The organism is Pedobacter sp. R-06 (assembly GCF_049913135.1).
Lineage (GTDB): Bacteria > Bacteroidota > Bacteroidia > Sphingobacteriales > Sphingobacteriaceae > Pedobacter.
This window is the reverse complement of record NZ_CP183977.1, coordinates 4,267,491-4,325,161: the sequence shown is the minus strand read 5'-3', so window position 1 is coordinate 4,325,161 and position 57,671 is coordinate 4,267,491. Positions and strand designations below refer to the sequence as shown.

Sequence of the window (57,671 nt, the reverse complement as noted above, 5' to 3'; positions counted from 1 at the left end):
AAGGATCATTTACCCGTTCCGGTTTCACACGTTGTACCGGCATGCCCACATTGTACATGTTCATTACGCCATCCATATCAGGGAATAGACCATTATGAAACCAGGGAGCAGTTTTCATAACGTTTCTCAGTCCAGGGGTTTTGAACTTGCCCACGTCTTCTGGTTTCTTGGTTACATTGTATAAGCCTAAGTCTTCATATTTACGGCCATAATAGGTTAAGCCATCATTATGAAATTCGTTATCGGTAAAAAATGGCCCATTATGACAATTGATGCAGCGTGCTTTGGTGCGGAATAAATGTAAGCCCACTAATTGTTGATCGGTCAATGCTTTTTTATCTTTCGCAAGGAAACGGTCGAAAGGGGTTCTTCTACTCACTATACTGCGTTGAAAAGTAGCCAGACTTTCGAAAATCCTTTTATTGGTAATTTCTTTTGAGCCAAATGCAGCCGTGAAAAAAGGCTGATAACCTTTAATTTTACTCAGTTTTTTGGGTAAAACTTTCATGTCCTGGTGCATCTCGTTATGTGCCGCCACCGGACTGCCGGCCTGTTCTTCTAAACTGTTTGCCCTGCCATCCCAGAACAAACGTTTGTAAAACCAAACATTCTCCAGTGATGGTGCGTTTCTGATATTGGTTAAATGATCGTGACCTACAGAAACCTGACGGCCATCTGTCCAGTGTAAATCTGGTGCATGGCAGCTTGAACACGAAATCTGGTTCGAACCCGACAAACGCGGATCGAAAAATAAAATTTTACCCAGCTCCACTACATTTTTTACCGAATCGTTTTTTAAATCGACAGGAGAGGGTGGAAGTTCGCCCAATTCCTGAAAAACGGCACCCTGATCTACCATAGGTTTTGGCCATTGATCGGTAGGTTTTGAATAAACTTTGCGCAGGCTATCTATGCTCAGTTCATCGTCGTTGTTAAAATCGGCTGATTGAAAAGAAAATAGAATTAATCCGGTAAGGGCTAAAGCAATAAGGGCAAAAATTTTATTCATGGGTTAAAAATAGAGGTTTAGGCTGATATTGGAAGAAAAACGGTCTTTGCCGGGCTGATATGTATAGTTACGATCTTTAATATCTGTACGTGATAAGTAACTCACACCTATTTTAATACCAGCCTGAATTTGATTGAAGGCAGAAAAGCTATAATCTGTAGTTAAATTTCCGCCTACTCTCGTAGCAGTGTTGTACATATAATCATAATAAATTACTCTTTGAGTAAATTGTCCAACATTTATAGCAGGAACGATTAAATAGTCGTTTAGGGGTAAGCTATAAATTCCTGTCAAACTAATGCCCCAATTATTTAATTTCGGCGTTGTTCTGTTATATCCGAAACCTACGATTAAATCTAAGCGATTATATTTTAAATTATTTTCGGTCAAACCATCCTTTCTTTCCTCACCGTCTTTATTAGCTCCAAGGACATAGTTAAATAAATTGGCTTGACTTTTAACTGAAAAAATGGTTTTTAAACCAATTTGTTCAGCATTGTAAAGGTAATTATTAGCCAGATATATATAGTTTAAGTCTTTTCCATTAACATTATTATAGTTTAGTATAACGGATAGCTTTTTGTTGCTAAAGTTCTTAAGCCAAAGTAAATTGAAAATGTTACTTTCTATACTGTACTGATTGAAATTAAATATTCCACTGGAGTTCGATCTTACATATTTCTGTTTTTCTTTAACAAGTGAGTATGAAAAATAGAATTTACCAATATTATTAGATTCATAATTTATGTAGGCATCAACACCCTTTCTGGTTTGATCATTATTAAAGTCACGTTCTGTGTTCTTTACATAGGCCTCACCATATCCATTTATTAAATAGTTATTATAGGCAGGCAATAAAACAATTTGTGAAAAACTGTTATTTTTATAATCGACACTAAAGCGTTCTTGACCATAACCGTATTTATATGCCGTACCCAGTTTAAGTTGGTTAAAAAACGTGTAACCCAATGTAGCTGTAATATTAAATTGGAAATCGGATATTGCTCCCCTTGGATCATTAGTGGAAAAATGATTTCCAATGCGGTAGTCAGCACCTAGGCCTAATGGTAAGTTATTCGCTGTTAGGTTTTTCTCAGTCAGTACTTTAAGATTGTAAACGGCGCGTTCGTAACTTACATTAATTGGAGAACCAAAATAGTATGGCGCAGAAATATTATTTCTGGTCTGGTGATTGTACATCGTACTGTCTTCGAAAGTTTTGTGATAACTAAAAAGACCCCACAACATGACTGTGCCTAACTGCGTACTACCTTCAGTTTTTAAATAGGTTTCATTAATTTTTCCTGCATCTTGAGCTAGCATCAGTGAACCTTTTTCCTGTTTATAACCGAGGGTAATGTTGCTATATTGAGTTGGCATTAGTGAACGGATATTAAATGGACTTTTTTTAGCAAATTCAAAAGAGGTATTTGATACAGAATCGGCATTGAAAATTTTGTTTGTTAAGCTTTGAACTGCTGACTCATTGTTGCCCTGCCCGTAACTAAAGAAGCAAAACAACTGTAATATTAAGATTGATAAAAATATTTTCTTCATTTTATTATATAGAATACAAATAATGGCGTGGGTGCCCGTAGGCATAATATTGTTGTTTATTTAAATCCTCTTGGAGCAGCTAAACTGAAATAATCGAAATCTTCAGTTGAATTATTTGTGTCTTTTAAAATTCTCCTGCCATTCTCCATTTTATCTGTTTTTCTAATAACAGACTGAGAACTGTATTGCCCATTAGGAGCAAATGTGTAGCCTGCGTCTAATGAGGCGCCTAATTTCTTCGGAACCCGAGCCGATGCAGTATTTGGTTGTATTTCTACGGCATCAATTACAATCGCATTTGGTATTTGGTAAAACTTATCTGATGTTGAAGAAGGAACAGAAATAGTCGGATAGTTATATACTGGATAATTCTTAACCTCTGTTATTCCATCTCCTTTAAAAACAATATATGCTGTTCTGCCTGGATTATCGAATAGCATATCTGTGCCATTGTAAGCCAATACAATTAAGTTTGGAACAGATGGATTATCTATATCAGATGCTAATGGCCTTGGTAAAAAAGGCGCATAATAGGCTTCAAAGTCTGCTCCACTTAAATCAATTGTTAGAGAAGGATCGCGAACGGTAATGGTTTTTCCGTCTGTTCCAGTAAATGGTGCTTTGTGATTTACTGCGGTTTGAGCAATTACAATACTTGCTCCAGGTTGTACAGGGTACTGCCTCCCTGAGCCGGGTAACATAAATAATGCCTTTGGATAAATATAATTATTATTAGCGTCTATATTGGTTGGCATGTTTACTGATTTGCTCCAATCCAACTGGCCATTAGGTAGAGTATAGTAGCTAGCGTTTGTATAGCTTTGGCGACCAGTAATTTCAGCAAAATATAAACTATCAGCATACATAATGGAATCGGTATTGTTATAAATTTCAATAAACTGGTCTCGAAAACCTGCTCCTGTTGTTGTGTTGGAACCGGCATAATAAATTTGTTTAATTAACCAGCTCCCTATATTTCCAGATATTAATTTTAAAGACACTGACGCGTCATTTAAGCTGATTGTTTTATTTTTATTTGATGCATTAAAAATCACATCCTTATCGGTTATTTCTCCAGTTAGTGCAGTATACGTTGCTGCAGGGATTTTTATAGTTGCACTAATATCATACACACCTGGAGAAATGCCATCGAAAGAAACATTACCACTTGCATCGGTTAATAATTCTTTCTCCACATTTGTATTAACATTAAGAATCTTAACCTGTATAGTATGTAATGATAATTTTTTACCGAGTTCGGTTGATGCATAACTTGTAATAATTTTCAAATCGATAGAATGAAGTTCAGGATTTCCGATTTTTTTACAGGATAACAAAAATGTGGCGCAGAATATAAATATTATTAATTTTCTCATCATTTCTCGAATTAAAGTTTTAATGACATTTCAGCTCCGAATGTTGGGGCTGAATTAGGAAATGTTATTGATCCCCCATTATTGGTGTAGTAAGGCTGGTAGTTAAACACATTGTATACATTAAAAGAGAACCTGAAGCGTTTCTTAACCTCTTTCCCAATGCTTAGGTGATAGTTTGATATAATTTTAGGTAAATTGTTGGCAGTTAGTTCTTCAGGAGTTTTATATAGATGTCCGGTTAAAGGATCATTCTTATCAAAGTTGTTGACAAGAATATAGCTGTTATCCAATGTATAATAGGCAATTGGAGTATATTGATTTGCTGCACTAATTGTTTTGTTCAAGAGGTCAAATTCTGCCGTAAACTGTAGTATTAAACTTATTTTAGGGATATGCGTTGATGCAGTAATTCTACTTGTACTGAAATAAGCCCTCTGATTGCGTGGCGCATAAACTCCTGTAACTGCATATTTTGGATTAGTACTGGTAGTTAATGAGGTAACTGCATTTGTAATTATTGGATATGTTGATTTGTAAGCAGTTCTTGAAAAACCACCACTAATATTAAAGGAAGTTGCAATTTCTTTAATTTCTGGAGTGTTTACAATTATCTCAAAGCCTTGATTTTCTGATCTTAAGTCATTATCAAATCTATAATAATCTAAAGAATATATTCTTGAACCTGTTTGAGTATAAGTTGCAGGTTGGCCAGGAGTGATTACTGCAGAGTAGGTCGGTAAAGTTAATGCCTTAAAATCATGGACAGTACTTATACCATTAGTGTTGGTTTTATTATAGGCTGCTAATGAGAGATTGAAATCTTTTATTTTTATTTGGGTTGTAAATTCGATCGTTTCACTTTTTGACGCCTTTAAATTTTCATTGGTTGGTTCATATCTATTTACATACAACAAATAAATACTTTCATTTGCATTTCCATTGTAGGCGTTTAATAATGGAATCTCTCTAAAGGTAGGGCCTGGGTATCTTTGAGATAGTCCGGGAGATTTAAAGGCAAGACCATAAGCTAAACCAATTTTAAAGTTATTACTTAATTCATAATTAATATTTGTTCTTGGGGCAAATGAGGCATAACCATTCTGAATATCCAGTCTGACACCAGCCCTGACGTTCAAATCGTGATCAAATAATTTTGCTTTGAACATATCCTCAGTATAAAAACCTAGATCTTTTATAGCGTTGGCTAGGTTAAAGTCATAAAAACGTTCTGAACTTTTTGATGTAAAGGTGGTTGAGGTTACTCTAACACCTCCTCTCGGAGCATTGGGATCTACCATTTGCCCTAAGCCTTTATTTGCGCTGTAATTGTAATTTACTCCAAAAGATAAATAATGGTTTATATCTCCAGTTTTAAATTCTGAATTTAAATCCAATCGTGTTGAAAAAGTTATAGGTCTGCCATCAATTTGAGAAATAGCAGTATAGACCCCAGTATCATATTTGCCACGTGTAATTCCTGTCTCTACAGCATCTGAGTATAAGATATAAGCTTCATTTACGAGTTGTTCATCATAGGTAACCTGGTGACCTTCAGCGTAATTTAAATTTAAGCTTATACTCTTGAAAAAATCATCTTTTAATCGATAATTTGTGCGGTTACTTATACTCAAATTCCAGCTATCGAACCTCGTCTTAGTACTTTTTGGATCATCAGGATCTTGTTTTATCCCATCCAGATTTCTGCCATAGTCAAAGCTTAATGTATTTTTTAACTCACTATCCTTACCATAACTATTGGTCCACATTGCACTTGTGTTAACCCTTCTGTATTCCTTTAGCTTATCACGATTGTCAGCAAAGGAGTTCACATAGTTAACACCCAAATTTAAAGCTCCGAGTTTATCACTTAACTTAATACCTTTCGAAACACCATACGACGTTGCGTTATCTCTTAATTGCATCCTTACATAATAAGGTGAAACACCAGCCTGCCTTTCAATTATCACTGCACCATCAGTTAAATCGCCGTATTTGGCTGGAGCAACACCAGAAATAACTTCGATACTTTCAATGTTATCTGCTGGAATTTGCCTCAAATCTGTACCTCCAAATGCATAGTCGCCTGAATAGGTTTTACTACCACTTCCTCTTAAACCATACCCTGCCCCAGAAGTTACCACCGAGCTTCCCATACCACCTATACCAACATTCCTACTCTGCATATTTGCATTATTGCTAATTGGGTTACCATCTAGTACAATAGCGACTCCAAATGAGTTATTTAATTCAAAATCGCTTCTTCCGCTAGTAGTAGGCGCAAACGTTGATCGTAATGTTAAATTCTGTACATTCTGTAGCGATGGCGGTTGAATTTTCCTATTCGGAATCTGATTTAGCAAATCGTTCACACTCAACGCAGGAGTTTGTTCAATCAAATCTCGGGTAATAATCAGCGAGGAGTTGGTAGAGCCTGAGTAATTTCGTTTGGCATTGATCTCGATATTCTTCAGACTTAGATCTAAAACCTTTAACTGAATATTTCCAAGATTGGTTTCTCCGGCTTTAACAGTTACAGGGACGCTTAACTTCTGGTAGCCGATGTAAGAAAACTCGAGAGTTAAAACGTTATTCGTTTCTGATCCGTTAACCCTGAACATACCATGCTTATCGGTAATGGCATATTGGTTGGTTTCTACAATTTTGATGTTAACAAGTTCTAAAGGCTTGTTCTGAGGGTCGACCACTTTTCCGGTAACCACATTTCTTACTTGCGCCAGCGCAGTGAGGCAAATAAAAAAGAATAATAAGGATGTGTAAAGTTTCTTCAATTTAGACTAAATCTTAATAATGCAGCAAAAGTGTGAAATTTACACTAACTATGCAACTTATTTAGAAAGATTCTAATTAATAATACAGGATTTTTAGTAAGAAATGCATTTTGTCATACATTTAGAACATCTGTCAGCTAAAACTCATCATCTTAAAAGAAAACATTTTTCTTTAGGTTGTAACAAGTTAAAAGGATAACTTTGCGGCTTCAAACCCACACAATGAGTGATCAGATAAAACACGAATGCGGAATCGCTTTTATTCGCCTGTTAAAACCACTTTCTTACTACCAGCAAAAGTACGGTACAGCACTTTACGGCCTTAACAAATTATACCTTTTAATGGAAAAACAGCATAACCGGGGCCAGGATGGCGCAGGTATTGCCACCATTAAGCTGGATATGAAACCGGGCAGTAGGTACATCAGCCGATACCGGAGCATGGCATCTAATGCGGTAGCTGATATCTTCGAATATGTACAGAACAAATTTGTTGATATCCAGGAAAACACGCCTGAATTAATGCAGGATACAGAATGGCTCAAAAACAACGTAAGCTTTATCGGCGAGGTGTTAATGGGCCATTTGCGTTATGGTACGCATGGTAAAAACAGCATCGAAAATTGCCACCCTTTTTTAAGGCAAAACAACTGGATGACACGTAACCTGGTAATTGCGGGCAACTTCAACATGACGAATGTTGATGAGTTATTGGAGCAATTGTACGAGTTAGGTCAACATCCAAAAGAAAAAGCAGATACTGTAACGGTATTAGAAAAAATCGGTCACTTTTTAGATGATGAAAATCAGGAGCTTTTCGATCAGTACAAAAAAGAGGGACATGATAACGTTGCGATTACACACAAGATATCAGATAACTTAGATATTGCCAATATTCTTCGCCGCTCAGCCAAAACATGGGATGGAGGTTATTCGATCTGTGGTATGGTGGGTAATGGCGATTCGTTCATTATGCGCGATCCGGCAGGTATCCGTCCGGCGTATTACTATTATGATGATGAGATTGTTGTAGCGGCATCTGAAAGACCAGCTTTACAAACCGCATTTAATATCCAGTTTAAAGATGTTAAAGAGATCGATCCTGGGCATGCTTTAATTATCAAGAAAAACGGCGAGGTGAGCATGGAGCAGTTCCGCGAGCCTACCGAAAGATTATCGTGTTCTTTCGAGCGCATCTATTTCTCAAAAGGAAGTGATGTTGAAATTTACCGTGAGCGTAAACAGCTTGGTCGCTTATTAAGCGATAAAATCCTTCAGGCCGTTAATTATGATTTAAAAAATACAGTATTCTCATTTATTCCAAATACGGCAGAAGTAGCCTTTTTTGGAATGGTTGATGGTGTTCAGCAATATGTACGCAAGCACCAGAAAGATATACTTTTACATAAAAAAGAAACATTAACAGATCAGCAGCTTGAAGACCTGTTATCTTTAGCGCCCCGTGTAGAAAAGCTGGCGGTTAAGGATGTTAAACTGAGAACTTTTATTACTCAGGACGCAGACCGTAGTGAAATGGTGGCACACGTTTACGATACTACCTATGGTATTATCAATAACCATCAGGACACTTTAGTTGCACTTGATGATTCGATTGTACGTGGTACTACATTAAAGCAGAGTATCATTAAAATTGTTGACCGTTTACACCCTAAGAAAATTATTATTGTTTCTTCTGCACCTCAGATCCGTTACCCTGATTGTTATGGTATCGATATGAGTAGGATGGGGCAATTTGTTGCTTTCGATGCGGCTATTCAACTGTTAACGGAGCGCGGCATGTGGCAGGTGATAGAAGATGTTTACACTAAATGTAAAGCCTCATTACTTTTACCTAAAGAGGAAATTGTAAATCACGTTAAGGAAATTTATAAACCGTTTACTCCAGAAGAAATTTCGGCTAAAATTGCACAGATTATTACGCCAAAAGGTACTGTTGCTGAGGTTGAAGTAATTTATCAAAGTTTAGAGAACCTGCACGAAGCTTGTCCGAAAAACAAAGGTGACTGGTATTTCTCAGGAAATTATCCTACACCAGGTGGTAACAAAGTGGTAAATAAAGCTTTTGTTAACTGGAAAGAAGGAAACAACCAAAGGGCTTATTAATCCCTAAAATATTTTGAATAACAAATAGCTCATATTTTATATGGGCTATTTTTTGCGCTCATTTTCTGCCAGAGAGAACACTGGATAAGAGCCCTTCGACTCCGCTCAGGGTGACATCGTTGCTCTCTACATTATCCTTAATTCATCTCAGGATCTTTCAAGGGATATGTAGATTTTACTACTGTCTTCTCCAATCTAAACCTGACATTCGCGTAAAGCCCGGAGCGAGGAACGAGTGAGGACTTGAAGCATTGGCAGGACTAACAATAATAGTAGCACTGTACCTGCTTTTCAAAACTTTTAACCACCAAGCCACAAACTAATTAACTTCGTGAAGGTTCAATTGTTTTCCCAATTGTGCGTCATCCTGACCTATGACGCAGCGAAAAGCTATGCAGTAAACCGAGCCTTTAGCGAGCTCACCGCAGGTAATTTATCTCAGGATCTGTTTTAGTGTTACTACTGATGACAAAACATGAAGAAATTCCGTGTGTTCTGTGTTTCCGTGGCTAACAATAAGATGTGTATTTTGCGATTTTCTTTATAATCTTTGTGATAAAAACCTATGCGTAAAACTTCAGATAAGTTTTAATGATCAGCCAGAAGGCAAAGAAGATGATAACTACCCCGGCAATTTTATTGAGCTTCTTCAGTGCATCTTCTTTTATTTTATAACGGAGTTTGCTGGAGTAAAAACTCTTTGCACCATCTATACTCAATTGGGTAGCCATGGCGATAAAAAAGCAGACTAGTTTCTCGTTCAGCATGTTGTTCAATTTAACCGAGATGATCCCGCTTACAATAATCCAGAACATTAAGGTAGAGGGGGTGAGGATGCACATTAAAAATCCTTTTATTACATAACCGCGTTTACTTACTTTTTGAAGCGTTGAACTATTATAGTGCACCGTTATTTTAGAAACCAGATAATATATACCTACGGCTAACAGAAATAGGCCGCCAATGGTGCCTACATATTTATCGAATTCTGCTTTATAATCGAAAAACTGGCTGCCAAAAAGAACCAGGCCAATTAAGATCACATCACTAATAATTACACCAACGGCTAAAGAAAACCCAGCTTTGAAGCCCCTCTCTATGCTGGTTTTGATCATTGCAAAAAATACCGGCCCTGTTAAAAACGACGAAATAATCCCTGCTCCTATACCTAGTAATATGGCTTCAAACATGCATTGTATTGTTTATAATATGCGAATATGCAACTTTATACCTAAACATTTAACATTTATTTTTGTTGCATAGGTTGCATAAAATTTACTGGTTTTCATTTTTTTTTATTTATGTTTAGAGCCACTAAAACTAAATTTAAAAAATGATTTCAGAACAAACACAAACCAAGTGGGGGCAATTTATTCCTTTGGTTACGGTATTCTTTTTCTGGGGCTTTGTAGCCGCCAGTAATGACATTTTAATACCGGTATTTAAAAAAGCTTTTGATTTATCGCAGGCCGAAAGTCAATTGGTTTCATTGGCATTTTATATTGCTTATACAGTGGGTGCTTTAATTTATAACGGTATTTCTGTTATAATGGGACAAGATATTGTAAACAAACTGGGCTATAAAAATTCGCTTGCGCTTGGCCTGGTTATTTCTGCACTTGGAACCTTATTGTTTTATCCAGCTGCAAACCTTCACTCGTTCCCTTTAATGCTTTCGGGTCTGTTTATCGTAGCCTTGGGTTTTTCATTACAACAAACAGTGGCCAATCCCTTGGCAATTGCATTAGGCCCGATTACAACCGGCTCGCAACGTTTAACATTGGCTGGCGGTATCAATAACTTTGGTACGACTATTGGCCCTCTAATTGTGAGTTTTGCTATTTTCGGTTCTGCAGCAAATGCATCTACCGATATCAGCGTAGAAAGTGTTAAAATTCCATATTTAATTTTGGGAGTTGCTTTTATTGCCGTTGCTATTTTCCTGAAAATGTCATCGTTACCTGATCGACCTGCTTTGGTGGAAGCCTCGGTTGATGATACTAAATCGATTAAGGGATCTGCTTTGCAATATCCACAATTGGTTTTGGGGATGATTGCTATTTTTGTTTACGTAGGTGTTGAGGTTTCTACCGCAAGTAACCTGCCTGCTTACATGGAGAAAGATTTAGGCTTTGCCATAAAAGATATTGCACCTTATATTTCATTATATTGGGCAAGTATGATGATCGGTCGTTGGACAGGTGCTGTTGAAGCTTTTACTGATAATATCAGCACACAAAAAGTATTACGTTTTATTGCACCATATTTAGCTTTTGGTATTTTCTTAGCCGTAAATGCTATAGCAAAACATGATCTTGCTCCATTTTATGTATACGGTTTGATTATATTGGTGTTAATTGCTGCTGATATGGCGAGTAAAGGTAATCCGGCCAGAATGTTATTGATTTTTTCGGCAATTGGTATTACTGCATTACTAATCGGGATGCTTACAAAAGGAATGGTGAGTGTTTATGCCATTACAAGTGTTGGCTTATTCTGTAGTACATTATGGCCATGTATTTTTACTTTAGCGGTAAGTGGTTTAGGTAAGCATACCAGTCAGGGAAGTAGTTTCCTCATCATGATGATTATGGGTGGTGGCATCATCAGCTGGCTTCAGGGGGTTGTATCTGAAGTTACAGGTATCCAATACAGTTATGTGGTTGGTATTATCTGTTTTGCCTACCTGGCATTTTATGCCTGGAGAGTAAGTGGAATTTTAAGATCGCAGGGAATTTCTTTCGATAAGAAACTTTCTGGCGGACATTAATTTTAATAAAGTAATTTTGCAGCCACAGAGATTTATTTCTTTGTGGCTTTTTTGATTTTTATAATGGCAGATAAACCAAGTTTCGATTCGATATTTATGAACCTTGCCACCGATTTGGCAGCCCGTTCGCATTGCGTACGTGCCCATGTAGGTGCAGTGCTCACAAAGGATACCCGTATTATTTCTATCGGTTATAATGGCCCACCGGCCGGTACGCACAATTGCGATGAGGAATGGCCAGAGCATGGCTGTGCCCGCGATAGTAAGGGGAGTTGTTCTTTAGCCTTACACGCTGAGGAGAATGCAATCCTGTATGCCTCTAAAAACGGTTCGAAAATAGAAGGTTGTACTTTGTATACCACCTTGTCGCCTTGTATTGCCTGTGCCCGCTTGATTCTGTCATCAGGAATTAAATTGGTATATTATTCGAAATCCTACGCGGCTTACAAAGGTTTATCCAGCGATGAAGGGGTAGACTTTTTACGAAAATTTGGGGTTGAAGTAGTTTTGATGGAATCGTAGAGGTTCAGTGGTTCATTTGTCATTAGTTCATTGGTGACTGCAAGTTTGTACATCAGCTCATTAAAGTTTATATCTCAAACATAACTTAGTTTCATCTTGACAACTTGACAAGTTTTGTTTATATTTGATTACAAAATATTTAACTATGAAAACAATGTCAGTTGGAGAATTTAAAGCTCACTTTTCTGAAGTGCTTGAAGATGTTAAAGCAGGTATTGGTATTGCCGTAACTTATGGAAGAAAAAAAGAGGTTATTGGCTATTTTCTTCCGGAATCAGGTAAAAGTAAAACTAAAAGAAAATTGGGTCCTTTAGAAGGTAAGGCTAAAGTAATTTTTAACGACGATTTTGCCATGACAGACGAAGAGCTGCTAGGGCTATGATTTACTTGTTGGATACACATGTGTTTTTGTGGACGATAATTGATCCGAAAAGGCTTTCAGAAAAGGCAATTTCTATAATTGAAAATAACGAAAATACAATTTTTATAAGTGCCATTAGTCTTTGGGAAATATCACTTAAATACGCACTGGGTAAACTCAATCTCATCGGTTTAGAACCTAATGAATTGATGAGACAAGCAAAAGATTTGGGTTTTGACTTAATGCCAGTTTCGCCAGAATCAGCAGCAAGTCATTATAAGTTAAATGCCACTTGGCATAGAGACCCTTTTGATAGGATGTTAATATGGCAAGCTATTCAAAAAGATATAACCTTAATTAGCAAAGATGAAAATATCAGTAAATATCAATCTGCAGGATTAAAGGTTGTTTGGTGATTATTGTTCATTGGTATTAGTTCATTGGTGACTGCAAGTTGTAGGCTAATTAATCGGTTAATTAGCTCCAAGCGCCAAACACTCAACTCCAAACCGGCTTCTGACTCCAAGCTACTGACCTCGGACTTTTTCCGCTAAAAATCTCAAATCTTCGACCTCAAATCTCATATCTAATTGCTACCTTTGCGGATGCAAGAAAAAATCATTATCGTCGATTTTGGTTCGCAATTTACACAACTCATCGCTCGTAGGGTTCGCGAACTAAATATTTACTGTGAAATATATCCATACAACAATCTTCCTGAGGTTACGCCTGATGTAAAAGGAGTTATTTTTTCGGGTAGTCCATTCTCTGTTCGTCAGGAAGATGCACCTCATATCGATTTATCGAAATACCATTTAAAATACCCATTATTGGCTGTTTGTTACGGTGCACAATATATAGCCCAACATTCTGGCGGTGCAGTTCAGCCATCTTCAACACGCGAATATGGTCGTGCTAACCTGAATTTTGTAAACCAGGAGAATAAATTATTTAAAGGCATTAACATCGGTTCACAAGTTTGGATGAGCCATGGCGATACGATTACCGATATTCCAGAAAATTTTGAGCTGATTGCCAGTACCGATAGCGTAAAAGTGGCCGCTTACCATATTAAAGATTCAGATACTTATGCCATCCAGTTCCATCCTGAGGTAACGCATAGTATTGATGGGAAAATCCTTTTAGAAAACTTCTTGGTTGATATTTGCGGATGCAGCCAGGACTGGACTTCTGCCGCTTTTGTTGAAACTACCATTGCCGATATTAAAGCTACTGTAGGTAACGATAAAGTTGTTTTGGCACTTTCAGGTGGTGTTGACAGTAGTGTTGCTGCGGTACTTTTACATAAAGCCATTGGTACAAACCTGCACTGTATATTTGTTGATAATGGTTTATTGCGTAAAAACGAATATGAAAGTGTTTTAGAGCAATACAAAGATTTCGGACTGAATATTAAAGGTGTTGATGCTAAGGATAAATTCTTGGGCCAGTTGGCCGGCGTAGAAGACCCGGAAACAAAACGTAAGATTATCGGCCGTGTGTTTATCGAAGTTTTCGATGAAGAATCTCATCTTATTCAAGATGTAAAGTGGTTGGCCCAAGGTACAATATATCCTGATATTATCGAATCAGTTTCGGTTAAAGGGCCGTCGGCAACCATTAAATCGCACCATAATGTAGGTGGTTTACCAGATTTTATGAAACTTAAAGTAGTAGAGCCACTTAAAACTTTGTTTAAAGATGAAGTAAGGAGAGTAGGTACCACTTTAGGATTAGAATCATTTATTCTAGGCCGTCACCCATTTCCAGGTCCAGGTCTTGGTATCCGCATTATCGGAGAGGTTACGCCAGAAAAAGTTGCCATTTTACAAGATGCCGATAAAATTTATATCGACAATTTAAAAGAAGCAGGCCTATACGATAAAGTATGGCAGGCAGGTGCTATCTTCTTACCAGTAAGGTCTGTTGGGGTGATGGGTGATGAGCGTACTTACGAAAATGTAATTGCATTAAGAGCCGTTGAATCACTTGATGGGATGACTGCAGATTGGTGCCATTTACCTTATCCGGTATTGGCTAAAATCTCAAACGAAATCATCAACAAAGTTAAAGGCATCAATAGAGTGGTATACGATATCAGCTCTAAACCACCTGCAACTATTGAGTGGGAATAATTCAGTTGTGCGTTTTCAGTTTGGTGTTTTCAGCCCAAACTGCATAAAATAAATGTTATGCTAGCAAGGTGGAATAAACTTTGCTAGCATATTTTGTTAAAAATGATAGGTATGAATTTCAAGAAGGTTTATTGGTTGCTGGTTTTGTTTACGGTAGTTTTTGGGGCTTGTTCGCCTAAAATCAGGACACCCAAGCCCGAAACGAGCAAACCGGTTGAAAAAGAAAAGCCAGTAGATAAAAAGCCTATCAAAAAGTTTTCGCAGGCAAGTGTTTCGCTGCTTGTTCCCTTTAAGTTGGATGAGCTGAATTTAAAAACAGCAACAAAAGCCGATATCGAAAAATATGCCATGCCTATCGATTTTTATCAGGGTTTTAAATTGGGATTAGATTCTGCCGCGGCGCAGGGTTTAAATTTTAAACTAAATGTTTTTGATACGCAGGATGATAATGCACATATATCGGTCTTGTACAAAAATGAGCGTTTTAAACAAAGCAATTTAATTATTGGCCCTGTTTTTCCCGATGGATTAAAGTTTATCTCCAATTATGCCAAAGAAAATAATGCAATCATTGTATCTCCTTTGGCCGCTTCCGAACCTGGTGAATTTAACAATCCAAATCTGGTATCCATTGTAAACAATATTGGATTGCATGGAAAAAAGATAGCCACATATATCGCTAAAAATTATAATCCTGCAAATACAATAGTGGTATTGATTAACCCTAAGAAAACAGAAGATGAACAATTTGCAGCACCAATAAGGAACTATTTTCAAGCTAATACCAAGTTTGTGGTACAGGAGTATGCTTCGGCCTATGCTTTTGAAACAAAAATGATCAAGGGTAAAGAATATGCAGTGGTGCTTACCTCATCCGACAGGACTTTTGTATTACCAACCGTAGAAAAACTGTATAAATTAAAGCATCTACCTACAGGTGGTTATAGTATTAATCTATTTGGTCACCCTAATTGGATAAAACAGAATTACCCTACAGATAAATTACAAGATCTAAATACCATTATCAGCTCTTCCTATAAAATAGACTACAAAAATACTGCGGTTGTTGCCTTTATTAAAAAATACCGCTACAGATACGGATTTGAGCCTGGAGAATACGCCTTTAAAGGCTTTGATGTTGGCTACTACTTCGGTAAACTGTTAACTACGTACGGAGAGGATTATAGAGATTATCTGGTAAAAGATAAATATAAAGGCCTCCATAATAACTTTTCATTTATCCATGATGAAAAATTAGGCTATATTAACACCAGTTTAATGTTGCTGAAGTTTAAAAACTTTGCGTTAAACATAGTTGAATAATTCTATATTTATTTTTCTTCCATTTTAATTATTGCATGAGAGCAGATCATCAGTTAAGAGCCTTTGAACAGATTTTAAATAATTATGATGGAAGTTTGCCCTTGCATCGTTTTCTACCAACTTATTTTAAGCAGCATAAGCAAATGGGTTCATCCGATAGGAGATGGGCTACACGTCATATATATAGCTTTTTTAGATTAGGTAAGGCTTTATCGGCGCTTCCACAGGAAGAACGTTTGGGCATTGCTGATTTCTTGTGCCACGATACACTTAGCCTTATTGTAGAGAAAAATCTGCCAGAATTAAAGGAAAGTATTATACTGCCGCTGGAAGAAAAAATATCTATCATTAAAACTAAGTATCCGGATTTTGATTTGCAGGAGGTATATCCGTTTCACGCAAATCTATCTGATGGATTAGATCGGGAAGCGTTTTGCACCTCATTCTTCAAACAGCCAGATCTGTTTATCAGGGTGGCAGCAGAAGAATCTGCAAGTATCATCTCCAAATTAGAAGATGAAAACATTGCGGTTAAAGCGATTTCTGATATTACTCTGGCTTTGCCTAACGGAACTAAGCTCGAAACCATATTAAAAGAAGGAAGTTACCAGGTTCAGGATTTATCTTCTCAGCATACGGGCAATTATTTTAAACCGAACAAATGGGATAAATGGTGGGATTGCTGCGCAGCATCTGGTGGAAAAACGCTGCTGTTGCATAGCTTGGAGCCTGTGATCGAACTTTTGGTTTCTGATCTGAGGGAAAGTGTACTCTTAAATTTAGATGAACGTTTTCGCTTAGCTGGTATCAAAAAGTACCATAAAAAGGAACTGGATCTTTTACAGAACAACGATCAGGTTTTACACCACTATCAATTTGACGGGATCATTTTGGATGCGCCCTGCACTGGTTCCGGAACATGGGGCAGAACACCCGAGATGCTTACATTTTTCGAGGAACGGAAAATCAGTCAATTTGCCCACATTCAAAAGGGGATTGTCCAAAATATTGTAAAATATTTAAAGCCGGGCAAGCCGCTAATTTATATTACCTGTTCCGCTTTTGCCGAAGAAAACGAAGCTATTGTTCAGCATATGATTGATCAGTTGCCCTTAGAACTTGAAAAAATGGAACTGATTAAAGGCTATGAAAAAAATGCGGATACCATGTTTGTGGCGAGGTTGATTAAGCGCCAAGATTAATCAGGTTAAATTATTCGGTTCGTCACCCTGACCCGTAGCGCAGCGGAAAGCTACGAAGTAAATTCATTTCAGGGTCTTAATGCATAGATGCTGAAATAAATTCAGGCATGACGGTCGCTTTTGACAAAACACTACGTATGTTCAAACCAGGATCTGAAATTCTTTTTGAAGTATTTCACTGCTTCAATTAATACGGCTATTGCTCCAATAATTAAGGTATATTCTTCAAAGCTGTTCATGATGTAAGCTTTATGTTTAGATGAATATACGCAATTATTGTTACAGATTGATTGGAGGATTGTCATTTTGATGAGTACTTTCCTGCGTTCGTCGTCATGCTTAACTTGTTTCAGCATCTTTTTTTGCTTATTGGACCCTGATCCCGAAGCTTCGGTACAGGGTAACGAAGCTTTGAAATGATCCTTAAAGCCCTGTATTATTTCTGAATAATTTAATGGCAATAGCCAATAAAATTACCCCAAAGGCTTTACGTAAGATGTTCAAACCCGATTTTCCGAAAAGTTTTTCCAGCCTGTTGGTGTTCTTCAATACGAAGTAAACAAACAGCATATTGAGTATAATACCCACCAATATATTCTGGGTATGGTATTCTGTTTTTAGCGAAAGCAAAGTAGTCATTGTACCTGCTCCGGCAATTAAAGGGAAGGCCAATGGAACGATCGAAACTGTTTCAGGTGCTTCTTCTTTAAAAATCGTTAACCCCAATACCATTTCCATGGCGATAAAAAAGATTACGAAAGAACCTGCAATGGCGAAAGATTCTACATCTAATCCAATTACTTTCAATAAAGATTCACCAACAAATAAAAAGAGGATCATTAAGCCTGTAGCCACAAGCGACGCCTTTTCTGATTCGATATGCCCTGCTTTTCTGCGTAATTCGATCACAACAGGAATAGCGCCTAAAATATCGATAATCGCAAACAGCACCATCGTGGTCGATAGGATCTGGCTTAAGTTGAACGTCATAAAATCGAATTTCATAGCGGAGCAATTTTAAGCAAAGGTAGCGGAATTTGTATCAATTCCTCTATTGTACAGTTATTTATTAGAAATAGAACTGTGTTCTTAATGTGAGCACATTGTCTTTTCTATCAGCGGTATAACCCTGAATCTGAGTTGATTCGTTTTTAATGATATCGTAATAAAGCACGGCTTTAAAATGTGGATTAAAGTGATGTAAAAAGCCAAAACCAAAAGTATCAAAACGCACATCGGCAGGAGATAAGCCGCGGTCGCTGGAAATATCAGGTCCTTTTACTTTCGAATTTGGATCGTACCAATCGTATTTTAAGATAATTTGATTGTCGGTACTGTTCAAGGTTTGTACAAAGGTAAGATAAGCACCATTAAAAGTTCTGGTATAATAAGGTAAGGCTACCGATTTGCTATCAACAGGATAAGAACCAGGTGTGGTTGAGGTAGTTGAGGTGCCTGTTTGTAAGCCTGACACTACTTCTGCCCTTAGTTCAGATTTCCAACTTTTGGTTTTTGTGGCCAACTGAATATCGGCACCATAATATCTCCGTGGAGCAACTTTATTGATGGTTGAAGCAGATGAATCTTTAACCATTCTCCATTGATCGTTGCTCCTGTCCATTTTATAGCTTACAGGTAAACGATGGTTTAAACCACCTTGTATGGTGCTTATACCGCCTGCAATCGTAAATTTATTAAAAGCATAAGTCTTATGGCTTAACCTGAAGATAAAATCTTTACTGTTATCAAATTCTCCAGCGCCAGCTAAGCCCTGGCCATTGTAAATGCCAAAATCGAATACAAAGTTTTTCAATCTGGCATCCTTCCACCTTGGGTTTAAGGTAAAAGTAACGCCCAGATCGCGTTCTGTTTTCATTAAGATCTGCGACATCCGGCCACGCTCCGGTGCTTCCCTAACAGAAGAGGATAGCTGCAGTTCGTTCCCAAAGGGGCGACCTGAAAGCCCTAAAGTAACCGCCAGTATTTTCCATTTATTTTCGTAATATCGACCCCAAAAATCTCTGATCGCTACGCCTTGTTCTGTACCATCAAATTGAAGTACAAAATAGGTAGAAGGACTGCCATCATCCGTTAGCATCATATAATCGGCCCTTAAACGACCTCTTCTTAGCCTGAACCGGTTATTGGTAAACTCGCCAAAATTTCCTCCCTGGTATTCTGCCTGTGCCCCATTTGCTTGCGCAACCTGGAATTGAGGCTGGAGGTATCCGCTAAAAGATAATGAACCATATTTCTTCGAAATAATGAGCAAATGGTTAACTGTGGTAGAATCCATTACATCGTTAATTGTTCTCTGGGCATATCCTGCGGCGGAAATGAATAGCAAAACAATCGTTAAGGAGAAATAAACGCTTTTAAATTTGGCAGAATAGCGGTACATGTTATCAATTTTTTGCAAAGGTAGTTTTATTAACAATTATTTAACATAAAAAAAGCCCCGACTTTTGGTCGAGGCTGTTATTTTTTTGAAAATAGAACTTATTTAGCGTCTTTCAAATGAGAATTCTTTTTACTGTATCCAAAGTAAATAATAAATCCTAATGCTAACCAGCCAAATAACCTTAACCAGTTTGTCCAGCCTAAGCCAAGGATCATTAAACCGCAGGCAACAACACCCAAAATTGGAATTAAAGGTACCCAAGGTGTTCTAAACTGACGTGGAAGATCCGGATCTGTTTTTCTTAAGATGATTACTGCTATACAAACAAGCATAAATGCAAATAATGTACCGATACTGGTCATGTCACCAACTACATCACCTGGGATAAATGCAGCGAATAAACCTACAATTACCAAGATCACTAAGTTTGCTTTATAAGGTGTTTTAAATTTAGGGTGTAAATCGCTGAACATTTTAGGTAATAAACCATCTTTACTCATCGAATAAAATACACGGCTTTGGCCCAATAACATCACCAAGATTACAGAAGAGAAACCGGCTAAAATAGCTACGGTTACTAATTTAGATAACCATGAGTATCCAGTCATATATTCGCTAATTGCAGCTACCACAGATGCTTCACCACCTTTAGTTCTGAAAAACTCAACTGGTGCAATTCCTGTTAAAACATGTGCGAACAATATATATAATACAGTACAAACTGCTAACGATCCTAAAATACCAATTGGCATTGCTGTTTTAGGATTTTTGGTTTCCTGAGCGGCAGTACTTACCGCATCAAAACCGATAAAGGCAAAGAACACTGTTCCGGCAGCGCCAATAACGCCCCAGAAACCACCAAAACTATGGCTAATACCTGCATGATCTACATAAGTGGTGGCAGCCGGGATGTATGGATGGTGATTTGCTTCGTTGATGAAGCCCCAACCTAAAACAATGATTAAGATAACAATACCCACTTTGGTAATTACGATTAAACCGTTTACAAATGCAGATTCTGAAGTTCCTTTAATTAAAAGTAAACTTAACAAGCCTACAATAAACAAGGCAGGAAGATTCATAATTCCATTTACGGCACCATCTGGATGCGATTGGAAAGGCGAGTGGCACCACTCGTAGGGTATGGGTGAGGTATGTAATACTTCTACCAATAGTTTATTCAGATATTCACTCCAGGCTATACCTACCGTAGCGGCACCTACAGCATATTCTAACACTAAATCCCATCCAATAACCCAAGCCATCAGCTCGCCCATAGTAGCATAAGTATAAGTATATGCACTACCGGAGATTGGAATAGAAGAAGAGAGCTCAGCATAACATAGACCTGCCAAAGCGCAGCCTATTGCAGCTATTATAAAACCGATTGTAACTGATGGTCCAGCATTCTGAGCGGCTGCAGCAGCAGTACGAACAAATAGCCCGGCACCAATAATAGCCCCTACACCCAATGCAACTAATGCACCTGCACTAAGTGTGCGCTTTAAGCCTTTGCCTGAATCACCTGCTTCTTCAAGCAATAGATGCATTGGCTTTTTAGTAAATAAACCCATATTATAGTTTTTGTTTAGATTAATTCAGCTCCAAACGTAATTAAAAATTACGGAAATGTAAAAGGGATTTTGGTTAAAAAATCCCTTTAGCTATTATTTTATCAATGTTTTTACAACTAACGCCTTAAAGTGTCGGTAGTATTTGTTAAAGTATCCGTAATTACGTTACCCAAACTATCGGTTTTTTGCTCAATTCTGATTTCTTTTCGAACTTCTTGCTTATGTTCGCTGGCAATTGCCTTAACTGCGATGTATGGAGCAATAACCAGTGAAACAATAGACATTAATTTGATTAAAATGTTCATTGAAGGGCCCGAAGTATCCTTAAAAGGATCGCCTACAGTATCTCCGGTTACCGAAGCCTTATGCGGTTCTGATTTTTTGTAATGCATTTCTCCATTGATCATTACACCTTGTTCGAAAGATTTTTTGGCGTTATCCCATGCGCCACCTGCGTTGCTTTGGAAAATTCCCATCAATACACCGGTAACGGTTACTCCGGCCAGTAATCCACCCAAAACTTCCGGTCCAAAGGTAAAACCAATAATTATAGGCGTGATTAAGGCGATGGCTCCAGGCATCATCATTTCGCGGATAGATGCTTTGGTTGAAATGGCCACACATTTTTCGTATTCTGGTTTGGCTTTGTATTCCATAATGCCAGGAATTTCCCTAAACTGGCGACGAACTTCCTGAACCATATCCATTGCCGCTTTACCCACAGCCTGGATACAAAGTGCCGAGAAAATGAAAGGAATCATCCCGCCAACAAATAATCCGGCTAAAACCGGTGCTTTATAAATATCTATAGCCGTAATTCCTGCAATACCTACAAAAGCAGCAAATAATGCTAAAGAGGTTAAGGCTGCAGATGCAATGGCAAATCCTTTACCGGTAGCTGCAGTTGTATTTCCAACGGCATCTAAATTATCGGTACGTTCGCGTACTTCCGGAGGTAACTGACTCATTTCGGCAATACCGCCCGCATTATCCGCAATTGGTCCGAAAGCATCAATTGCCAATTGCATAGCCGTTGTGGCCATCATACCTGCTGCTGCAATGGCCACGCCATATAAGCCCGCAAAGTGATAGGATAACATAATCCCTCCGGCCAAAACCAAAATTGGAATAACAGTCGATTTCATTCCGACGGCTAAACCTGCAATAATATTAGTCGCATGTCCGGTTGATGATTGTTGGATAATAGAATTTACAGGACCTTTGCCCATTGCGGTAAAATATTCGGTAACAATACTCATAATGGTACCCACCACTAAACCAACGATAATGGCGTAAAACACGTTTATACTGGAGAACTCATAACCACGTAAGTTTAATGTTTCTGGTAGCATCCATTTTACGATAAAGAACGAGGCTACCGCGGTAATCAAGATCGATGACCAGTTGCCCAGGTTTAAAGCCGTCTGAACATTTGATTTATCATCTTTAATGGTTACAAACCAGGTACCAATGATCGAGAATAAAATACCCAACCCGCAGATTACCATAGGCAAAAGGATAGGAGACATGCCGCCAAATTTATCTGTTACGGTAATTTCTTGCCCTAAAACCATGGTTGCCAATATTGTTGCTACATAAGAACCGAATAAATCGGCGCCCATGCCTGCTACATCACCTACGTTATCGCCTACGTTATCGGCAATGGTTGCAGGATTACGAACATCATCTTCCGGAATCCCAGCCTCTACTTTACCTACTAAATCGGCACCAACATCGGCAGCCTTAGTATATATACCACCACCAACACGAGCAAACAAGGCTATTGATTCTGCTCCTAAAGAGAAACCGGTTAAAACCTCAATGGCAGTTCTCATTTCTACACTATTGGCACTGGTTACATGAAATAGCTGTAAAAAAACAATAAATAAACCACCTAAACCTAAAACGGCAAGGCCAGCTACACCTAAACCCATTACGGTACCTCCAGTAAACGAAACTTTTAATGCTTGTTTTAAACTTGTTCTAGCAGCCTGTGTGGTTCTGACATTCGCTTTTGTAGCCGATTTCATTCCGATATAACCTGCAGTTGCAGAAAATACGGCTCCAATAATAAAAGAGATAGAGATAATCCAGCTCGAATGCATCGGAACACCTTTAATTTCGGTAATTGTTCCGGAGTAGGCTAAAAGTGCTGCTGTAAAAACAGCAAAAATGCTCAGTACCCTCCATTCGGCTTTTAAAAAGGCCATAGCACCATCGGCTATATAGCCAGCAAGTTCCTGCATGTTTTTATCACCTGCATCTTGCTTGTTTACCCAGGCGCTTTTAATCATCATAACTATAATCCCGACAAGGCCCAGCGCCGGAATACAGTAAATTAAATTGTTTTGTAAAAAATCCATAGTTAATAATTGATTTATATTTGGTTAGTTGTTTACATTGTTGTTTAATTGGTGAACTGTTTAAATCGGTTAATTGTTTGATCCAAGCCAAACGCCTCGCTCCATAATCAGTACTTATATCTAGCAAGTTAATAAAATATTTTTCTTGTGATTAAAATTTTCACAACGGAGGCAAATAAATTTTTCCTCCTTAAAATAATACAACAGAACAGCATCCTATTTTCTTTTTTTTAAATAAATTAGCTCCCAAACTAAACTCAACTAAAATGAAAATTGAAAAGGAAGATGGGCCTTCTAAAAGAAAATTAAGCCTTTTTGATGCCACCATGCTGGTAATGGGTTCGATGATCGGAAGCGGGATCTTTATTGTTAGCGCCGACATCATGCGGAATTTAGGTTCTGGTTACTGGTTGATTGTGGTTTGGGTGATTACCGGGGTGATGACAGTTGCCGCCGCAATTTCTTACGGAGAACTTTCTTCCATGTTTCCCAAAGCCGGTGGGCAATACACTTACCTGAAAGAGATTTTCGGTAAAATGATGGGATTTCTTTATGGCTGGGGGCTGTTTACGGTAATTCAAACCGGCACTATTGCCGCTGTTGCTGTTGCATTCGGCAAATTTACAGCCTATTTATTTCCTGCCTTAAATGATGCTACTCCAATTTTTCAAAGCGGCGGTTATAAAATTACCTGGATACAGATTTTAGCTATCGGTGTGATTCTGCTTTTAACCTATATCAATACAAAAGGTGTTGAAGGCGGTAAAATTTTGCAGAACATTTTTACCGGGTCTAAAATTGTCGCTTTAATCGGCTTAATTATTTTAGGTTTTCTTCTGGTAAAAAACAGTTTTTGGGCAGGAAATATGAGTTTTGGCCAGGATGCTTTCAATAATCTTAAAACAGATCTGAGCGGCAATTTTCTGAAATCGGGGTGGGAATCCATTTCCGGAATGGCAATAATGGGTGGAATTGCAGCGGCCATGGTTGGTTCGGTATTTTCGAGTGTAGCTTGGGAAAACGTAACTTTTGTCTCTGGGGAAATCGAAAACCCTAAAAAAAATGTGGTACGTTCTATGGTTTTGGGTACCTCGGCAGTAATGATTCTTTATTTATTGGTCAACTTTGTCTACCTCAATACCCTAAACAGAGATAGTATTGCTTTTGCACTCAATGATCGGGTTGCTGTTGCAGCCTCTGAACAGATTTTTGGTAGCGGAATCGGCACAATTGTAATTGCATTGCTGGTAATGATTTCTACTTTCGGTTGTGTTAATGGAATCGTATTAGCAGGTGCAAGGGTTTTTCAAACCATGGCAAAAGATGGAATGTTTTTTAAAGCAGCATTAAAAAACAATAAAAATGGAGTTCCTGAAAGATCACTTTGGATGCAGGGCATTTGGGCATCTGCTTTATGTTTAAGTGGGCAATATGGTAATCTTTTAGATATGATATCCTTTGTTATTGTACTCTTTTATATGATTACTGTTTTTGGTGTTATTTATTTAAGGATAAAACAACCTAGTCTTGAAAGGCCTTACAAAACCTGGTTATATCCAGTTACACCGATTATTTACTTATTGATAGGAGCGGCGTTTTGTATTTTGCTGCTCATTTATAAACAGCAGTATACCTGGCCGGGGCTTGTGATTGTTTTGCTGGGGGTGCCTGTCTACTTTTTTATTAATAAAAATGAGCAGCAGAATTAGCCAGGGTCGTCCTGCTGAACTTGTTTTACAAGGTGGAAATAGTATTTTTAATTGCCTTGTAGCTACTACGTGGTCAGCATCTTACTGATAGGATAGATCCTGAAACAAGTTCAGGATGACGCTACGGAGAAGAGAATTTACAACGGAACCTCACAGACTTTTAAACGGCAAAGCCCTCAATGAGGCCTTTAAAAAAAAAAGACACACCGAATTAAATCTGAGAGGTTTTTTTATTTCTCACATCTAATTTTTACATTTTGAAAAGCAGTTTCTGTCTCAATCGGTTCCGAAAGCCACATTATCCGCTTTACTTCTCCCGATGATAAAATCGGGATCGTACCCGCTGCTACCGGGTTTAACGCACTTAAAGCTGTGCAGGAAACGGGGTGGTCTAAACCCGACATAGCGGATACCGGCCTTACGCTTAAGGCTTGCAGGCGTATGCATGTGGCGGGACAACATTGCCATAGAATACCTCAATTGCTTTTCTAAATATCTGAAGTATTATTTATTGCTCATTTTTTATTTAAAGAGTTTTGGAAATCAGGTTTCAGTGTCAATCGGTTCCGGTAGCCCCGTTATCCGCTTTACTTCTCCCGATGATAAAATCGGGATCGTACCCGCTGCTACCGGGTTTAACGCACTTAAAGCTGTGCAGGAAACGGGGGTGACCTAAACCCGACATGGCGGATACCGGCCTTGCGCTTAAGGCCTGCAGGCGTATGAGCATGTGGCGGGACTAACGTTGCTATGAAACACAGACTTTGCTTTTCTAAAAAAGAAATTAATGGTTTTTTTAAACTTTGCCGTTCGAAATGGTTTTCCCTAAACCCTAAACCCTAAACCCTAAACCCCAAAAAAACGTATCATTTTTTAGACTAAAGTTTACAAAGCTGTGTTTCGTAGTAAAGTATAGGCAAAAATTTTTCAACAACTTTATCAACCTGTATTTTTAGTTTAAATCCATTTTTAAGCTATTTAAACATTTGTTTTCTTTCTTTTGGATTTTACTTTAGTGATTGTTACTGAGGGGGCTACCTTACAATTGGCCTGATATTTGGTTTAATAAGTGCCGTGGCCTAGCTACACTAATCAAATTTTAACCTTTAAATTTTAAAACTATGGCTTTCAAAGCTAGATTAAATTTTTCAGGCAAAGAGTACCAGGTACTTCAGTATGCCTATGTGTTTAACCGTGATGTAGATCTATTTAGGAGTTCCTGTTCCATAAATCACGGTGCCAATATAAGTATCAGATCAGGCGAAAACCTGGATTAATTACCCTAATGTTCAATTGAGGTGTTGGAATAAATGGTGTTGCCGCTTAACGCCAACCACTATTCGCCCGGCACTGTTTTTAAACCTTTAACATGCAGATTATGCGCTCATACTTCCGTTTTAATATGTTTTTTGTTTTGCTATATATAGTATCTGCCTGTTTTGTAGGTTGTAATGGAGATGGCAAGCAGAATAGTAAACCAAACGATAATAAGATAACAGAAAAAGTAAGTGTTACCGATTTGTTTCTTTCTTATACCGATTCGGTGGCGAAGCTTCCTTTAACCAGGTTTAACGAAGCTGGTATAATATCATTGAACAAAACATTTGCAGCCAAATTACCGCTAACCATATATAACGGTAAAAAATATAGTGATGATAAAAGTATCATCGTTCAGCCCTATCAAAATAACGATACCGCTGCCATAAGTGCGGGGATTATATTATTGGTGCCAAAATCGATTACAGATTCTTTACGCATAGGAGATTTTACCCGGCACTTTGGGGATGTAAATAAAGAAAAGCCGATGATCGGTGTTACAGAGCAGCCGCGTCCTGTTCAGATAAATGTAAATGCCAATACAGCCATAAAATTAACTTTTAACGATAACGAGAAATTAGCGCTTGCCCATGTAACCATGGTTGAGGTTTTAAAATACAGATAAACAACAATGAACACGCTCGTAAAAATTAAGGAATATGATGCACACGGCGGACCTTCCAATGTGAAAATGGGGGGCGATGGCCATGCGCAAACCTCTACAACCACAGGTAGGTTTGTAATAAAAAGCATCGAAAAACATGTTAGTTATGGCCGTTACGCCACGTGGTCTGGTATCCCTTGGGGAACAGAAGTAAAAATAAGCGGTGGAATTGTGATGGTGAAACTGTCTGGTCAATGGAAAAAGTTAACCGATGTAAACGCACAGTGGGGGAAATATAAAAACGATCAAAAAGGGGTTACCGATGCTGTGCTAAAATACCAGCGCGACCTTTATCCCAATTCGCCGATTCCAAGCAAATGGCTGTTCAATGATTTTGGACATATTTCGGTGAAGTATTTCAAAGATACGAACAACGATCGGAAAATGAACGGGAAGGAATATATTATGGGCGATTTTATCCATACTACGCCGCCTGATGAAGCAGCAACAGCTGCCGGAAGGGTTTTCCAACTGGCAGAATCGCATGGTTGTATCCATGTTCGTCCAAATGACATCGATACCATGATCGGCAATGGTTATCTAAAAAAAGGTAATACTATAGAAGTGCATCCCTACACTAAAAAAGCTATAGAGGCGTCACCTAAAAGAAATGCAGCAGGAACGCAATTTGAAGTGCATTTTTATCCCGGGCTTTATAAAATTGCGGTTTATAAAACAATGTAGCCAATAACGCTACCGGTAAAGTAAATGAATATACTACATTATGGAAAACAAACTTATCGTAGAAATCAGTATTGAAGACTCAGCAATTGCACATTTTGCTTCTTTTAATCTGATACAGGCTTTTAACCAGCACCATTATTTTGAACTGCATTTTAACCACGATCAATTGGGTGCCCCGGGTTTGATCAGTTTAGATGATAGCCGCGATTTCGTGGGCAAAACCCTAACCGCTTCTTTTGGGCATTCGCCAGAAAACCTGCAGCATTTTTCCGGATTGGTTACAAAAGTAGAACTCTCACAAAGTCATGGCTACCATGGCGTACTTATTGTAAGTGGCTATAGTCCTACTATATTAATAGACCGTGGACCAGATTTAGGCTCTTATTTAGATAAAGACCTCGATACTATTGTTAGGCTGGCCACGAAAGATACCCCCGCTAACGACTTGACTATTGTGAGCAATGCATCAAGAAAAGCGGCGATCGATTACCTTATCCAATACCGCGAAAGCGATTTCGAATTTCTTAACCGTTTATCAGGCGAATACCATGAGTGGTTTTACTATGATGGAAAGCAGCTTAATTTTGGCAAACCCGACAAGCAAAAAGAAGTATCACTTTTTTATGGCCGCGATGTGTTTAACCTGCAATATGCTATGGAAGTTTCGCCCATCAAGTATAAACGTTTTGCTTACAATCCCAAACAGGATGAGATGCTGCAGAGCGAAAGTGCAGGTAAGGCTGATGGAAATCCTGATCTGGCACATGCCATTAAGGCCTCCAATAGCATGTATAGCAAAACCTTTAATCAGCCGTCCTTAATCAGGGTAGATAACAGCAATGATATTAAGAGCCATGTAGAAAATGAGGAGAAGGCACACATCAGTGAACTGTTAAAAATTAATGCCGGTGGTGATAATGCGTCGCTGGGTATTGGCAGCATCGCCGAAATAACGATGAGTATACGGAAAGAACTTGCTTTTGCAACCGAAAGCCTTGGTAAATTCCTGATTACTTCCATCAATCACCAGATAGATGGAACAGGTAAGTACAGCAATACTTTCGAGGGTCTGGTGGCCACAACCGAGCGTATCATGGTTAAGAATTACCAAAAACCACAATCGGATATGCAGCTGGCAGATGTGGTTGATAACGATGATCCACAGGGGCAGGGGAGGATTAAGGTTAAATTTAAATGGGAATGCCAAACCAACGATCCAACTGAATGGTTAAGGGTTGTCAGCCCCAATGCAGGTAGTGGTGATACCGGGAAAAACAGGGGTTTCCACGTCATCCCCGAAAAAGGCGACCAGGTGGTAATTGCTTTCGAAGAAGGTAATGTGGCCAGGCCGGTAGTAATGGGCAGTGTTTACCACGGCAAAAGCGGCGATAGTAGCGGGTTTAAAAATAGTAATACCAAGGGTTTAACATCAAGAAAGGGAAGCTGTTTAAGTTTTGACGATCTAAACCACGCACTGAACCTGGGTACCAATGCGGCAAACTATGTGAAGATCGAAAATGGACCAGGGTTAATTACCGCGGAATCTGCTGAGACAATCGTAATTAAAACAGGTTTAAGTAGTATTACGATGAAAAAGGATGGTACGATTGATATTATTGGCGAAATCATTAATATTCAAGGGAAGAACTCGGTAAACATCAATTGGGGAGATAAATCTGGAATTAGCGTATTTGTGGGTAAATCAGGTTATACGAATTACAGTTTTGATGGAAAAACTAAGAAAGAATCCGTAACGGAGGGCGTTTCAGTAACCAGCGGAACAACAATTCTGTCAAAATCGGATGGGGTACAAACGATAAATGGTAGTCAAGTAGATATTAATTAAGTTAGCTATGAGCAGATTTAAATTTTTTAGTGAAGATGAGCCAGTCCACATAGAAAATAAAACAGATACACAGTTTGATAAGGCAGTTGATACTGAAAAGACTGAGCCTATTCTCTTAAAATACCGTTGTGAGCAGACGGTTGCTACCAAATTAAATAATGTGATTACCAACCACGCAACCACAAAACGGGAGTTTCATGTTAAAAACAAAATTGACAATGGGAATCTGGTTGTAGAGGTTTTGCTTTTTGATAATATTATTCAGATAAATCCTTCTAATCTCTCGGAAGCAATGGATTTGTTTTCATCATTGGACCTGATTAAGTGTAATATAACTGTGCAGGTTGATAAAGAAACGGGTAGAATAAATAAAATATTGAACTATAGCGAAGTACTTAAAAATTGGGAAAGTTTTAAAAACAATTTAAAGGAGAGATACTCATTTTTGAGATCAAGTAATGCTGAGATAGAACTTCAAAAATTCATTTATTTGGCAGAAGCTCAGATTAAAGATGAAAAACTTCTTATTGAGGATATACACACCAAGTTGTTTTTCGATCTTTTTTTTGATCGGTATCTTGTTAAGTTATCAGATCTATACAAACCATATACTTTGAATTACCACTCCCAACTTTTCGAAGGTATTGCAGTGCCGTTGCATGTTTCATCAGAAATTATTTTTGAAAAACCATCAACTGTTGAACTTAAAAAACAGGGTAAGATGGATATAAAAGAGATTGATATTAATGCAATCAAAAAACAGTATGATCAGAAATTCCAGCCTGTTGTAGGATATAAATTTTCAGATTACGATTTTCAATATCAGGTTAGGCAGGTTATTAATACTGATTTGTCAATAATAGAAGAAACTGATGTTTTTCTTGCCGAAGAAGTTAAAAACAATGTGGAAGTAGTTGTAGACTATAAATTAAGGAGGATAGAATGAGTTATTCTTATGTACATGAGGGTGCTAATGTTATTTGTACCAATATGACTAATGGAAAACCGCTTCAGATTGGTATCAGTAGAGTTTCCACAGTAATCTTAGCAAGTAAAAAAGTACCCTTGCTAAATATTGATGATAGAAAAATCAGTGATACTTTTTCGTGCAAGGTTGCTAGCAAATTTTGGGGAGGATTACAGATTTTAACAGCTGTAATCGCGGTAGCTGCACTAGCTGTTGCAACAGTAGCAACCGGTGGGTTAGCATTGGTGGCAGCTGGGGTAATGCTTGCGGCTGCCGCAACCAGCATTGGTGCAGGTGTAACCGGTTTGTACAAGATGGCGCACGATTGTGATGCCACTTTAGAAGGGAAGTGGATGTTGCCGCATGGTGGTGTTAAAATTGATAAAAAAGCAGCCTTGCTTAATCAATCATTAATGAATTGCCCAAAAGGTGGGGTGGTTTCTATCATCATAGATCCGGTTATTGCAATGGCTGCCGCAAAAAAAATTACCAGCAATAATAATGCTGAAATTGCTGCGCATTTAACGTCGCAGGCCGTAATAGGTGTGATCACGGCAGCCACAGCTTTTACCCCAATAGGCTTATTGGTTGCAGCACCGATTGCAGTTTATGGTTATATCGATGGCGAAAACAGTAAGGAAGAAGCAGCAAAAAAAAATCTTCCCGTTTGGAGATGGAGTGATGTTGGGGAGAGTGCAAAAACAGAAGGAACTATCAACCAACCGGCTGGCGCAATAGGTGCAGTGGTAGAGAATGGAATAAATCTAACACGTACCAATCAACAAATTACCCGTGAAATGATGGAATTCAATACACAGGCAGCCATGAGAGAAGCTGCCGGTGATGCAGCTGGTGCTGCTAATTCCAGATTGGCTGCCGATATTGCATCAAGATCTTATCCTTCAACGCGTTCGGCACTGGTTGGTAAAGATTTTTTTAAGGGGCTGGGAAAAGGAATTGCGGGGGCTGTAGCTAACTATTTGATTGATAGAGGGTCAGATAGTTATGAGGCTGCAAAAGCAAAACAATCATTCATGGCATCTGATAATGCTAATAATCAAGATATAGATAATAGTATTGGGGTAGTAGCAAATAATCCAAAATAAATGAACAAGCAAGTTTCTCAGGCAATAGGTTGGGCAGTTGGGGTAATAATTATATTTCCAATATTGATTTATGGTATTAATATTCTATTCAAATCAAGGGGAAATGATTCCGCAAAGCATATTAACGAATATATAAATGGGTTTATTCCTATTTATATAGATTTTCCTAAATATTCTGATCTTAAACTATCTTATGATCAATATTCAACTTCATTGACAAGTCCAGCAGGAAGTATATATAAAATATCATTTTTCGATAAAGGATTTAAAAAGAACTACCAGATTACCTTCTTTGATTATCCTGACTTTGAAGCGTCAAAATTTACAACTGTATTGCACAATAAAAAAATAATAATTTATGTAAATAAATATGATATGTCTAATAAGTTTTATGGAACCAAAGAAAATCCAATACCTGTCTTTAGAGTAAGGGAGAATCTGCCAGATTCGGTTAGTATTAAAAGAGGCGAAGAAAATGGTTGGAATGTTGATATTACTGAAAACCAGTTTAAATATAATGTAGAACAGTACTTAACCTACATTATGCCAAAGGAGGAATTTCGGGAACGGTTCGAAAAACAGAAATGAATTGATTAAAAAATACAGGCGGTTTTTTAGGTTATATCGTTGGAGCTGCTATTATTTTACCATTGTTGCTCATTGCCTATAATTACTTTTTCATCAACAAGAATGACGGGAAAAAGTACATGAGAAGTTACATTGAAGATAGCATAGAAATAAAGTTAAATATACCAGCTGTTAAGACGAATAATATTAAAGACAGGATTGATCAAACTGTTAAGTCAAAATCTTTGACGATTTCCGTGGAAACTAAAAATATGGGACGGGATGGAAGTAAAAGAGCTAATATGGATTATCGATTGATTTATGACCATAACCTGAAAAAATATTTTAAGATTATCATGTTTGATCTATACTTTTTTCTGGGAAGTTAAAAAAAATGGACTCATTTATGCCAAGGTCAATAAATATGAAATGCAGAATTCTAAATTTGGGACTCAAGACAATCTAATAAATGTATTTAGTGCTCGTGGCTATCAAAATCCTTTTACAGAAGTTGTGGCTTCAAATCAACATCCTGAAGGTCAAAAAGTAATTATTGATACTTCGATAAAACAATATGAATATAATGTTTATATGTATCTTACCTACATTATGCCAAAGGAGGAATTTGAAAAGCGGTTTGAGCAGAAATAAATATTAACCACACTATGTAGAATGTTTTGAAAAAATAAAACATACCATTTTATAGATTTGTTTTTCCTAAACCCTAAACCCTAAACCCTAAACCCTAAACCCTAAACCCTAAACCCTAAACCCTAAACCCTAAACGCCCAATTATACGTCCAATCTCACATCTCCTGTATAATATCTCAAATCTCACCTCCCTAATCACTCGTTTCGAACAAAAACCGTATTTTTGCAAGCAATGGGAACACTTGTAGATTCAGGTATAAAGGGATATAAAAATTACGGCACGCATTTGCGCGAAAAGTATAAAGGGCAGCGTGTATTTAAAGTTATTGTAGATGGTGGTTTTACTTGCCCCAATCGCGATGGGAGCAAAGGTTATGGTGGATGTACGTATTGTAATGTAGATTCTTTTACGCCGGAGCCTTCACGTAAAAATCCAAATATTAAAGATCAGCTTGCCGAAGGCATGTTAAGGGCTAAAACCTCTTATAAAGCTGATAAGTATATTGTTTATTTTCAGCCGAACACCAATACCTACGCGCCGGTACATTATTTAAAGATGATGTATGATGAAGCGCTATCGATTAATACAGAAGATATTGTGGGTTTTGCAGTTGGTACACGGCCTGATTGTATTGATGCAGAAAAGGTGGCTTTATTGGAAAGTTATACCGACCGCTTCGATGTAGATTTAGAAATGGGAATGGAATCTATCTATGATGAAACCCTCGATCAGATCAACAGAGGTTGCAGTCATGGCGAATTTGTTGCTGCGGTAGAACTTTTAAAAGACAGTAAACTCGATCTGTGTGTGCATACTATTTTTGGCTTCCCGTGGGAAACGAGAGAACAGATGTACGGTTATATCCACGAAATTAATCGTTTCCCACAAATTAAGTTTGTGAAATTTCACCACCTCCATGTGGTAGAAGGATCGATAATGGGCGCTAAGTATAAAAAAGAGCCTTTTAAACTATTTTCTCTTGAAGAATATACCGATCTGCTTTGTGAGCTAATTCCGCTCTTGCGTCCCGATATTGTTATTCAGCGGCTTTTTGGTATTTCAGACTGGGATTTGTTGATTGCACCTAACTGGGGGCTTAACAAATCGGCAATTCAAACCTATATGGATAAAGAAATAGAAAAAAGAGGTGTAGTTCAAGGTTCTGCGTATTTATTGTAAAAAATTAAATTTTTGAACAATTTTTTTAAAAACCCGTGAAATTTCATGGGTTTTTCTGTTATTGATCAGTTTTTTAGGCTAATTTTTTATAAATTTTAGTTAAAATCATATAAATGATGGTTAATATGTGATTTTGTTTTTATTAAAAACTTACATTAAAATCCTCTGTATTTTTTATTATTTTTATTTTTAAGGTTAATTTTTGTGTTGTTTTATAAAAATCACTCATTTTTATTAAAATATTTCAATTTAATGGTGTAAAAACTACAATATGTCGTATTTTTAGAAAAATAAATCAAGCATATTTCAATTATTTAAACAATACAAACAAATTAAACTAAAAACTATGAGTAAATTCTCCTTTAAACAGTATGCGCCTTTTGCGATATTGATGATTGTCGCAATTTTCGCTCTATTTATTCCACTTCTTCCTAATTTTGACGAAGGCAAGTATAGTGGGCCTGATATTGCATTCATATTAATCGCAGCTGCACTTGTATTTTTAATGACTCCAGGCCTTGCATTCTTTTACGGTGGAATGGTTCATCGTAAAAATGTATTATCTACCATGATTAAAAGTGTGGTAGCTGCAGGAGTAATTACAGTTTTATGGACAGTAGTAGGTTTTAGTTTAGCCTTCGGAGATACTATTGGTGGCTTTATTGGAAATCCATCGACGTTTTTGTTCTTTAAAGGTGTAAATTCTGGAGCACCTCATCTTCAAGGAGGAGCAGACTTAACCATTCCGCTATCTTTATTTGCTGTGTTTCAATTAATGTTCGCCATCATTACCCCGGGTTTAGTGGTAGGTGCCGTAGCAGAGCGTATCCGTTTTACCTCATACATCTTATTTATTGTTTTATTCGCAATATTCGTTTATTCTCCGTTAGCCCACTGGACATGGCACCCACAAGGTTTCTTGTTTAAAATGGGTGTATTGGATTTTGCTGGAGGTACCGTAGTGCACATTTCTGCTGGTATGGCTGCATTGGCTGGTGCATTGGTTTTAAAACGTAGAAAATCTCACTTAGAGCATAAAGAAGTTCCACCTGCAAATATCCCTTACGTATTAATTGGTACTGGTTTATTATGGTTCGGTTGGTTCGGTTTTAATGCAGGTTCTGCATTAAGCGCAGGTAGTTTAGCTGTTTCTGCATTTTTAACTACAAATACCGCTGCAGGTGCTGCAGGTTTATCGTGGATGTTCTTTGATGTTGCAAGAGGTAAAAAACCTTCGGTTTTAGGTTTTTGTATCGGTGCAGTAGTTGGTTTGGTAGCCATTACACCAGGTGCAGGTTTTGTAAGTATTTCATCAAGTATATTTATTGGAGCTATTGCCGCAGTTATCTCAAACCTTGTGGTTTCCTGGAAACAAAAAACCAGTTTAGATGATACATTGGATGTTTTCCCTTGTCACGGTGTGGGTGGTATCGTTGGTATGTTGTTAACAGGTGTTTTTGCTACCAAAACAGTAAATGCTGCTGGTGCTGATGGTTTGTTTTATGGCAACCCTGCGTTCTTTATCACGCAATTAAAAGGTGCCGTAATTGTAATTATATTCAGTTTCGTTGTATCATTCATAATTTTCAAACTGGTAAATCTTATTAACCCAATCAGGGTTTCTGATGAAGAAGAAGAAATGGGTCTTGATGCATCTCAACATGACGAGAAATACTCTCAAGGGACCTTGCTGGTTGAAGAAAGAGCAATCTATATCGAAAAAAACAGTCCATTAACAGAATCAATATCTTAAGGATTTTATAATATCTAAACTCAAAATAAGCTCAAACATGAAGAAACTTTTAACCGCTATTTTTGCAATGGCCAGCACTACGTGTGCCCTGGCCCAAGAGACCACTACATCACCACTTGAAATTTCAGGATCGGTAGATACGTATTTTAAATATGATTTTGCCAAACGGGGTGATAACATTAAAACATCATTTGCCAGTGATCACAACTCGGTTTCGTTAGGAATGATCGATATTGCTTTAAAGAAAAAAACAGGCAAGGCGTCATTTGTTGGAGAACTTTCTTTTGGCCCAAGAGGACAATCGCAATCTATTCCTGATGCAGCTGCAGGCGGTTCATCATTTCATATTCAGAATTTGTATGTGAATTATGATTTTACCGATCAGTTTTCAATGACAGCTGGTTATATGGGTACATTTATTGGATATGAGGTAATCTCACCAGTTGGTAATTTCAATTATTCTACATCATACTTATTCACCAATGGTCCATTCCAGAATGCGGGCATTAAAGCAACTTATAAATTCTCTGATAAAGTGAGTTTGATGGCCGGTGTATTTAACGATTGGAATCTTTATTCAGCATCACGTGGTGTATCTGCAGTTGGTGGGCAGTTAATGGTTGCTCCGGTTGAAGGTTGGACTGCTTATATTAACGTATTGTCTGGTGCAGGTGCTGGAGGTTATGGTACGATTGAAGATTTAACCACTTCATATCAGATTACTGAAAAATTCAAATTAGGGTTAAATGCCGCAAATTATGATATTGATAATGACGGCGGTGGTTATGCAGGTGCGGCTCTTTATCCTCAGTACGCTGTTGCAGACGCAGTAACGCTAGGTTTAAGAGGTGAATATTTTAAGTATAAAAATGCAGGTGGCATTCAGGGCGCAAAATATACTTCAGTAACTTTAACTGCAAATATTAAATCTGGTGGTTTAACCTTTATTCCTGAAGTTAGATTAGATCACAGCGGAGACAAGCCATTCTTTAAAGAAGGTGGTGCAGCAGCTCCAAATGCAGGTCAATTCTCTTTAGCAGCAGTTTACGCTTTTTAAGAAAATAAAATTGTTAATATAAGGCCGTTCCGATGTAAAATCGGGACGGCTTTTTCTTACCTTTAAATATTTAGATTTATCTATTAACCAATTTCAAATGAAACATCTTCTTTTTATTATTCTTGCTCTTTTTTCAATTCGATTATGTGCACAACAGAAACAGTTTTCGAAAGATGATAACGGTAAATTTATTTATTATAAGGTGGTTGATTCGCAATTGATAAGCAAAGATTCTTTACTGCAAAGAGCCAAATCTTTCGTTAATGTAGCATATAAAAAATCGATGACACAAGAAACTGTTACCGATTCTTCTGTTCTGGCTAACGGAACGATGGTAATCGATAAGACAATTTTAGTTGCCGGGCATCCAAGTGGAGAAGTAAGTTATAATTTTGTTTTTGAGGCACGTAATGGCAAATATAGGTTTTGGTTAACCGATCTGCTGTTTATCCCATACCAAAGGGACCGTTACGGAAACTTTGTAGCCACGACCAAAATTGGAGTGCCTTTAGAGCGTACACCAGGTAAACTTAGCGCTGGTGCATGGAAAGATATTTTAAATAGCGCCTATAACAAAATAGAAAAATTTGGTGATGATTTTAAGAAGTATTTGGCTGCCAATAGGGTTGAAAAAGCCAAAAAGAAAACCGAAACCATTTCTACTAAAAAGTGGTAGCTAAAGCTTGCCAAATAATTCCTCAACCTTTTGGTAACGGAACTTAAAAATTTCGTTGATTTTGTTGTTCACCACTATAGTATTTACAATTACACCGATTGGTCCCCAGCCAATGCTATAGTGTAAGGTATCATGCATTAATACGCCGCCATCTATTTTTTCGAAATGGTGCTGGTGGTGCCAGAAAGCAAATGGACCAAACCGTTGCTCGTCGATAAAATACTCCTTATCCTTAACGTGTGTGATCTCCGTTACCCAGTTTAACTTTATGCCGAACAAAGGGGCAACCTTATAGGTGATAATCAGGCCAGGGTACATTTTACTATTGACGATGTTTGGTGAGGTTACATCAAAGGTCATATTTTTTGGGGTAATTTCGGCCAGGTTCATTGGCGACGAAAAAAAGTCCCAGGCGGCATCCAGATCAACAGGGAGTTTTTGGGTAAATTCTAATCTATATGTTTTCAAGTTTTTGTTTTAAAGCACAACAACAAAGATGGGGTTTTGTTGAAGATATTTAGGTTTAACCGCGAGGTTCACAGAATGTAGGCGCAGAGATCGCAAAAGATCTACATTTTGATCCGATAAATTTCTCCATTCCGCTAGTATTAACGGATTCCAAAAAAATGGGTCGTCATCTCGATCTGATAGCTATCGGATGGAACGCAGTGGAATGGAGAGATCTATCTAGACAGATTTAGCTTCGCTAAGCCTCCTATGTTTGTTCTCAAATCGAAAAAGAGATAAATTAGAATACTTAAGTGAAAAAGAGTGAGAGTGGATCTGAGCCTAAACAGCTTTTATATAGCATGTTCTCCCGAAGATAGCACCTCACTCTTTCTTGTCTTTTAGAGTCTGAACAGAATGTAAGGCGTACATATGTTGATGTATAGCCAGGATACCCAATCAGGAGAGAAGATGAAGGGAGACAACTCACTTTTGCTAATTTAATTAAAATTTATGGCAGAAATTGTAAAACAGGTTGTAGGCATTGATGTAGCACAAAATGAATTAGTGGTCTCGCTCGGCAGGATGAACCACGACACAGGCGTTGATATATATGCCTATAAAATATTTGCAAATACTGTAGCCGGTTTTGGCAGCCTTACCTCATGGGTTGAGAAAAAGACGGTGAAAGATGTTAAGGTACGATATGTAATGGAGGCAACCGGGGTTTATCATGAACATTTGGCTTATTATCTTTCAGATCAGGAAAAACAGATCAGTATTGTACTTCCAAACAAGATCAGCAATTATTTTAGAACATTGGATGTAAGGACAATTACAGACAGGACCGCCTCGCAGGCGATATGTCAGTTTGGACTGGAACGGAAACTGGAAGACTGGTTACAACCAAAAAAAATATTCAGAAACCTTAAGCAACTTACCCGTGAAAGAGACCAGCTAATCGCCGATAGAACAGTACTGAAAAATCAGCTACATGCCGAGATGTCGGAGAAATTCCCAAACCAGGGCAGTATAAAAAGAATATCCAAGCGTATCCAGCTCATCAATAAACAGGAACTGGAGATCAAAACCGAGCTTTCCAAAACCGTAAAAGAGGATGCAGAACTGGTTAAGAAGATAGACCTTATCACATCAATACCTGGGGTAGGTAAATTAACGGCCATAATTGCCCTTGCAGAAACAAATGGATTTGAACTGATAAAAAACAAAAAGCAACTGATAAGTTATAGCGGGCTTGATGTAAGGCTAAAGGAATCTGGAACCTCTGTAAAAGGAAAACCAAAGATATCCAAAAGAGGTAACAGGCATTTAAGGAAAGCGATGCATATGCCGGCAATAACAGCCATAAGGCACAATGCAAACCATAAAGCGATATTTGTACGCCTTGTGTCCAAACACGGGATCAAAATGAAGGCATGGTGGCCGTACAAAAAAAAATACTCGGACTTATATATACCATATACAAAACCAATAAACGCTTTGATATTGACTATAATAAGATCGCGATAGAAGAGGTAATAAATGGTTAGAGCAGCCATTAAAAAATGAACTGCCCTAATGAAGCTAGCTTAGAGCTGCCTTTAATAAATAAAGTTAAAAATTATTTGCGTATAAACACAGAATCTTCGGGTTCTCGGCTGTGCTCGAAATGACGGTGCCCGACTTTCGGACCTCTGACCCCAAGCTTTCCGGCTCTTTTAATGCACCATTTTATCTGCACAGGTAGAACTGGCAAATGCTTCCGGTTTAGCCTTAAAAATAAAGCCCATACTTAAAATATATCCCATAGCATCGTTAAGTGCTTTGTTTGATTTAAACGATGGACTGGTATTGATATCGGCATGTACTTCCAAAGCCACATCGTAAATATCAAGTAAATCACAAATGGAATAAGCGGTTTCGATTGATTTTTGTACTTCCATTAACATTCTTTCTTTAATGCTTACCTGTTGTGTGCTTTTTTCCTGGTGGATATACATAAAACCGCCATGATGTTCTCGTAACAGCACAATTACGGTTGCAAAATCGGTTACCGCACCTTTTACCTGCGAATCGGTACCAATGCAAACTTTAAGTTTAAAACCGTTTTGACTTTCTCTGATAATCGCGTTTTCTACTTCTTCGAGGATTGAAGATTGAATAATTTCACCACTAAATTTTTTCCACGTCATACATTTGTGTTTTTTGGGGTTAACGAATGGTAATCAGGTTTTTATAAAAATAAGTGCTAAAAATTAAATATGTGTTAAGTGCAGATTGTTTATTTGCTAACAAAAAGTTAGTTATCAACAAGTTAGTGATAATAGTTTAGATGAACTTATTATTTATTGAAACAAATTATTATTCGGTCCGTTAATATTTGTACATTCATTAAAAATTCTTAATTATGAGAGCAGAATTAATTCAAGAGCTCCAGTTATTACAAAATAGCAGAGCGAATAAATTTGCAGATGAACTGGCAGACAAGATCTTATCTTCGGTTGATGCAGTTAACGAAAAAGTGCTATCATCAATGTCTAAACGCGGCAATATGTTAATGTTACTCGAGAAAAGATTAAACTTTTCTACGCTGCGGAAACTTAGGGAAAGATTTTTCAAACCGTAACTAAGGGGGTAGTTCGGGTCGTAAAGAGAAATGATTACCTTTATGGCGGAATGATGGAAAATGCCTTAAAAAAATTAAACATTGCTGCACTTAATGAGATGCAGGAGTCTTCAGTAAAAGCAGCTAAGACTGGTAAAGATGTTATATTAATTGCGCCAACGGGTTCAGGGAAAACGTTGGCCTTTTTATTGCCATTACTTTCCAACTTAAAAGCCGGAGTAAAAGGAGTGCAGGCCTTGGTTTTAGTTCCTTCGAGAGAACTTGCCTTACAGATAGAGCAGGTTTTTAAACAAATGGGGACTTCATTTAAAGTAAACTGCTGTTATGGTGGTCATGCCGTACGGATAGAAAAGAATAATCTAGCACATCCACCTGCCGTCCTGATCGGAACGCCTGGTAGGATAGCTTATCATTTAGAGCATCAAAACTTTGACGAATCTTTTATCGAAACCTTAGTTTTAGACGAATTTGATAAAGCGCTGGAATTTGGTTTTGAGCAAGATATGTCTTACATTATTGGTTCGCTGCTTTCGTTAAAACAGCGTATACTTACTTCTGCTACCAAAATGGAAGAAATCCCTGCTTTTGTAAAGTTAAATGTGCCTGTTGAAGTCGATTTTTCAAAAAATATAGAGGCAAAACCAGATCTAAAACTCAAAAAAATAACTGCACCTGCAGCCGATAAGCTGGATTACCTTTTCAGATTATTGAGTAAAATAGGTAGTAAAAATACACTGGTTTTCTGTAACCACAGGGAAACGGTAGATCGGATAAGTGATTTACTTTTCGAAAACGGGTTAGGGCACGATGTTTTTCACGGTGGGATGGAGCAGTTCGATCGCGAAAAGGCATTGCTTAAATTTAGAAATGGCAGCCATCGGATTTTAATTACAACAGATCTGGCTGCCCGTGGTCTGGATATTCCTGAGGTGGAACATATTGTGCATTATCAATTGCCCTACACCGAAGATGCCTATATCCATCGAAATGGTAGAACGGCAAGGATGCATGCAAAAGGAACAGCCTATGCTATTTTAACTACAGAAGAGCACTATAAATATTTACCAGATGATATTGAGGAAGAAGTTTTATCTGAACGATATAAATTACCAGAAGCCAGCGATTGGGTAACTTTATATATTGCGCATGGTAAGAAGGATAAAATTAATAAAATTGATATTGTAGGTTTATTTTTGCAGAAAGGTGGCTTAACAAAAGAAGACCTTGGTCTGATCGAAGTTAAAGATACTACCAGTTATGTGGCGGTTAAAAGAAGTAAGGTAGAAAAATTATTGAAAGCATTAAGCGGCGAAAAAATAAAAGGAAAAAAACTTAAATTAGAAGTAGCGAGTTAGTTCATTGGTTCATTGGTTCATTGGTAAAATGGGAACTAAAGTTCCAGATTTATTTTTGTAGTCATTCAATAATTTTTTTATTCAATCGTTTATTTAATAGCTCAATATACTCATCCGTTAATTCTCTGATCACGCTATAATCCGCTAACTCAATCACTCACTAATTCAGACATTCTCTAAATTCAATCATTCAAACATTAAAAATGAGCAACAACGATATATTAAAAAAACTAAGAGTAGCCCTGTCATTAAAAACAGAAGATATTATAACCATTTGCGACCTCGTTGGATTTAAGGTAACGAAGGCAGAACTAGGCGATATTTTCAGAAATGAAGACCATGAGAATTTTAAGCCTTGTGGTGATCAGATTCTGCGTAATTTTTTAAATGGTCTTGTGATTTATAAAAGAGGTCCGAGGGATGAGAAAAAGCAATAATTTATGCTTTTTATTATTTTTTATACTGATCACACTTTCCTTTAACGCTCTCGCTCAGTCTCAGTTTAAAATAAGTGGTAGTGTAATCGATTCTTTGAAGAAGCCTATTGAGGGCGTAAGCATCCGATTGATTACCGATAAAGATACGCTCCGCTCAAATTCTGATGCGAAAGGAAACTTTGCATTCGCAAAAGTAACCCGAAATAAATTCTACCTTACCATTACTGCCTTGGGCTACAAGCCGTTTACTTCTATCTACGAAGTTGAATCTTCGAAAAAAAACTCCGTTTTAGAACCCATTATGCTCAAGATGGAAACGATCCGTCTCGAAGATGTAGAGGTTAAAGTAAAGGTCGACCCCATTAAGATCAAAAAAGATACGATTGAGTATAATGCCGCCGCCTATACCGTGAGAGAAAATGATAAAGTAGAAGATCTGTTAAAACAACTGCAAGGCATTGAGGTTGACGAAAAAGGTGCTGTTACCGCAATGGGCAAAAAAATGACCAAGTTGCGGGTAAATGGCGAAGATTTTTTTACCAGTAACGTAGAAGATTACATCAGGCAGTTGCCTGCCAATATTATTGCTAAACTACAGGTAATTGATGATTATGGTGATGAAGCCAATTTTACAGGTATAAAAGTGGGTACACCACAAAAAATGTTAAACCTGGTCACTAAGCCTGGTATGGACAAAGGCGTTTTTGGCGGAGTGAATATGAGCTCAGCTACTAATAATGCACATAATTTAGGTGGTAACGGTAGTATATGGAAAAAAACGAAGCAAATTGGTTTTGGTGGCCGTTATGGTATTACCAATAATGAGTTTACCAAAATGAACAATGGAGGTTTAAATGGTAATATCAGAGACAAGATTTCGAAAGAATTTAGCTTTAATGGCGGCTATCATTTTAGTAATGGCATTAATAAATCTATTCAGAGTAATTATCTCGAAACTTTTAACCCGCAGGGAACAATATTTGATTTAAGAGAAAGTGCCAATAATTCCAAATCGCTAAACAATAATATCAATCTTGGCCTAAATGGAGCCACAAAGAAGAATTACTTTAATATTTCGCTTAGTGGGGCTTTGGCCAATACCCGCAACGATGCATTTTCTACTTCTAATAAAACTGGGTTTATCAAACAGGATCTGATGTCTAATTCAGGTTCAAGGAACAGTAATCCTAATGTTAATGGAAGTATTAATTGGTCTAGGCGATTAGCTAATAATAAGCGATCGTTATCTATGGGATTTAATTTTGGCACAAGCGAAGGAAATTCAAACAGTACAATTAATGATATTATCCGGTACTACAATGAAACCACCAATGTACTGGTTAAAGATTCTTTACTGAACAGGTTGGTTGATAATAATACCTCGAACTCCAATTTTGGGGGTAATTTCCAATTTTCCAATTCATTAAAAAAGCCAAACGACAGCACAGGATATAGTTTTATCAACCTGTCTTACCGTTTTTCAGTTAGCAGGAGCCGGAACTTGCAAACTACAAGGGTTACCAATCCATTGGGGAACAGCTTTGTTGTCGACTCGCTGGGGCAGGATTATGTTTCTAATTTTATCAATCAGAATTTCGGTATTGGTTTTAATACGAATGCAAAGCGGGTCAGTTATAATTTTGGCCTCAATTTTTCGCCCAGTATCATTATTGGTAAATACCAGAACACAGGGCAAGAGCTAAAAAACTATCAGTTAAACTTTTCGCCGTCTGCCAATTTAAGCTATCAGATTAAAGATAATGGGAATTTGAGTTTTGGTTATAATGGTTACACCAGTTCCCCCGATTTTAATAAGTTACAACCTGTTAGAAACAATAACGATGTACAGAATCTGATTATCGGTAATCCAGATCTGAAAGCAACTTCGAGCCATACTGCCGATTTTAGCTATAATCAATTTGACCTCAAATCAGGATTGAGTATTATGGCCGGTTTATCGGGAACTTTTGCTTTTAATAGTGTAGTAAGCAATACGGTTTTCCTTCGCGACACACTTAATAGCCTGAAGCAGCAAACTACCTACGAGAATGTTAATGGTATATATAATGTCGGGGGAAATTACTCGCTCAATAAACGGTTAATGACCAATAAACTGTCGCTCTCCATTAATGGAAATATTGCCTATAGCCGCAATGTTTTTTATACCGAAAATGTATTAAACCGGAGTAGTGGAATTAACGTTTCGAATGCTTTTAGGTTTAACCTGAATGAGAAAAAATATTCTTTTAATACCAGCGTATCATACAGCTTTAGTTCAAATACTTATTCTGTAATGAACCAGAATATTAAGAATATCCAGGTTTTGGCTTTAAATGGCAGTGCCAGCTGGATTCCAAGTAAACGTTTTAGGGTAAATGCATCAGCCTCTAAAAGTTTAAATTTTGGCTATAATCTATATGCCGGCAACCCATTATTGGTGAACATGGGCTTGAATACCTCCTTCTTAAAGGATAATAAACTCCTTTTTACTATCCAGGCGAACGATCTGTTTAATCAAGGTGCACTTTTTAGCACCAGTATTAGCAACAATTCCATATCCGAAAACAGGACACGCTTTATCAGCCGCTTTGTGCAGGCAACACTGGGTTATAACCTGAGCCAGTTCGGGAATAAAAAAGGCAGATCGAATGTAAATTTAAGTGGAGTAGAATTTAATTAGTCGGAAATTAATTAGTTTAGCACTTTGTTCAAGTCGAATGCCTCATGAAAAGTAAAATCCTAATCCTTTTTTTATTGGTCTTTGCAAGTAGTTCATTTGCACAGTTGAAGACAGATTCGTTAAGTACTAAACCTGAAAAAGAGAATTTTGCTGATGACTGGGCTGCGCTAAGCAAGTACCAGAAAGAAAATGAACTTTTACCACCACCAACCAGAAAAGAAAAAAGAGTTGTTTTTTTAGGGAGTTCGATATTCGAATTCTGGAAGCAAAAAGATCCGGACTATTTTAAGGATAAACCTTATCTGGATAGGGGGATAAGCGGACAGATTTCACCACAACTGCTCATCCGTTTCAGGCAGGATGTAATTAACCTTAAACCAAAGGTAGTAGTCATTTTAGCGGGGAGTAATGATATAGCCGGCAATACAGGCCATGTTACTAACGACAAGATTATGGATAACATTAAATCGATGGCAGAACTGGCGAGGTTGCATCACATTAAAGTGATACTCTGTAAATACCTGCCTGTTTACGAATATCCATGGAATAAGCGCATTAAAGCGGCCGATAGCATTGTGAGCTTAAATGAAAAAATTGTGGCCTACGCCAAAGAAAAAAAATATACCATTTTAGATTATTGGACACCGTTGGTAGATGAACGAAAGGGGCAGCGTGCCGAATTAACGGTTGATGGTGTTCATCCCAACCTTGCAGGTTATAAAATAATGGAAGGCGTAACAGAGGTTGCGATCCAAAAGGCCTTGAAAAACCGTCATTAAATCGATACTGGCCCTTCGGCTCCATACCATTGGCAGAATCCATCAGTATAGCCGTCATTCTCGCGTAGGCGGGAATCTTAAAGCGCTACGGGATGAAGCGCAGTCCCCGAACGTTCGGGAGAGAGATCTATAAACAAATATACACTCAAAGATTTCTCGACTTCGTTGCACCCGATAGCTATCGGGTCCGCTCGAAATGACGATAAGTACATTCAGTATTATTTTATTAAACTTTCAATAATATTTGAAAATTTAATAATGTTTATTTAACTTTACATTGTGAAAGGGGGAATGAAATATATAATAGCTAACAATAGGGGGTAAAAACCTGTTTTTTTTGCTTTGTTTCTTTCAATTTTTCCTGAAAGTTAAATAATTTAAAGCTGTTGGTTATGGATTACAATATACTCGGCTATGGCATCTTTATTACGGTTATCATATTCATTATAGCAGTGGTTGGCAAAATCTGCTACCGGAACGGAAATATCTTTGTGGCCGAACTCATTCCTGATCATTTGGATCTCTGTCAGCAGATTAATAAATCATTGCTGGTTTCTTACTATTTGGTGAATATCGGCTACTGTGCCATGACATTGGTTGGGTGGGAGACCATCATTTCTCCTCAACAATTAATCGAGGTAATGGCTATAAAAGTAGCCACCATTGTATGCATCCTCTCTGTTCTTCATTATTTAAATATCTATTTGCTCACCAATACCATTCATAAATTAATAAAATAACAATCTAAAATTTTCAATTATGGAAACGACAAAAATTTTAATCGGCTATGCAGTTTATTTACCAGTTGCATTTTTTTTGACTTTTTATGTTTCAAAAACGCTGTTCAAAAACAGTAAGGTATATATGTTGGATATTTTTAAAGGAAGAGAAGAGATTGCCAATGCGACGAACAAACTTTTCGAAACAGGTTTTTACCTGTTGAATATTGGCTTTGCACTGCTCATTATGAAGATTACTATAGGGGCAAATGATTACCGCAATTTAATTGAGGCGCTGGGTTCTAAGATTGGTGGCTTTGCCATTTATCTTGGTATTATGCTCTTTGTCAACCTGTATTTCTTTTTTAGAGGGAAACGCAAAGCGAAGGAAAATCAAAGACCTGTTCCTTTTCAACCAGCATAAATTAAAAGAAAAGTTTGTCATCCTGTCCAAAGGACTCCTGCGTAGTGCCTGTCGAAGAACCTGTATACGTTAGCTTTTTCCAGCTCCCAGATTTATTTTAAAATATTATAATTGCGCTTCTCAAAACAAAAAAGTCCCGATTCTCATCGGGACTTTGTATTAATTCAGTTTTTTATATCTGATGCGTTTTGGGGTAACATCACCCAAGCGTTTCTTGCGGTTTTCTTCATAATCTGAATAGTTACCTTCGAAGAAATAAACTTCAGAGTTACCTTCGAAAGCAAGGATGTGCGTACAGATTCTATCTAAGAACCACCTGTCGTGACTGATCACTACGGCACAACCGCCAAAGTTTTCTAGGGCTTCTTCCAGTGCACGTAAAGTGTTTACGTCGATATCGTTGGTTGGCTCATCCAGTAGCAATACATTGGCTCCTTTTTTCAAGGTAATGGCCAAGTGTACACGGTTACGCTCACCACCTGAAAGGATACCTACTTTTTTCTGCTGATCGCCACCATTAAAGTTGAACTTCGAAACATAAGCACGTCCGTTAACGGCTTTATTACCCAGTTGGATATTGTCCAATCCATCGGTAATGTTTTCATAAACAGTTTTATCGGCATCTAAATCGTTGTGCATCTGATCTACATAACCCAACTCAACAGTTTCACCAACTCGGAAAGTACCGGCATCTGCTTCTTCCTGTCCGGTAATTAAACGGAACAAAGTGGTTTTACCTGCACCGTTTGGACCAATAATACCCACAATACCTGCCGGAGGAAGAGAGAAGTTTAAATTATCGAACAATACCTTATCTCCATAAGCTTTGGTTACATTCGTTGCTTCAATTACTACATTACCCAAACGTGGACCTGCAGGAATAAAAAGTTCCAATTTATCTTCTCTTTCTCTGCCATCTTCTGAAGCTAATTTATCGTAGTTGGCTAAACGTGCTTTAGATTTTGCGTGACGCGCTTTTGGTGCCATACGTACCCATTCTAACTCACGTTCTAAAGTTTTCTGGCGTTTACTTTCTGTTTTCTCTTCCTGCGATAAACGTTTTGCTTTTTGATCTAACCAGCTGCTGTAATTTCCTTTCCATGGAATACCTTCGCCACGGTCTAACTCTAAAATCCATCCGGCTACGTTATCTAAGAAATACCTATCGTGGGTAACTGCAATAACAGTTCCTTCGTAATTTTGTAAGAATTGCTCTAACCAATCTATACTTTCGGCATCCAAGTGGTTGGTTGGCTCATCCAATAATAATACATCAGGGTGTTGAAGCAATAAACGGCACATGGCCACGCGACGGCGCTCACCGCCTGATAATACACCGATTTTAGTATCAGGATCAGGACAACGTAAAGCATCCATTGCTCTTTCTAGTTTCGAATCGATTTCCCAGGCACCTAAAGCATCAATTTTATCCTGAAGTTCGCCTTGTCTGGCCATCAGTTTATCCATGGCATCAGGATCTGAGTAGTTTTCTTCTAATCCGAAAGCTTCGTTTACTTCTTCGTACTCTTTTAAAATAGCAGTTACTTCGGCAACGCCTTCTTCAACCACCTCGCGAACGGTTTTTTCAGGATCCAAGATCGGCTCCTGCGCCAGATAACCTACTGAATAACCTGGTGAGAAAACCACCTCGCCCTGGTATGATTTATCTAAACCGGCAATAATTTTTAAAAGTGATGATTTACCAGAACCGTTTAAACCGATAACCCCGATTTTGGCTCCGTAAAAGAAAGAAAGGTAAATATTTTTTAAAACCTGTTTTTGTGGAGGGTAAATTTTGTTTACACCTGCCATTGAAAAGATTATTTTTTCGTCAGACATTATAATGTATTGTTTTTAAAGTAGTTTAATGCTAAGATTCATATTAAAGGAAGGTGAACAGTTTTTCTTACGGACTGATTTTACCCAACCAAGTAATGGCAACGCCAAAATTGCTTACAAAGATAAGAACAACAAGGCCATTACAAAGTGCTTTATGATTATACTTAATAAACTTTTAACCACAGATGCAGATATCGACAAGGAATGATTTTCTGCATCATGCTAACTAATAAACCAATGTCTAACGAACAAATGAACCTTTTTAGCCACGGAAACTCAGATTAACACAGAATGTTTCTGCATCATGCTAAATATTAAGCCAATGTCTAATGCACAAATGAACTTTTGAGCCAACGGAAGTACAGATTAACACAGAATGTTTTTCTACATCATGCTAACTAATGAACCAATGACAAATAAACCAATACCCCCAATTCTAATCTCCTTTTAATGTAATTATCATAATTGATTCATAAAATATATCGTGCTGTGTAACACAATACAAAAGTTTTACATTTAAGCAGCGGATAAATTCTTAGTAGATACCGTAAACGTTAGTTAAAACAAAAGCCTTTCAGGATTGAAAGGCTTTTGTTTTTTAATGATATGAAATTTGCTTTGTTCTAAGGATTTTGAGATAAATTAGGATTTTTATCTCTTTCGGTTTGCGGGATAAAATAAATTACCCGCGCATCAGTTGGGTTAATGGTTTGATTAACAGAGCCATTAATGGTAGAGTGTGTGCCTGGGTAATCTCTTACTACCGGGCGGTTATTTCTAAATAGGTCGTAAGCCCGTTGACCTTCAAAAGCAAGCTCTAACCACCTTTCTTCCAATACTATATCTAAAATACTGTGCGTTGGCGTAACATCTGTCAAAGTATAAGTTGGAATTCCTGCACGGGTTCTAATTATATTCACATCATCTAAAGCCAATTGAGTATTGTTCAGTTTGGCATTGGCCTCCGCTCTGTTTAGGTACATTTCTGCCAAACGGAGGTAAACAGGAGAAGTTAAATTGGTAACCCCTTCTTGCAAGTTGTTTTTATTAACATAGTAAATTGGGGTAGCTGGAGTTAGTTTCGGATTTAACTGTTGAATACCATTAACGATATAAGGAGAAATAAAACTCTTACGCTTATCCTGAGGGTATTTATTAAGGAAATTATAATACTTTACCGAAGCATAAATCTCTCCCCATCCGCTTTCTCCCTGACCCAGTGCATTACCATTAGCATCACCACTATAGTATAACGAGCCAATAGCGGAATAATCGTAGTTCTCCGTTTTTGTATGTTTTATGGCAAAAATGCTTTCCTTGTTCGTTTCTGGTGCAACCCTAAAATAGTTTTGGTATTCAGCATTTTGAAGTAACTGATATTTGTTTGAACCAATTACCAGGTTGGCATATTCTAAGGCTTTAGCATTATTATCCATGTACAGATAAACCCTCGATAGGAGTGCATAAGCAGCCAATTTTGAAGCAAAACTATTGCCTTTGTTATCATCTGTTATAAACTGCGACGCTTTCAAAAGATCGGCAATTACAAAATCATAAACCTGAGCTACTGTACTTCTTTTGATGGTGTAAGCATCTGCATCGCTTACGGTTTCACTCAAAATTGGAACCCCGGGATTGGTTGTCGGGTTCTGTGCATACGGCCTTCCAAACATCCGGACTAAGTTAAAATGTAACATTGCCCTTAAAAACAGGTTTTCACCTTTAATCTGTAGTAATTCTGCAGATGAACCATCAGGAATAACTTTAATAACCTTATTTGCAGCTGAGACAATGTAATAGGCTTGCTGGAAAAATGCAGTTGCGTTGGCAGAATTTACTAAATGGGTATATTTATACAAATTGGTTACATCGCTCGATGAGCCTTGCCCCTGAGCTACTTCATCGGAAGGGAGTTCTGCAAGCCAATGGTAATTGTTTTCATATTCTAGAGATTTTAAGGTAGCATAATTACCCAAAGTGGCTGTTCGCATACCATCAATGGTAGTCAATAGATCATTGTCTTCTACTTTATCTGAAGGAAAAAATGTCTTACGACAAGCGGATGCGGTAAAAATAATACTGGCCGCGATAGCGATTTTTATGATATTATTATGGTATATTTTCATGATAATCTTATTAATAATTAGAATGTTAGGTTAACGCCAAAAACAAATCTTCTGCTGGTTGGGTATCTGAAAGACGATATACCGCCAGTTAAATCAACTTCAGGATCTACGCCCGAAAATTTGGTCGCCGTAAACAAGTTGTCGCCGCTGACATATAAACGGGCCGCATTTATCGAAGCTTTTTTTAACCAATTGGTTGGCAGATTGTATCCTACGGTTACGTTTCTCAATCTTAAATAACTTCCGTCCTCTAAGAAGCGTGTAGAGCTTTGGTGAGATTGAAGATTACCGCCAAATTTAGCCTGCGGATGGGTTGCATCAGTTTGGCCAGGGGTAGTCCATCTTACCGAACCTTTAGGTAATACCTGTTGATTATAGCTTTCGTACACCCCATCATTATCGAAATAGAAACGGCTATCGTTATACACCCAGTTGCCATATACAAAATTTAAGAAAGCCGAAAGGGTAAAGTTTTTATAAGCCAATGTGTTGGTTAATCCTCCACTAAATTTTGGTGCTGATGATTTACCAGTATATTGTCTGGTGGCTTGGTTGTAAGTACTGGTTACACCGGTAGGGTCGTCTAATTTTTCCCATAGTGGTTTACCATCTGCTGGATTTACACCTGCCCATTTTTGCATGTACCATTCATCCATATCATGGCCTAATGCTATTGGCTGTGTGCCACTATTTACTACCAAAAGGCCCTGGTTTAACTCCAGAACTTTGTTGCGGTTAAACGACATGTTAAAGCTGGTTTCCCAGTTAAAATCTTTCTGCTGGATATTTTTGGAGTTGATTGTAAACTCAATACCTCTGTTTCTTACTGCACCAACGTTTCTTCTAATGGTTCTATAGCCAACTGTTGCAGGAAGTGGAACAGCAAATAACAGATCAGAATTACGTTTATCATAGGTATCAATAGTAATGTCTATACGTTTAAATAAGCCAAAATCCAGTCCTAAATTGTACGCTCTCGATTTTTCCCAGGTCAAATCTGGATTAGCGATTTGTGTAGGGAAAGCACCCGTTTGGCCATTGTAAGAGGCTGAGGCATTTAAATTGTAAAGGCCAAGCGATTCGTATAAGCCATCGGGATTGTTGTCTGCCCTAAATGTCTGGTTTCCAGTAGTACCAAAGCTGGCCCGCAGTTTTAGAAAGGTAAGGGTGGTATTACTCTTTAAGAAATCTTCGTTAGATAAAATCCATGATGCCCCTGCCTGGTAAAAAGTTGCAGCAGGATTGTTTTTTCCAAATCGAGAAGAATATTCGTTAACCACCGAGGCTACTAAATAATATTTACTTTGGTAGCTGTAATCTGCCTGGGCTAAGTATTTTATATTCTGATACTGATCATATCTGCCAGTTGGTTTGTCGGTAATGTCAGTTGCCGTATTTATGGCATCTAATCCTGCAGGCAAGCCCTTGGCGGTAATTCCACTTGCGTCATATTTGTAACTTTCAACTTCTGCAACCCCTAAAACACTAAGGTTATGATTCCCCACATTTATATTATATTTAATCCTGTTCGAAGTTAATAATGTAGTAGAAAATGTATTGTCCAGAGATGCTGTTCCTAAGTTTGCAGTACCACTCTGGCTTCTTCTATCGTAATAATTGCTTGATCTGCCGCTGGCAATTGTAGCCCTGTTGTAACTAGAAAGTGTTAGGTTTTTAAGCAGATCATAATCCAGGTTTACATCGCCTGTTGTGGTATAACTTCTGGCTTTTGAATAGTTGTATTGTAAGCTCTGTAAAAAGTTAGAACGGTCTCTGCCTTTCCACGCAGGGATATTACGCGGATCGGTTGGGGTACCATCTGCATTGTGAGCAGGATCGAAAGGCATATTTAAATACGCCTGGTAAACAGCATCTTCTGGATTGTAATTATCATTGATTACAATTCCGCTTAACAAGGCTGTTAATTTCAATTTTTTAGTCAACTGTGAGGTAAGATTAGCCCTTAAACTATATTGTGTTTTATCGTTATTGATTAAAGTTCCTTCTTCTTTAAAATAGTTGCCTGAGATGTAAAATTGGGTTTTCTCACTCCCGCCAGATGCAGTTAGCGTGTGATTATTTACCATTGCTGTTCTAAAAGCCTCATTCCACCAATTGGTATTGGTATTTAGTACCGAAGCGGCTGGTGGGGTGGTAAAGAAAGATTTCTGATAATCGTAAAGTTGCTGGGCATCCATTAGCTTAAAATTACCAGTAGTAGCCTTTGCAATACCAATGGTAGAGTTTAGACTGAATCTGGTTTCTCCTGCTTTTCCTTTTTTGGTGGTTACAATAATAACACCATTGGCAGCTCTCGATCCGTATAAACCTGTAGCAGCTGCATCTCTCAATATTGTAATGTTATCAACATCTGCCGGGTTATAGGTGCCGCCAATATTGCCGTCAACCACAATTAGCGGTCCTGTACCGGCATTAATACTGCCTACACCACGTACCACCACATTCGATCCCGCTGTTGGATCTCCAGAGGCAGAACTCGCCACTACACCAGGTGCTTTACCTTGTAACAGGTTGCCGAGGTTTACCGACGTTACATCATTAAGCTGCGAGCCACTTACGGTAGTTACCGCACTCGAAATTTCTGATTTCTTCTTTGTAGTGTAACCCACAACGGTTACGGCGTCTAACTCAGTAGATTGATCCACTAAGGAAACATTTACAGAAGTATTTGTGCCCACCTTAATGGTTTGTGTGGTAAAACCTAAAGCTTTAAACTCCAGGGTACTCTCATTGTCAGCACTAATAGCATATTTTCCATTCGCATCTGTTTGTACGGCAGTTTTTGTGCCGAGCACGGTTACGGTAATTCCGGGAAGCGGAAGCTTTTTGCCGTCGGTTACCGTACCGGAAATAGTACGGTTTTGTGCCTTTACTACGAAAATACACGCAATAAAGGAAATCATTAAAAGAATTTTCTTCATGTTTTCTAGGTTAGATTAGTTATTGTTTTGTTATCTGTTGAGGAGCATTAATCAGATTAGGGAGGGCTAAAAGTTATTCTTAGGTTCATTAATAATATACTTTTTAGTTAAATGATTATTGCTAAACTATAACCATAAAAGCCAAGATCAAACTGCGAATGCAGCGCAAACGTTTGCTTTAAATTGCATATGATGGATGGTGTGCTTACTATTTAAGCCTTTTTTGAAGGGTGATAAAGATTGTAGGCCTGTATTGGCGATATTATTAAGCGCAAACGTTTGCTTCTTTATGGCTTGATGGCGCATTATAAACAAAAGAGATAAGTTTTTGGCGACTAAAATAAAAGCAAGTATTACGCTTGTTGCTTTTTAGATTAGTATATTAGGGTAAGCAATAGATTTGTATGTGTTTTTTGTTAAATTGAGTGATTACGATGCGAATCGCGCTATGGTTGAAACTACTAAAGCTTTGTAGTTTGTTTTTGTATTGAAATGATAGCTTATTATTTATGATAAATGGATTACAATAAACTTGGGTGTTAGAAAACAAAAACAACCTAATTACAGTTAACTTCGTATTAAGGTTATATAGATATCGTTGATCGTATTGGTTTGTTGATTTTTATCTAATGAAATTGTTAAATGATGTCACGTTCTTTTTGTTTTTCTGTCAAAACTTGTAAATTGCCTAAGTAAAAAGATACAAATTGTCAGTTTTTGATGGCGAAAAAATCCTTACAATAAACCGACAATAAAATATCTATAACCGGATGTTTTTGGCAAATGTCCCTTTAAAACCTTTAGAACACTTATTACGTAGATAGATATAAATAAAATAATATTTATCGAAACGATAATCTTACATTGAATTTTGGGTTCTCAGGCATTTAAAAGCCTCTTTATCCACCCATATGGCGCAATTGTTGATAAAATAAAGAAAACAGTACGTTCGTTTTTATAAAGTTATTTTATAGTTTAGGGACGTAGCTGTTAAGAAAGGTATTATGGAAGCAAAATTTTCACCACAGGTTAAAGATGTAATCTCTTTTAGTAGGGAGGAAGCTCTCCGTTTGGGGCATGATTACATCGGAACCGAGCATTTATTATTGGGCCTCATCCGCGAAGGCGATGGTATGGCTATAAAAATTTTACGATCGTTAGGAGTTGATACCGGTAAATTGCGCCGCTCAATTGAAGATGCCGTTCGCGGTACTTCGAGTGTTACAGTAAACTTAGGCAATATTCCATTAACTAAACAGGCAGAAAAAGTTTTAAAAATCACTTATTTAGAAGCTAAAATATTTAAAAGCGATTTAATTGGCACCGAACATTTATTGTTATCGGTTTTGAGAGATGATGACAATATCGCCTCACAAATCTTATTGCAGTATGGTGTTACTTACGATGTTTTTAAACAGGAGGTTGAAGTGAATAAAAATGGTTTCAGAGATGATATCTCAAACAGTGCTTCTACAGGAGGCGATGATGATTATCGCGAAGAGGAAAGCTTTAGTACGCCAAAAAAGGTTTCAGATATAAAATCTAAAACCCCTGTTTTGGATAACTTCGGCCGTGATTTAACAAAAGCTGCTGAAGAAGGTCGTTTAGACCCTATTGTAGGCCGCGAGAAAGAAATTGAGCGTGTATCGCAGATTTTATCCCGTAGAAAAAAGAACAATCCGATTTTAATCGGAGAACCAGGAGTTGGTAAATCGGCAATTGCTGAAGGCCTCGCCTTACGCATCGTACAACGTAAAGTTTCGCGTGTGCTTTTTGGCAAACGTGTAGTTACATTGGATTTGGCATCGTTGGTGGCCGGTACAAAATACCGTGGTCAGTTCGAAGAACGTATGAAAGCCGTGATGAACGAGCTTGAAAAATCTACTGATGTAATTTTATTTATTGATGAGATCCATACCATTGTTGGAGCTGGTGGCGCATCGGGTTCATTAGATGCATCCAATATGTTCAAACCTGCTTTGGCTAGGGGCGAAATTCAATGTATTGGTGCCACAACATTAGATGAATACCGTCAGTACATTGAAAAAGATGGTGCTTTAGACCGTCGTTTCCAAAAAGTGATGGTTGAGCCAGCTACACCTGATGAAACTGTAGAGATTTTAACACGTATTAAAGATAAGTATGAAGAGCATCATGGTGTAACTTATACTGATGAAGCTATTTTAGCTTGCGTTACTTTAACATCGCGTTATATTTCTGATCGTTTCTTACCTGATAAAGCGATTGATGCTTTAGATGAAGCCGGTTCGCGTGTTCATTTAACCAACATTCATGTTCCTCAGAATATTATTGATATTGAAGCTAAAATTGAAGATATCAAATTAGAGAAAAACAAGGTTGTACGTAGCCAGAAATACGAAGAAGCTGCTAAACTGCGCGATACGGAGAAAAATTTAATTGAAGAATTAGATAAAGCTAAAGCGGAGTGGGAAGCTGAAACCAAAACTAAACGTTACGAAGTATCAGAAGATAATGTAGCTGAAGTGGTTTCGATGATGACCGGTATCCCGGTACAACGTGTTGGACAGACAGACAGTGCAAAACTGTTAAACATGTACGATAAAGTGGCTGAGAAAATTATCGGTCAGGATGATGCGATCAAGAAATTAACCAAAGCAATCCAACGCACAAGAGCCGGATTAAAAGATCCTAAAAAACCAATTGGTTCATTTATTTTCTTAGGCCCAACAGGTGTAGGTAAAACAGAATTGGCGAAAGAACTGGCCCGTTTCATGTTCGATAGTGATGATTCTTTGATCCAGATCGACATGAGTGAGTATATGGAGAAATTTGCGGTATCACGTTTAGTGGGAGCGCCTCCAGGATATGTAGGTTATGAAGAAGGTGGACAGTTAACGGAAAAAGTAAGAAGAAAACCATATGCTGTAATCTTATTGGATGAGATTGAAAAAGCTCACCCTGATGTATTCAATATCTTATTACAGGTTTTGGATGAAGGACAGTTAACCGATAGTTTAGGCCGTAAAGTTGATTTTAGAAATACAATCATCATTATGACTTCTAATATTGGTGCACGTCAACTTAAAGATTTTGGTCAAGGCGTTGGTTTCTCTACAACAGCGAAAACTAACCAGGCCGATTCTCACAGTCGCGGTGTAATCGAAAGTGCATTAAAACGTGCTTTTGCTCCTGAATTCTTAAACCGTGTTGATGATGTAGTGGTATTCAATAGCTTAGGTAAAGACGAAATTTTCAGAATTATCGATATCGAATTAAAAGCTTTATTCGGTCGCGTTCATACCCTTGGTTATGAAATTGCATTAACGGATAATGCTAAAGAATATATTGCTGATAAAGGTTTTGATAGTAATTTTGGTGCTCGTCCGTTAAAAAGAGCAATCCAGAAATATTTAGAAGATCCAATTGCTGAAGAGATCCTTAAAGGCGAACTTGCCGAAGGTGATGTTTTAGAAATTGATTATGATAAAACTACCGAGCTGATTTCAATCAACCACAAAAAAGGCGAAAAGAAAAAAGAAGAGCCGAAAAAAGAAGAAGATTCTTCAAGTAAATAAATAAGAAACTCCCGGTGAAAATCGGGAGTTTTTTTGTTTATAATATTCGGCTAACGC

The 57,671-nt window shown here is 37.7% G+C and carries 48 protein-coding genes (1 of these 48 only partly in view); 32 read left to right on the top strand and 16 right to left on the bottom strand.

The features are described from left to right. The 4 genes in view from ACN9MR_RS17225 to ACN9MR_RS17210 are tightly spaced (at most 56 nt apart) and all read right to left on the bottom strand, a layout consistent with a single transcriptional unit that may run on beyond the window. On the bottom strand, nt 1–1,009 hold the 5' portion of the coding sequence (locus tag ACN9MR_RS17225) for a cytochrome-c peroxidase (protein WP_426325441.1). The gene continues 131 nt to the left of window position 1, outside the view; 1,009 of the gene's 1,140 nt are visible here — the first part of the coding sequence; the start codon lies at nt 1,007–1,009; its stop codon lies off the left edge, out of view. A 3-nt stretch (nt 1,010–1,012) separates the two neighbouring features. Further along, on the bottom strand, nt 1,013–2,566 hold the full coding sequence (locus tag ACN9MR_RS17220) for a DUF6850 family outer membrane beta-barrel protein (RefSeq protein ID WP_426325439.1): 1,554 nt from the start codon (nt 2,564–2,566) through the stop codon (nt 1,013–1,015). Between the two features lie 56 nt (nt 2,567–2,622). After that, nucleotides 2,623–3,945: a DUF4876 domain-containing protein gene (locus ACN9MR_RS17215; RefSeq protein ID WP_426325437.1), complete on the bottom strand. Its 1,323-nt coding sequence runs from the start codon at nt 3,943–3,945 to the stop codon at nt 2,623–2,625. An 8-nt stretch (nt 3,946–3,953) separates the two neighbouring features. Next, nucleotides 3,954–6,731 carry a TonB-dependent receptor domain-containing protein gene (locus ACN9MR_RS17210; RefSeq protein WP_426325435.1) on the bottom strand — a complete coding sequence of 926 codons (2,778 nt, stop codon included), beginning with the start codon at nt 6,729–6,731 and terminating at the stop codon, nt 3,954–3,956. 222 nt (nt 6,732–6,953) lie between these two features. Here ACN9MR_RS17210 and ACN9MR_RS17205 point away from each other — a divergent pair, with 222 nt between their 5' ends. Continuing rightward, entirely contained in the window at nt 6,954–8,855 is a 1,902-nt protein-coding gene (locus tag ACN9MR_RS17205) for an amidophosphoribosyltransferase (protein ID WP_426325433.1), read from the top strand. 563 nt (nt 8,856–9,418) lie between these two features. Here ACN9MR_RS17205 and ACN9MR_RS17200 read toward each other — a convergent pair. Beyond that, complete coding sequence (locus tag ACN9MR_RS17200) at nt 9,419–10,045, bottom strand: LysE family translocator (protein WP_057932785.1); 627 nt, start codon at nt 10,043–10,045, stop codon at nt 9,419–9,421. Nucleotides 10,046–10,188: 143 nt separating this feature from the next. Between ACN9MR_RS17200 and ACN9MR_RS17195 the strand changes: the two genes are divergently transcribed. The 7 genes from ACN9MR_RS17195 to ACN9MR_RS17165 all read left to right on the top strand — a co-directional run bounded on the left by ACN9MR_RS17195 (nt 10,189) and on the right by ACN9MR_RS17165 (nt 17,168). After that, nucleotides 10,189–11,625, top strand: coding sequence for an MFS transporter (locus ACN9MR_RS17195; RefSeq protein ID WP_426325430.1), 1,437 nt, complete (start codon nt 10,189–10,191; stop codon nt 11,623–11,625). A 63-nt stretch (nt 11,626–11,688) separates the two neighbouring features. Beyond that, nucleotides 11,689–12,147 carry a deoxycytidylate deaminase gene (locus ACN9MR_RS17190; protein ID WP_426325428.1) on the top strand — a complete coding sequence of 153 codons (459 nt, stop codon included), beginning with the start codon at nt 11,689–11,691 and terminating at the stop codon, nt 12,145–12,147. A 145-nt stretch (nt 12,148–12,292) separates the two neighbouring features. After that, nucleotides 12,293–12,529 (top strand): type II toxin-antitoxin system Phd/YefM family antitoxin, encoded by a 237-nt coding sequence (locus ACN9MR_RS17185; RefSeq protein ID WP_426325426.1) that lies wholly within the window; start codon nt 12,293–12,295, stop codon nt 12,527–12,529. Further along, nucleotides 12,526–12,924, top strand: a complete 399-nt coding sequence (locus ACN9MR_RS17180) for a type II toxin-antitoxin system VapC family toxin (protein ID WP_426325424.1) — start codon at nt 12,526–12,528, stop codon at nt 12,922–12,924. Before ACN9MR_RS17185 ends, ACN9MR_RS17180 begins: the two co-directional genes overlap by 4 nt. Nucleotides 12,925–13,113: 189 nt before the next feature. Then, complete coding sequence (guaA, locus tag ACN9MR_RS17175; protein ID WP_426325422.1) at nt 13,114–14,643, top strand: glutamine-hydrolyzing GMP synthase; 1,530 nt, start codon at nt 13,114–13,116, stop codon at nt 14,641–14,643. 111 nt (nt 14,644–14,754) lie between these two features. Next, nucleotides 14,755–15,966 carry an ABC transporter substrate-binding protein gene (locus ACN9MR_RS17170; RefSeq protein ID WP_426325420.1) on the top strand — a complete coding sequence of 404 codons (1,212 nt, stop codon included), beginning with the start codon at nt 14,755–14,757 and terminating at the stop codon, nt 15,964–15,966. A gap of 35 nt (nt 15,967–16,001) precedes the next feature. Next, nucleotides 16,002–17,168, top strand: coding sequence for an RsmB/NOP family class I SAM-dependent RNA methyltransferase (locus ACN9MR_RS17165; RefSeq protein ID WP_426325418.1), 1,167 nt, complete (start codon nt 16,002–16,004; stop codon nt 17,166–17,168). 131 nt (nt 17,169–17,299) lie between these two features. On the opposite strand, the gene ACN9MR_RS17160 is transcribed toward ACN9MR_RS17165, so the two are convergent. The 5 genes from ACN9MR_RS17160 to ACN9MR_RS17140 all read right to left on the bottom strand — a co-directional run bounded on the left by ACN9MR_RS17160 (nt 17,300) and on the right by ACN9MR_RS17140 (nt 23,506). Further along, entirely contained in the window at nt 17,300–17,524 is a 225-nt protein-coding gene (locus ACN9MR_RS17160) for a hypothetical protein (RefSeq protein ID WP_426325416.1), read from the bottom strand. 67 nt (nt 17,525–17,591) lie between these two features. Then, a complete protein-coding gene (locus ACN9MR_RS17155) occupies nt 17,592–18,158 on the bottom strand; it encodes a MarC family protein (RefSeq protein WP_029274105.1) in 567 nt (188 codons plus the stop codon). 79 nt (nt 18,159–18,237) lie between these two features. After that, complete coding sequence (locus tag ACN9MR_RS17150) at nt 18,238–19,569, bottom strand: porin (RefSeq protein ID WP_426325414.1); 1,332 nt, start codon at nt 19,567–19,569, stop codon at nt 18,238–18,240. A 98-nt stretch (nt 19,570–19,667) separates the two neighbouring features. Continuing rightward, complete coding sequence (locus ACN9MR_RS17145; protein ID WP_426325412.1) at nt 19,668–21,143, bottom strand: amino acid permease; 1,476 nt, start codon at nt 21,141–21,143, stop codon at nt 19,668–19,670. A 116-nt stretch (nt 21,144–21,259) separates the two neighbouring features. Further along, nucleotides 21,260–23,506 carry a sodium-translocating pyrophosphatase gene (locus ACN9MR_RS17140; protein ID WP_426325410.1) on the bottom strand — a complete coding sequence of 749 codons (2,247 nt, stop codon included), beginning with the start codon at nt 23,504–23,506 and terminating at the stop codon, nt 21,260–21,262. A 266-nt stretch (nt 23,507–23,772) separates the two neighbouring features. On the opposite strand from ACN9MR_RS17140, the gene ACN9MR_RS17135 reads away from it, so the two are divergent. Further along, nucleotides 23,773–25,215 (top strand): APC family permease, encoded by a 1,443-nt coding sequence (locus tag ACN9MR_RS17135; protein ID WP_426325408.1) that lies wholly within the window; start codon nt 23,773–23,775, stop codon nt 25,213–25,215. 556 nt (nt 25,216–25,771) lie between these two features. On the opposite strand, the gene ACN9MR_RS17130 is transcribed toward ACN9MR_RS17135, so the two are convergent. Continuing rightward, the gene (locus ACN9MR_RS17130) at nt 25,772–25,945 is read right to left on the bottom strand and encodes a hypothetical protein (RefSeq protein WP_426325406.1); all 174 of its coding nucleotides are present in this window, start codon (nt 25,943–25,945) and stop codon (nt 25,772–25,774) included. 391 nt (nt 25,946–26,336) lie between these two features. On the opposite strand from ACN9MR_RS17130, the gene tssD reads away from it, so the two are divergent. The 13 genes from tssD to ACN9MR_RS17065 all read left to right on the top strand — a co-directional run bounded on the left by tssD (nt 26,337) and on the right by ACN9MR_RS17065 (nt 37,683). Then, nucleotides 26,337–26,492, top strand: a complete 156-nt coding sequence (tssD, locus tag ACN9MR_RS17125; protein WP_426325404.1) for a type VI secretion system tube protein TssD — start codon at nt 26,337–26,339, stop codon at nt 26,490–26,492. 101 nt (nt 26,493–26,593) lie between these two features. Further along, complete coding sequence (locus ACN9MR_RS17120; RefSeq protein ID WP_426325402.1) at nt 26,594–27,157, top strand: hypothetical protein; 564 nt, start codon at nt 26,594–26,596, stop codon at nt 27,155–27,157. A 6-nt stretch (nt 27,158–27,163) separates the two neighbouring features. After that, nucleotides 27,164–27,880 (top strand): hypothetical protein, encoded by a 717-nt coding sequence (locus ACN9MR_RS17115; protein WP_426325400.1) that lies wholly within the window; start codon nt 27,164–27,166, stop codon nt 27,878–27,880. A gap of 40 nt (nt 27,881–27,920) precedes the next feature. Next, the gene (locus ACN9MR_RS17110) at nt 27,921–29,726 is read left to right on the top strand and encodes a type VI secretion system Vgr family protein (protein ID WP_426325398.1); all 1,806 of its coding nucleotides are present in this window, start codon (nt 27,921–27,923) and stop codon (nt 29,724–29,726) included. A gap of 7 nt (nt 29,727–29,733) precedes the next feature. Then, nucleotides 29,734–30,672 carry a hypothetical protein gene (locus tag ACN9MR_RS17105; RefSeq protein WP_426325396.1) on the top strand — a complete coding sequence of 313 codons (939 nt, stop codon included), beginning with the start codon at nt 29,734–29,736 and terminating at the stop codon, nt 30,670–30,672. After that, nucleotides 30,669–31,799, top strand: coding sequence for a hypothetical protein (locus ACN9MR_RS17100; protein ID WP_426325394.1), 1,131 nt, complete (start codon nt 30,669–30,671; stop codon nt 31,797–31,799). The genes ACN9MR_RS17105 and ACN9MR_RS17100 overlap by 4 nt, the downstream gene beginning before the upstream one ends. Further along, nucleotides 31,800–32,387, top strand: a complete 588-nt coding sequence (locus ACN9MR_RS17095) for a hypothetical protein (protein WP_426325392.1) — start codon at nt 31,800–31,802, stop codon at nt 32,385–32,387. Between the two features lie 119 nt (nt 32,388–32,506). Beyond that, nucleotides 32,507–32,755, top strand: coding sequence for a hypothetical protein (locus ACN9MR_RS17090; protein WP_426325390.1), 249 nt, complete (start codon nt 32,507–32,509; stop codon nt 32,753–32,755). Between the two features lie 40 nt (nt 32,756–32,795). Further along, on the top strand, nt 32,796–33,017 hold the full coding sequence (locus ACN9MR_RS17085) for a hypothetical protein (RefSeq protein WP_426325388.1): 222 nt from the start codon (nt 32,796–32,798) through the stop codon (nt 33,015–33,017). Between the two features lie 232 nt (nt 33,018–33,249). Further along, the gene (locus tag ACN9MR_RS17080) at nt 33,250–34,197 is read left to right on the top strand and encodes a TIGR01212 family radical SAM protein (protein WP_426325386.1); all 948 of its coding nucleotides are present in this window, start codon (nt 33,250–33,252) and stop codon (nt 34,195–34,197) included. Nucleotides 34,198–34,543: 346 nt separating this feature from the next. Beyond that, nucleotides 34,544–35,950, top strand: coding sequence for an ammonium transporter (locus tag ACN9MR_RS17075; RefSeq protein WP_426325384.1), 1,407 nt, complete (start codon nt 34,544–34,546; stop codon nt 35,948–35,950). Between the two features lie 37 nt (nt 35,951–35,987). Then, nucleotides 35,988–37,007, top strand: a complete 1,020-nt coding sequence (locus tag ACN9MR_RS17070) for a porin (RefSeq protein WP_426325382.1) — start codon at nt 35,988–35,990, stop codon at nt 37,005–37,007. Nucleotides 37,008–37,104: 97 nt separating this feature from the next. Beyond that, entirely contained in the window at nt 37,105–37,683 is a 579-nt protein-coding gene (locus ACN9MR_RS17065; protein WP_426325380.1) for a DUF4468 domain-containing protein, read from the top strand. Here the strand turns inward: ACN9MR_RS17065 and ACN9MR_RS17060 are convergent, their stop codons facing one another. After that, nucleotides 37,684–38,151 carry an SRPBCC family protein gene (locus tag ACN9MR_RS17060; RefSeq protein ID WP_426325378.1) on the bottom strand — a complete coding sequence of 156 codons (468 nt, stop codon included), beginning with the start codon at nt 38,149–38,151 and terminating at the stop codon, nt 37,684–37,686. It abuts the gene before it with no gap. Between the two features lie 492 nt (nt 38,152–38,643). Between ACN9MR_RS17060 and ACN9MR_RS17055 the strand changes: the two genes are divergently transcribed. Next, nucleotides 38,644–39,660 (top strand): IS110 family transposase, encoded by a 1,017-nt coding sequence (locus tag ACN9MR_RS17055; RefSeq protein WP_426325376.1) that lies wholly within the window; start codon nt 38,644–38,646, stop codon nt 39,658–39,660. A 188-nt stretch (nt 39,661–39,848) separates the two neighbouring features. On the opposite strand, the gene ACN9MR_RS17050 is transcribed toward ACN9MR_RS17055, so the two are convergent. After that, nucleotides 39,849–40,322, bottom strand: a complete 474-nt coding sequence (locus ACN9MR_RS17050) for a ribonuclease H-like YkuK family protein (RefSeq protein WP_057932807.1) — start codon at nt 40,320–40,322, stop codon at nt 39,849–39,851. 215 nt (nt 40,323–40,537) lie between these two features. Here ACN9MR_RS17050 and ACN9MR_RS17045 point away from each other — a divergent pair, with 215 nt between their 5' ends. From ACN9MR_RS17045 to ACN9MR_RS17015, 7 genes are all read left to right on the top strand, one after another. After that, on the top strand, nt 40,538–40,756 hold the full coding sequence (locus ACN9MR_RS17045; RefSeq protein WP_029274122.1) for a hypothetical protein: 219 nt from the start codon (nt 40,538–40,540) through the stop codon (nt 40,754–40,756). 50 nt (nt 40,757–40,806) lie between these two features. After that, complete coding sequence (locus ACN9MR_RS17040) at nt 40,807–42,111, top strand: DEAD/DEAH box helicase (RefSeq protein ID WP_426325373.1); 1,305 nt, start codon at nt 40,807–40,809, stop codon at nt 42,109–42,111. Between the two features lie 203 nt (nt 42,112–42,314). Further along, nucleotides 42,315–42,548, top strand: coding sequence for a DUF1456 family protein (locus ACN9MR_RS17035; protein WP_029274124.1), 234 nt, complete (start codon nt 42,315–42,317; stop codon nt 42,546–42,548). After that, nucleotides 42,532–45,228, top strand: coding sequence for an outer membrane beta-barrel protein (locus tag ACN9MR_RS17030; RefSeq protein ID WP_426325370.1), 2,697 nt, complete (start codon nt 42,532–42,534; stop codon nt 45,226–45,228). Before ACN9MR_RS17035 ends, ACN9MR_RS17030 begins: the two co-directional genes overlap by 17 nt. 44 nt (nt 45,229–45,272) lie before the next feature. Continuing rightward, complete coding sequence (locus ACN9MR_RS17025; protein WP_426325368.1) at nt 45,273–46,007, top strand: GDSL-type esterase/lipase family protein; 735 nt, start codon at nt 45,273–45,275, stop codon at nt 46,005–46,007. A 392-nt stretch (nt 46,008–46,399) separates the two neighbouring features. Further along, entirely contained in the window at nt 46,400–46,747 is a 348-nt protein-coding gene (locus ACN9MR_RS17020) for a hypothetical protein (protein WP_426325366.1), read from the top strand. Nucleotides 46,748–46,766: 19 nt separating this feature from the next. Next, complete coding sequence (locus tag ACN9MR_RS17015; RefSeq protein WP_426325364.1) at nt 46,767–47,150, top strand: hypothetical protein; 384 nt, start codon at nt 46,767–46,769, stop codon at nt 47,148–47,150. A gap of 159 nt (nt 47,151–47,309) precedes the next feature. Here ACN9MR_RS17015 and ettA read toward each other — a convergent pair whose 3' ends face one another. Beyond that, nucleotides 47,310–48,989: an energy-dependent translational throttle protein EttA gene (ettA, locus tag ACN9MR_RS17010; RefSeq protein WP_426325362.1), complete on the bottom strand. Its 1,680-nt coding sequence runs from the start codon at nt 48,987–48,989 to the stop codon at nt 47,310–47,312. A gap of 28 nt (nt 48,990–49,017) precedes the next feature. Between ettA and ACN9MR_RS17005 the strand changes: the two genes are divergently transcribed. After that, the gene (locus tag ACN9MR_RS17005) at nt 49,018–49,197 is read left to right on the top strand and encodes a hypothetical protein (protein ID WP_426325361.1); all 180 of its coding nucleotides are present in this window, start codon (nt 49,018–49,020) and stop codon (nt 49,195–49,197) included. A 415-nt stretch (nt 49,198–49,612) separates the two neighbouring features. On the opposite strand, the gene ACN9MR_RS17000 is transcribed toward ACN9MR_RS17005, so the two are convergent. Together ACN9MR_RS17000 and ACN9MR_RS16995 are read right to left on the bottom strand one after the other, a co-directional pair. Next, nucleotides 49,613–51,115, bottom strand: a complete 1,503-nt coding sequence (locus ACN9MR_RS17000) for a RagB/SusD family nutrient uptake outer membrane protein (RefSeq protein ID WP_426325360.1) — start codon at nt 51,113–51,115, stop codon at nt 49,613–49,615. Nucleotides 51,116–51,132: 17 nt separating this feature from the next. Next, entirely contained in the window at nt 51,133–54,057 is a 2,925-nt protein-coding gene (locus tag ACN9MR_RS16995) for a SusC/RagA family TonB-linked outer membrane protein (protein ID WP_426325359.1), read from the bottom strand. A gap of 1,004 nt (nt 54,058–55,061) precedes the next feature. On the opposite strand from ACN9MR_RS16995, the gene ACN9MR_RS16990 reads away from it, so the two are divergent. Further along, the gene (locus ACN9MR_RS16990) at nt 55,062–57,614 is read left to right on the top strand and encodes an ATP-dependent Clp protease ATP-binding subunit (protein ID WP_426325358.1); all 2,553 of its coding nucleotides are present in this window, start codon (nt 55,062–55,064) and stop codon (nt 57,612–57,614) included. The last annotated feature ends 57 nt before the right edge of the window (nt 57,615–57,671 follow it).

What these genes read in the sequence shown, in the direction of transcription:
- ACN9MR_RS17220 (WP_426325439.1), bottom strand. Translation starts at nt 2,566, where the DNA reads ATGAAGAAAATATTTTTATCAATCTTAATATTACAGTTGTTTTGCTTC.
- ACN9MR_RS17215 (WP_426325437.1), bottom strand. Translation starts at nt 3,945, where the DNA reads ATGATGAGAAAATTAATAATATTTATATTCTGCGCCACATTTTTGTTA.
- ACN9MR_RS17205 (WP_426325433.1), top strand. Translation starts at nt 6,954, where the DNA reads ATGAGTGATCAGATAAAACACGAATGCGGAATCGCTTTTATTCGCCTG.
- ACN9MR_RS17200 (WP_057932785.1), bottom strand. Translation starts at nt 10,045, where the DNA reads ATGTTTGAAGCCATATTACTAGGTATAGGAGCAGGGATTATTTCGTCG.
- ACN9MR_RS17195 (WP_426325430.1), top strand. Translation starts at nt 10,189, where the DNA reads ATGATTTCAGAACAAACACAAACCAAGTGGGGGCAATTTATTCCTTTG.
- ACN9MR_RS17190 (WP_426325428.1), top strand. Translation starts at nt 11,689, where the DNA reads ATGGCAGATAAACCAAGTTTCGATTCGATATTTATGAACCTTGCCACC.
- ACN9MR_RS17185 (WP_426325426.1), top strand. Translation starts at nt 12,293, where the DNA reads ATGAAAACAATGTCAGTTGGAGAATTTAAAGCTCACTTTTCTGAAGTG.
- ACN9MR_RS17180 (WP_426325424.1), top strand. Translation starts at nt 12,526, where the DNA reads ATGATTTACTTGTTGGATACACATGTGTTTTTGTGGACGATAATTGAT.
- guaA (WP_426325422.1), top strand. Translation starts at nt 13,114, where the DNA reads ATGCAAGAAAAAATCATTATCGTCGATTTTGGTTCGCAATTTACACAA.
- ACN9MR_RS17170 (WP_426325420.1), top strand. Translation starts at nt 14,755, where the DNA reads ATGAATTTCAAGAAGGTTTATTGGTTGCTGGTTTTGTTTACGGTAGTT.
- ACN9MR_RS17165 (WP_426325418.1), top strand. Translation starts at nt 16,002, where the DNA reads ATGAGAGCAGATCATCAGTTAAGAGCCTTTGAACAGATTTTAAATAAT.
- ACN9MR_RS17160 (WP_426325416.1), bottom strand. Translation starts at nt 17,524, where the DNA reads ATGCTGAAACAAGTTAAGCATGACGACGAACGCAGGAAAGTACTCATC.
- ACN9MR_RS17155 (WP_029274105.1), bottom strand. Translation starts at nt 18,158, where the DNA reads ATGACGTTCAACTTAAGCCAGATCCTATCGACCACGATGGTGCTGTTT.
- ACN9MR_RS17150 (WP_426325414.1), bottom strand. Translation starts at nt 19,569, where the DNA reads ATGTACCGCTATTCTGCCAAATTTAAAAGCGTTTATTTCTCCTTAACG.
- ACN9MR_RS17145 (WP_426325412.1), bottom strand. Translation starts at nt 21,143, where the DNA reads ATGGGTTTATTTACTAAAAAGCCAATGCATCTATTGCTTGAAGAAGCA.
- ACN9MR_RS17140 (WP_426325410.1), bottom strand. Translation starts at nt 23,506, where the DNA reads ATGGATTTTTTACAAAACAATTTAATTTACTGTATTCCGGCGCTGGGC.
- ACN9MR_RS17135 (WP_426325408.1), top strand. Translation starts at nt 23,773, where the DNA reads ATGAAAATTGAAAAGGAAGATGGGCCTTCTAAAAGAAAATTAAGCCTT.
- ACN9MR_RS17130 (WP_426325406.1), bottom strand. Translation starts at nt 25,945, where the DNA reads ATGCTCATACGCCTGCAGGCCTTAAGCGCAAGGCCGGTATCCGCCATG.
- tssD (WP_426325404.1), top strand. Translation starts at nt 26,337, where the DNA reads ATGGCTTTCAAAGCTAGATTAAATTTTTCAGGCAAAGAGTACCAGGTA.
- ACN9MR_RS17120 (WP_426325402.1), top strand. Translation starts at nt 26,594, where the DNA reads ATGCGCTCATACTTCCGTTTTAATATGTTTTTTGTTTTGCTATATATA.
- ACN9MR_RS17115 (WP_426325400.1), top strand. Translation starts at nt 27,164, where the DNA reads ATGAACACGCTCGTAAAAATTAAGGAATATGATGCACACGGCGGACCT.
- ACN9MR_RS17110 (WP_426325398.1), top strand. Translation starts at nt 27,921, where the DNA reads ATGGAAAACAAACTTATCGTAGAAATCAGTATTGAAGACTCAGCAATT.
- ACN9MR_RS17105 (WP_426325396.1), top strand. Translation starts at nt 29,734, where the DNA reads ATGAGCAGATTTAAATTTTTTAGTGAAGATGAGCCAGTCCACATAGAA.
- ACN9MR_RS17100 (WP_426325394.1), top strand. Translation starts at nt 30,669, where the DNA reads ATGAGTTATTCTTATGTACATGAGGGTGCTAATGTTATTTGTACCAAT.
- ACN9MR_RS17095 (WP_426325392.1), top strand. Translation starts at nt 31,800, where the DNA reads ATGAACAAGCAAGTTTCTCAGGCAATAGGTTGGGCAGTTGGGGTAATA.
- ACN9MR_RS17090 (WP_426325390.1), top strand. Translation starts at nt 32,507, where the DNA reads ATGAGAAGTTACATTGAAGATAGCATAGAAATAAAGTTAAATATACCA.
- ACN9MR_RS17085 (WP_426325388.1), top strand. Translation starts at nt 32,796, where the DNA reads ATGCAGAATTCTAAATTTGGGACTCAAGACAATCTAATAAATGTATTT.
- ACN9MR_RS17080 (WP_426325386.1), top strand. Translation starts at nt 33,250, where the DNA reads ATGGGAACACTTGTAGATTCAGGTATAAAGGGATATAAAAATTACGGC.
- ACN9MR_RS17075 (WP_426325384.1), top strand. Translation starts at nt 34,544, where the DNA reads ATGAGTAAATTCTCCTTTAAACAGTATGCGCCTTTTGCGATATTGATG.
- ACN9MR_RS17070 (WP_426325382.1), top strand. Translation starts at nt 35,988, where the DNA reads ATGAAGAAACTTTTAACCGCTATTTTTGCAATGGCCAGCACTACGTGT.
- ACN9MR_RS17065 (WP_426325380.1), top strand. Translation starts at nt 37,105, where the DNA reads ATGAAACATCTTCTTTTTATTATTCTTGCTCTTTTTTCAATTCGATTA.
- ACN9MR_RS17055 (WP_426325376.1), top strand. Translation starts at nt 38,644, where the DNA reads ATGGCAGAAATTGTAAAACAGGTTGTAGGCATTGATGTAGCACAAAAT.
- ACN9MR_RS17050 (WP_057932807.1), bottom strand. Translation starts at nt 40,322, where the DNA reads ATGACGTGGAAAAAATTTAGTGGTGAAATTATTCAATCTTCAATCCTC.
- ACN9MR_RS17045 (WP_029274122.1), top strand. Translation starts at nt 40,538, where the DNA reads ATGAGAGCAGAATTAATTCAAGAGCTCCAGTTATTACAAAATAGCAGA.
- ACN9MR_RS17040 (WP_426325373.1), top strand. Translation starts at nt 40,807, where the DNA reads ATGATGGAAAATGCCTTAAAAAAATTAAACATTGCTGCACTTAATGAG.
- ACN9MR_RS17035 (WP_029274124.1), top strand. Translation starts at nt 42,315, where the DNA reads ATGAGCAACAACGATATATTAAAAAAACTAAGAGTAGCCCTGTCATTA.
- ACN9MR_RS17030 (WP_426325370.1), top strand. Translation starts at nt 42,532, where the DNA reads ATGAGAAAAAGCAATAATTTATGCTTTTTATTATTTTTTATACTGATC.
- ACN9MR_RS17025 (WP_426325368.1), top strand. Translation starts at nt 45,273, where the DNA reads ATGAAAAGTAAAATCCTAATCCTTTTTTTATTGGTCTTTGCAAGTAGT.
- ACN9MR_RS17020 (WP_426325366.1), top strand. Translation starts at nt 46,400, where the DNA reads ATGGATTACAATATACTCGGCTATGGCATCTTTATTACGGTTATCATA.
- ACN9MR_RS17015 (WP_426325364.1), top strand. Translation starts at nt 46,767, where the DNA reads ATGGAAACGACAAAAATTTTAATCGGCTATGCAGTTTATTTACCAGTT.
- ettA (WP_426325362.1), bottom strand. Translation starts at nt 48,989, where the DNA reads ATGTCTGACGAAAAAATAATCTTTTCAATGGCAGGTGTAAACAAAATT.
- ACN9MR_RS17005 (WP_426325361.1), top strand. Translation starts at nt 49,018, where the DNA reads ATGCTAAGATTCATATTAAAGGAAGGTGAACAGTTTTTCTTACGGACT.
- ACN9MR_RS17000 (WP_426325360.1), bottom strand. Translation starts at nt 51,115, where the DNA reads ATGAAAATATACCATAATAATATCATAAAAATCGCTATCGCGGCCAGT.
- ACN9MR_RS16995 (WP_426325359.1), bottom strand. Translation starts at nt 54,057, where the DNA reads ATGAAGAAAATTCTTTTAATGATTTCCTTTATTGCGTGTATTTTCGTA.
- ACN9MR_RS16990 (WP_426325358.1), top strand. Translation starts at nt 55,062, where the DNA reads ATGGAAGCAAAATTTTCACCACAGGTTAAAGATGTAATCTCTTTTAGT.